The organism is Nocardia sp. NPDC052316, assembly GCF_044547795.1.
In the GTDB taxonomy this organism is placed as follows: domain Bacteria; phylum Actinomycetota; class Actinomycetes; order Mycobacteriales; family Mycobacteriaceae; genus Nocardia.
On sequence record NZ_JBIUBB010000006.1, the window covers coordinates 683379 to 738654 of the forward strand.

The following is a 55276-nucleotide window of genomic DNA, read 5'->3' on the forward strand; positions in this document are numbered from 1 at the left end:
CGCACCCGGCGAGGCCGTCCATTCGCCCTGTCAGGCCCTCGACTTGTTCTGTGAGGCCGTCCATCCGCCCCGTCAGGCCGTCGGCTCGTACGGTGAGGCCGTCCATCTGTTCCGTGAGGCCGCTGACTCCTACGGTGAGGCCGTCCATCCGGTCTGCCAGGCCGTCGACGCGCCCCGCGAGGCCGTTCATTTGTCCTGCCAGGCCGTCGACTCGCCCTCCGAGTCCGTTCAAATGTCCGGTCAGGCCGTCGATCCGACCGGACAGGCCGTCTACCTGGTCGGTCAAGGCCGTTGTCCGCCCTGCCACGCCGCCCACCACGATCTCGAGCGTTGCCAGTCGGCTCACCGTCTCGTCGAGGACCTCGGAGTGCCGGTCCATTGCTGTGCCGACCTGGTTCAGTTGTGCCGCAACGTCTCCGAAGCGGGACTCCACGCCTTCCAGACGGTGTCCGTGCTGTCGTTGCGTGACCAGTAGTAGGCCGAACTGGCGCCCGCTTGTCTTCTCCAACCGGCGCAGCCGTTGGTCGACGCCGCGGGCTAGGCCGTTTGTACTCTTGACCTCTCGGTTGGTGTTGTTGGTCAGCTCGTACAGCCCGTCGACGTCGCCGCGAAGTTGATGCACCACGCGATCTACTGGTGTGCTCCCCATGCCTCGAACAGTAGGTCGTCGGCAAGATCGGATCGAGGCCTATTCGTCGATCTGGGGATAACTTCCTGACCTGTGGATATCCCGCGCCTCAGACCGCGCGAAGACGGTTGCGACTGGCGTACACGTGCTCGGCGATGAGGGTTGCGATACGGTCTGGCGCCTCGAGCATGGGCACGTGCCCGACGCCGTGCACGACGATGCGGTCGGCGGACTCGGGAAGTTCCTTCAGGTAGCGGCGGGCATAGACGCGGTTGGGGATCACGCGGTCGTACTCGGAAAGCAGTAGCCGGACCGGCGTCTCCAGGGTGGACAGGTCGGCCTGCCCTGGACCGCGCATGCTGCTCACGACAAAAGGGAGCAGAGACGGGCAGTGCAGCGCGGCCATGACGGCGGCCGCGGCGTCGCGGCGGGAGACCGCGGCGGCGTTCTTGCTCAACCACAACAGTGCGAAGCGCTGGGCGATCGGGTTGTTGACCGCGAAACCGCCCAGGCGCTTGCCGATTTCGACGATCGGGACCAGCGACAGGAACTTCAGATTGCTGCGCAGCGAGGTGAGTGACGGCGCGTGCCAGCCACCCGCCGGTGCGACGAGGGTGAGCGTGCGGGCCCGCCCGCGCCTGGCGAGTTCGACACCGACCCAGCCGCCGAGCGAGTTGCCCGCGATGTGGCAGGTGCGCCAGCCGAGGTCATCGAGCTGATCCTCGATACGGTCGGCCAGCAAGTGCACATCGACCGACCAGCCTGCTACCTGCTCGCCGCCCCAGTGCCCCGCGAAGGCGGGCGCGTACACCTCGCACTGGCTCGCCAGCCGCGCCGCGGTCTGCTCCCAGCAGTGCGGCGACATCATGAAGCCGTGCAACAGGAGCAACGGGTCACCGGATCCCAGATGCAGGGCCTTGACGGCCTTGGGCAGCTGCGGTCGGGCCTTGGTGGTGACCGGCCCGCGGGCGGCGCTTGTGGCGCGTTGCGCGGCGGCGGGGGACTTGGGGGTGTCGGACGACATGGCATCACTCTTTCCTGGACGGCGATGTCCGAGGGAGTTCATCTGACCAGCATTGTACGGTCGTCCGGTGGCCTACATCATTTCGACCGTGAACGTAAATGGCGTCCGCGCGGCCGCGGGCAAAGGCATGCTGGCCTGGCTCGCCGCCACGGAGGCCGACATCGTCTGCGTCCAGGAGACGAGGGCCACCGACGAGCAGACCAGCGCGGCGCTGGCGCCCGCGCTGGCCGAGGGCTGGTGTCTGGCGCATGCCGAGCCGGAGTCCAAGGGCCGGGCAGGCGTCGCGATCCTGTCCAGGCGTGCACCGGATGCGGTGCGAATCGGCTTCGGCAGCAGCGAGTTCGGCGCGTCCGGCCGCTATCTCGAGGCCGACTTCGGTGACGTCACCGTCGCGAGCGTCTACGTGCACTCCGGTGACGCGGGTACGCCGCGCCAGGACGAAAAGTACCGCTACATGGCCGAACTCGGCGCCTACCTCACCGCACGCACCGGTGACTTCGTGGTGAGCGGCGACTGGAACATCGCGCACACCGAGCGAGACCTCAAGAATTGGAAAGGCAACCTGAAGTCCGCCGGTTTCCTGCCGGAGGAGCGGGCCTGGATCGATGAGCTGCTCGCCGCAGGCTACGTCGACGTGGTGCGCAAGCTGCATCCGGAGGTCGACGGCCCGTACAGCTGGTGGTCCTATCGTGGCCGCGCCTTCGACAACGACACCGGCTGGCGCATCGACTACCAACTCGCCCGCGGCGACCTCGCGGCGCGCGCCAAACAGGCCGTGGTGGACCGCGCCGCCGCCTACGACCAGCGCTGGTCCGATCATGCGCCGGTCACGGTGCAGTACCGATGAGCTTGTCGCCGAGAGCCATTCGGGCGCTGGCGGGTCTGGGCGCGGTGGCGCTCGCGCTGATCGTCGTCGCGGTGCTCGGCCTGCGCGGTGGTGGCGACGACACCGCCGCCACCTCGACAACGGCCCGTCCCACCAGCAGCGCGCCCGCCGCGGGTACGCCGCGGCCCGCGGAGGCGCCGGCCAGTCGCGCACCGGGCGTACCCGACCGCGCCTACACCACCCTGCGCGAGATCGACGCGGGCCGCTGGCCCGATTCGGCGAACGCGCCGGGCACCAAGGGCGGCGACCGCTGGATGAACCGCGCGGGCACGCTGGCCGCCAAAGACGCTGCGGGCAAACCGATCACCTACCAGGAGTGGGACGTCAATCCCAAGCAGCGCGGCCGATCCAGGGACGCCGAACGCATCGTCACCGGCAGCGACGGAACGGCCTGGTACACCGGAGACCATTACGAGACCTTCACGAGGATGCGCTGATGTCCAAGGTAATGCCGTTGTCGCAGTTCTTATCTCGCCCGATCGAGGTCGCCTCGCGCGCACAGCGGGCGGCCGCGCCCGCCCTCGGCGCGGTCACCGTCGACGCCGCCGAACTGAGCGGCCTGCGCTACCGTGCGCCGTCCGGTTACCTGGTCCGTGAGCTGCGCGGCGCGAAGATGCAGACCGTGGCGCGGGTGTTCGACGAGGTTGCCGCCGCCCTCCAGTTCCCGTACTACTTCGGCGAGAACAAGGACGCCTTCGACGAATGCCTGCGTGACCTGGACGATTTCCTCGGTGAGGGCGCGGGATACGTTGTCGTGCTCCGCGATTCGGCCCTCCTGCTGGCCGAGGAGCCGGCCGAGCGGACCTGGTTCGCCGAGGCGATGCGCGACTGTGCCGATCATTGGGCGCGTAAGGGAATCGCGTTTCGTGTTGTCCTGCAAGGCGAAACGACGGGTTTGCAGGACGTTTCGCTGGAGCTCTGACCCGGGCGCGCCGTCACGCCAAGCGGCGCGCCAAATCCTCACCGAGCAAGACGAACACATCGGTGGTGTGCTCGATCAGCTCGTCGCGACTCAGCGTCAGCTCGCCATGTAGCCAGGCGGTGAGTGTCTGCACCAGGCCGCCGACCAGGTAGTTGGCCCGGAAGTCGATCGCCGGATCCGAGTCGGGGTCGTCGATGCCGTAGAAGTCGATGCCCTCCGCCGCGACCATCCGTGCGAACACCCGGACGGTTTCGGTGGTGCGGGCACGCAACTCCGGCGTCGCCATGCCTGCGACCAAGGCGACCTTGGCCTTGCGCGGGTCGTCGGTGAGCAGGTGGATGCCCGCGGCGATCGCGGCCCGCGCGGTACTCCTGGAGTCCTTCGGCGCGGTGCCGACCGCCGCGACGATCGCGATCGCGAGCTCCTCGGCGATCGTGTCGATGAGCGCGGTCAGCACGGCATCGCGGCTGTCGAAGCTTTCGTAGTAGTACCGCTCGTTGAGCCCGGCCTGGGCGCACAGCCCCGACACCGTCAGTTTGGCGAGCCCCTGGGTGCCGATGATCTCCAGCGCGGCCTCGAGCAGCGCCGCGCGCCGCTGCGCCCGGCGTTCCTCCGCGGACACCCCGCCGTAGGTTCGCTGCGCCGTCCCGGAATCGCTCCGCGATGCAATCACGACTTCGATTCTGGCACGGCACGATTCTGGCAGAGAGTATTGCCAGATTCGCGAATCTGGCGGATGCTGTTGCCAGATGCTCTCGACGAGGAGGCAGTGATGTCCGAGCCCGGCTACTTCAGCGACCACTCGATGGCCCGGCGGGTGATGAGCAAGCGCGCGGTCGGCCTGACCTACGGCCAACGCGCCCTGGTTGTCGGTGCGGTTCATCCACTGCTCTACGTCGGCACCGCGGAGAACACCGAGCATCGGATGACCCCGTACACCCGGCTCTCACTCACCGGCCACCTGTTCGAGGCGGTGTTCCTGGGTAGCAGAGCCGAGGCGGATCGGGCGCTGGCCTTCACCACGAAGAAACACGCCAGGGTGCGCGGCACGCTGCCCGAGGACGCGGGGGCACACCACCCCGCGGGTACCGGCTATTCCGCGCTCGACCCGCACCTGATGTACATGACGATGGCGTTCACCTTCGACTCCGCCGAGGTGATGTACGACCTGCTGGTGCGCCCGATGACCGACGGCGAGCGCGAGGGCCTGTACCAGGACTATGTGCGCTGGGCCGAGCTGTTCGGCATGCCCGCCGACGCGGCGCCGGCCAGTTACCCCGAGTTCCGCGCGTCCTTCGACGCCTATCTCGCCTCCGACGAACTGTTCCTCACCGATGAGGCGCGCTTGGTCGGCTCCTACCTGGCCGGGCAGCGCGTGCCGTACCCGCAGCGCATGCCGATGCACCAGGTCACCTCGGCGTTCTTCCTGCTGGTGCAGGGCAGCCTGCCGCCGCGGATCCGTCAGCTGTACGGGATGCGCTGGGGGCGGACCGACCAGATCGCCTATCGCGCGCTCGCGCAGGCCGTCCGCACCGCCCATCTGGCGCCGCCGCTGGTGCCGCCCCTGCTGCGCGGCACCCTGGCCGGGCCGAGTGCCCCGGTCTACAAGCTCGTCTCGCGGCGCGAACACCAGCTCGTCGATGCCGGACGGCCGAGCATGCCGGGTGTGGACCCGCGTAACTGGGTGGAGCGAAATTCCGCTTGAAGGCCATGGAAAGATCGGGGTATGTCCGTTCCTGCAGAAACCCCGGCCGCTGAACGCAAGCAGCGGGTCCTTTCCGGGATCCAGCCCACCGGTACCTCGTTCCACCTCGGCAACTACCTTGGGGCGCTGCAGTACTGGGTGACCATGCAGGACGACTACGACGCGCTGTACTTCATCCCGAACCTGCACGCGATCACCGTGCCGCAGGACCCGAAGGGGCTGCGGGCCCAGACCAGGGCCGCCGTCGCGCAGCTGCTCGCCATCGGTATCGACCCGAAGAAGTCGACGCTGTTCGTGCAGAGCCAGGTGCCCGAGCACGCCGAGCTGGCCTGGGTGCTCAGCTGCATCACCGGATTCGGCGAGGCCAGCCGGATGACTCAGTTCAAGGACAAGTCGGTCAAGCAGGGTGCGGAGAACGCGTCGGTCGGGTTGTTCACCTATCCGGTGCTGATGGCGTCGGACATTCTGCTCTATCGCCCACACCAGGTGCCGGTCGGTGAGGATCAGCGCCAGCATCTGGAGCTGACCCGAAACCTGGCACAACGCTTCAACACCCGGTTCAAGAAGACGTTCGTGGTGCCGGAGGCGCACATCGTCAAGGGCACCGCCAAGATCTACGACCTGCAGGATCCGACCTCGAAGATGAGCAAGTCCGCCGCCTCCGACGCGGGCCTGATCAACCTGCTCGACGATCCGAAGATCAGCGCCAAGCGAATTCGCTCGGCCGTCACCGACACCGAGCGCGAGATCCGCTACGACCCGGAGCAGAAGCCGGGCGTGAGCAACCTGCTGGTGATCCTGAGTTCGCTGACCGGCAACCCGATCGTGACGCTCGAACAGGATTACGCGGGCAAGGGTTACGGTGATCTGAAAGCCGACGTCGCCGACGCGCTGGTCGAATTTGTCACGCCATTGCAGGCGAAGGTGCAAGAGTATTTGTCGGATCAGGGCGAACTCGACCGTATCCTCGCCGCCGGTGCCGAGCGCGCGCGAGAGATCGCCGGCAACACCCTCGCACAGGTATACGACCGCATGGGCCTGCTGGCCAGGTAGCGGCCGGGCGCCTGCGAGATCTCTCCTGAAGGGGCGAACAGGTGCAGGTGATCGACAACATCAAGGCGTGGATCGAGCGACGAATCCAGGCACGGCCATGGCTGGACCATCTGGTGCGCGCGGGCGGGCGGTATCAGCGCCAGCGCGGCGACTACTACGCGGCGGGCATCACGTATTTCACGGTGCTGTCGCTGTTTCCGCTGCTGATGGTCGCCTTCGCGGTCGCGGGTTTCGTGCTGTCGAGCCACCCGGAGTTGCTCGGTGAGCTACAGACCAAGATCGTCGACAACATTCCGGGTTCGCTCGGCACCCAACTGAACGACCTCGTCGACCAGGCCGTCGACTCGCGCGGCACCGTCGGCATCCTCGGCCTGCTCGCGGGGTTCTATACCGGTCTCGGCTGGATGGCGAACCTGCGCGCGGCGCTGACCGAGCAGTGGGAGCAGAAGAGCGAGGAGCAGAACTGGTTCCTGGCCAAGCTGTCCGACCTCGGTGCGCTGCTCGGCCTCGGCCTGGCCTTCGTTGTCTCCCTAGGCCTTTCCGCGCTCGGCTCCAGCACGCTCGGAGCCAGGTTGCTGGTCAGCCTCGGCCTCTCGCACCTGCCCGGCGCGCGCTTCCTGCTGGCCATCGTGTCGATCTTTCTCGGCTTCCTCGCCTCCTGGGCGGTGTTCGCCTGGATCATCGCCCGCTTGCCGCGCGAACCGGTCACCCTGGCCAGCGCCGCCAAGGCCGCCGCACTCGCCGCCGTCGTCTTCGAGATATTCAAGTTCGTCGCGTCGATCTATCTGCAGACGGTGCTGAGCAGCCCGGCGGGGGCCGCCTTCGGCTCGATCATCGGCCTGATGGTCTTCAGCTACGTCACCTACCGCATCATCCTGTTCGCGACGGCCTGGGCCGCCACCGCCTCCGACAACGAACCCGAAGCGGATATCCCCGCCCCGCCCGCCGCCGTCATCAGCCCGCGCACGTCGGTCCGTGAACTCTCCGTCGGTGCGGGCGCGACCTTCTTCGGCGCGGGAGCCCTTGCCGCCCTTGCCCTGTCGCTGCTGCGCCGACCGCGCGGTCGCTGAACCCCAGGGTCAGCCGCGCCGATTCATCCGGCGCGCACCGAGCAGCAGTGCGAGCACCAGGATGACGCCGCCGACGACCCACACGGTGCGGTTGTCGCCGTGGTCGTCGTCGGCCAGCGGCTGCGACTCCTGCTCCTTGGGCGGTGGGGAGGCAAGGGTCGCACCGACTTTCGGTTGCTTGCGGTTCGGATCGGGGAGTTTGCCGACCGACGTGCCGCGGGGCAGCGCGAAACCGTAGTCGAGCAACCGGGCCGCCTGGTCCGAGGGGCGCAGCGGCCGGACGTCGGCTTTGAGAAGGGTGACGACGAGTCGGCGGCCGTCGCGTTCGGCGGCGGCGACGAAGGTCTGCCTGGCGTCGTCGGTGAACCCGGTCTTGCCGCCGATGGCGCCGTCGTAGTCGTAGAGCAGGTGGTTGTCGTTGCCGATGGGGAAGCCGGGGTGGTCCTTGTCGCCCTCGATCTTCGGGTTGGCGGGGTAGCCGGGGAAGTCCACCTGTTCGGTGTGGATGAGTTCGGCGAACAGCGGGATGGTCATGGCCTCGCGGAACAGCACCGACAGGTCGTAGGCCGAGGTGCTCATGCCTGGTCCGTCGAGGCCGGACGGAGTGGCCGCGCGAGTATCCAAGGCGCCCAACGCCTTTGCGAGCTCGTTCATCTTCGCCACGGTGGCCGCCTCGCCGCCGAGCTGAGTGGCGATGGCATGCGCCGCGTCGTTGCCGGAGGCCATGATCAGGCCCTGCATGAGCTGGCGGTTGGTGTAGCGGCCGCCGGGTCCGATGCCGACCCGGGTGCCGTCCGCGTTCGCATCGTCCTGGGTGCCGATGACCACCTTGTTCAAATCCAGTGTGCGCAAGGCGATCGTGGCGAGCAGCACCTTGATGGTGCTGGCGGGCCGATAGCGGCCGTGCGGGTCCTTGGCCGCGAGCACCTCACCGGAGTCCAGGTCCGCCAATTGCCAGGCGGTCGCCGAAATGTCCTGCGGCACAGCGGGTGCGCCCTTGGGTAGCACCAGGCCGCATTCGCCGAGTCGGCCACCGCCGACCGGTGGCGTCGGGATGGGCAGCGCGGTGGGCGTCGGCTCACCGGGCGCCGGGACCTCGGACTCGTCGACCGGGGCGGGCGGGCGCGTTTTCTGCGGGCAGCCGTCGGTGTTCGGGGTGCTGAACGGCGTCGTCGTCGGGCTCGACGACGGCACGGCGAACGACGGTGTGGTGGCCGAGCCCGCGATCACGGCCACGGCGGCCAGCGCGGAACCGAGGCGGAGTGTGGCGCGGCGGCGCGAGTCCCGGATCTTCATCGTTCGCGAGCCTAGCGATTTCGCGGCGAGTCGGCCGTGCACGCGCCGGAGCAGGGTATTGACAGGGTCTCCTAAATGAGAGTTACTATTAAAAAATAGCTACTGTCATTTTATGGAGGGGTCATGAAGACCGACTCGACTCGCCGCTGGCTCGCGCTCGGCGCGCTGTCGGTGGCGATGCTGACCATCGGGCTCGACGTCACGGTGCTCACCGTGGCGCTGCCGACACTCGCCGTCGACCTGAATGCGAATACCGCCGCGCTGCAATGGTTCAGCAGCGCGTACACGTTGGCGCTGGCCGGAGTGATGCTGCCCGCCGGCGCGCTCGGCGATCGGTACGGGCGCAGGAGATTCCTGCTCGTCGCGCTGCTCGTCTTCGGCGCCGCGTCGCTGGCCTGCGCTTTCGCCACCTCGGCCGGCCAGCTGATCGCCGCACGGGTGGTGCTCGGCGTCGCGGCCGCGGCGATGCTTCCGCTGTCCATGTCGGTGCTGCCGTCGCTGTTTCCGGAGCGGGCGGCCCGGCAGCGCGCGCTCACCATCTGGATCACCTCGACCGCGATCGGTCTGCCGCTCGGTCCGATCGTCGGCGGCTGGCTGCTGCGCGACTTCTGGTGGGGTTCGGTGTTCCTGATCAATGTGCCGATGGTGATCGTCGGTGCGTTGGCCGTTCTCGCGTTGGTCCCGGAGTCGCGCAGCGAGAACCGATTCCGCGTCGACGTGCCCGGCGTACTGCTGTCGGCGGCAGGCATGCTCGGGCTCACCTACGGATTCATCCGGATCGGTGAGTACGGCTGGGGCAACGGGCTCGGCTGGGCCATTGTCGCGGCCGGCCTGCTGCTGCTCGGCGCCTTCGTGGGCCTGCAGCGCAGGACGGCGCATCCGCTGGTCGATCTCGGCCTGTTCGAGTCCGCCGGATTCCGCTGGGGCACCGCGCTTTCCATCATCGTCAGCTTCGCGATGTTCGGCATGTTCTTCACCGCGCCGCAGTATTTCCAAGCGGTACTCGGCACCGACGCGCTCGGCAGCGGCCTGCGTCTGCTTCCGCTGATCGGCGGGTTGATCGTCGGCAGCAGGGTGGTCGACCTGGCGCTGCCGAAGCTGGGGACCAGGGTGCTGCTCGGGCTCGGCTTCGCCCTGCTGGCGGGCGCACTCGCATTGGGCGCGCTCACCTCGGTGGACAGCGGCTACGGCTTCACCGCGCTGTGGACCGCGCTGCTCGGCGTGGGCATGGGCTTGGCGATGCCCACGGCCATGGGGCTGGCGATGGGTGAGCTCACCGAGGAACGTTCCGGCTCCGGTTCCGCGTTGATCCAAGCGCTGCGCCAGGCCGGCGGCACCATCGGCGTCGCGATCCTCGGCACGGTGCTGGCCACGCGGTACCGCTCCGAACTCGGCGCGCTGAACCGCGAGCCGATCTCCGACGGGGTGAACGCCGGTGTCGCGGTGGCGCACCAGCTCGGTGACTCGGCGGTCCTGCATCAGGTGCAGAGCGCGTTCGTCGGTGGCATGGCCGCGATGCTCTGGGTCTGCGCCGCGCTGTGCGCGATATCGGCCGCGGTCGCCGTCGTTTTCCTGCGAGCGAAGCAACCCGTCGAGGTCGTCGCGGCCGGGCCGGTGCCGGTCGCTGAGCGGCTCGGGAGCGGACGTGGCGGCGTCGCGGACACCGATACGTCAGAATCGACGCATGTCGGTTGAACTGTCCGGAGAAGAGCCAGCCGTACGCGGCCTGCGCGAGCGGAAGAAGGAGCGGACCCGCCGGACGATTCGACTGGAAGCATTCCGGCTGTTCCGCGAGCAGGGATACGGCGAGACCACCGTCGAGCAGATCGCGGCGGCGGCGGAGGTCTCGCCGAGCACGTTCTTTCGCTACTTCCCGACCAAAGAACAGCTGGTGCTCGCCGACGACCTCGACCCGGTCCTGATCGAGGCCGTCCGGGCGCAGCCGCCCGAACTCGCGCCGTTGACTGCCTTCCGTCGTGCCATGGCGGCGGTTTTCGCGGAGCTACCGGCAGAGCAGCAGGCTTTCGAGCAGGAACGTCAGGCGCTGATCTACCACGTACCCGAGTTGCGGTCGGCCCTCGGACTGGAGATGGAACGCAACATCGACATGGTGTCCGCCGTGATGGCCGAACGGGTCGGCGGCACACCTGACGACTTCGATATCCGGGTCCTGGCAGGCGCGCTGGCCGGGGCGGGCCTGGCCATCGCGCGCATCACGCCGTTGAATCTCGACAACGTCGGCCGGCTGCTGGATCTGCTGGAAGCCGGGTTGCCGCTCGGCCAGGACAGAGCGGCCACCTAACACCTACTGCGCGCCTGCCGCACTCGAATGCCGCAGCCGGGCCGGCGTCTCGTCGTCCATCGACGCGAAGAAGCCACCGATCACGTCCTCGATCTCGGCGATCGACTCGGCGCAGTACAGAATCGGCTGGTAGTGGGTGATGTCGTAGACCGCGGTGCCCATCGCGGCGACGTCGAGCGGGCGCAGGTCGGCCTGGCGGAACTCCTCGATCTCCCCGTAGGACGACAGCAAGCCCGCCCCGTAGCAACGGACCTCGCCTTCTTCCCTGACCACGCCGAACTCCATGGAGAACCAGAAGACGTTTGCGAGGAACTTCAGTGCGGGCTCGGTCTCCAGGCGCCCGACCGCCGCGCCGACCGCCTCGTAGATGGCGGCGAAGCGCGGACTGGCGATCTGATTGGCGTGTCCGATGATCTCGTGGATGGCATCGGGCTCCGGGGTGTACAGCGGCGCCGAATGATGCCGGATGTACTGGGTGGAGTGGAAGGTCCGATCCGCGAACGAGCCGAAGAACTGGCGCAGCGGCACCAATCCGGCCGCCGGTGCGTAGCGGAATCCGCTCAGCGGCACCAGCGCCGCCGAGACCTCGTCCAACTGCGGGATGTGGTCCGTGGGCAGCGCGAGCCGCGCCGAGGCCGCCAGCACCTCGGTGCAGGCGTAGGTCTGATGCTTGCGGGCCAGTTCGGCCGAGGCGATCCGCCAGACCTGCTGTTCCTCGTCGGTATAGGCGATCTGCGGAACAGGTTTACCCGGTGCGTAATCGAGCGCAAGCGCGGCGATGGCGTTGCGACGGGCCCGGTAGTCCGAGTCGTGCACGCCGGGGTGCTCGTCGCTCAGGTGGACGGTCACATCGCCGTCGCCGGACCGGGTCACCGGTGAGTACAGCTGAGCTTCGGTGAACATACCTCGATGCAAGCACCGCTCGGGCCCGGCGACAACAAAAGCCCGCGCAGCTTGGCAAAGTGTCTAGCTGGCCTCGCTGTGACGCGCGCTTACCGGCATCGGGTGGCGGATTCGGGCGACGAGCTGACCAGTGCCCGTCGGCGGCCGTGCACGCCGCGTTCTGCCCGCACCGCCGACGATGCCAAGTGTGTGCGGAGCGTGGTGCGACGTCCCGGTAATAGCCGCCGAACATGCTGTGGCGCCGAAATTCTCGTGGTCGGGACCGTCGATCCGGCGAACTCTGCACGATTTGCCAGACATGAGCGAGCGGAATAGCGCAAAATGGCGAATGTACGAAGGAGGACGCATGAAATCCGTGCGGATCGATCTCGACCAGAAGTTGCTCGCCGCCGCGGCCGCCGTGATGGGCACCTCGACGAGCAACGCCACGATCAACGAGGCACTGCGCCGGATCGTCGTGCACGAGCGTCAGCTGCGCCATCTCGAAAAGCTGGCCGCCACCGCATTGTTCACCCTGCCGCGCCCCGAAGTCGTGGTCGTGGACGGGTAGTCAGCCGCTCACGAGGCCGAGCAGCGCAGACCGTCGGCCGGCGGTGTCAGGTCGATCAGATACTTCAGTACCGGCTCGTCGACGCAGGCGATGCCCTCGAACGCGGCGCCGTGCTGGGTGCCCTCGTAGGTGATCAGCGCCGCGCCAAGGGTTTTGGCGAGCGTGACACCACCGGCGTACGGGGTCGCCGGATCGCCCGTCGCGGCGACCACCACGAGCTTCGGCAGGCCGGGCGCGTTGGGCACGTGCGGTTGGGTGGTCGGCGGGACCGGCCAGAACGCGCAGGCGTCCAGGGGAGCCGTGTCGGTGGGCAGACCATCGTCGAACGCCGGAGCGGCGGCCCGCGAGCGGCGATCGATATCGGCCGCGACGGCCCGGTCGGTCACCCGGACCTCCTCCAGGCAGAGCACCGCCCGGTGCACGTCGTCGGAGGAGGCTTGTTCGTAGGCGCCCGCGTCGCCGAGCAGCGCGTCGCCGCGACCCTTGGCGAGCTCGGCCAATCCCTGCGTGAGGCTCGGCCAGGACGTGGGGTGATACAGCGAGGCGATGGTCGCGGTGACGACGGCGCCGTAGTCGAGCCCACGGCGATCGGCGGTGACGATCGGGCGCTGGATCAGCGGGTTGACCAGGCTGCGATAGACCTCGTTCGCCTTCTTCGGGTCGGTGCCGAGCGGGCAGTCCGGCGCCTTGGCGCAGTCGGCGGCGTAGGCGTCGAACGCCTGCTGGAACCCGGCGGCGGTGATCACCGGGTCGCCGATGTTCGTGGTGGGATCGACCGGCGCGTCGAGCACCATCGCGCGCACCCGATCCGGAAACAGCTCGGCGTAGGTCGAACCGAGGCGAGTGCCGTAGGACCCGCCGAAGTAGGTCAGCTTCTGCTCGCCGAGCGCGGCCCGTACGACGTCCAGATCGCGGGCGACGTCACCGGTGCCGACGTGCCCGAGCAGCGTCAGCCCGGTCCGCCGCGCGCACGAGTTGGCGTACTCCTCGTTCTCCTCTTCGATCTGGTCGATCTCCGCGAGTGGGTCGGTCCGGCCGAGAACCCGCTGCGCCGTCCGGAATTCGGCGTCCGAACGGCAGGTGACGTGCGGTGTGGAGGCGCCGAGCCCGCGCACATCCATCCCGATCACGTCGAAACGTTCGGCCACCGGCGACTTCGACAGTGCCAGTGGCAGACCCAACCCAGGCGCGCCGGGCCCGCCCGGGTTGGTCACCAGCGACGCGACCTTGGTGCCGGTGGCGCGTAGCCGGGAGATCGCGATCCGCGCGGTCTCGCCGTCCGGTCTGCCGTAGTCGATCGGCACCGTAACCCGCGCGCACTCGATGCCTGCCGCGCCGAGCTCGGCGCCGCCCTGATACCCCTCGCACGAACCCCACGCCAGGGTTTGCTGGTAGTACCGATCGAGAGTGGGGGCGGGCGGTGCGACGGGGTCCTGGTCGGCGGTGCAGGCCGTCGCCAGCAGTGCGAGCGCGGCGATCACCACGGGCAGTGGCGTGACGCGCGTCGATGCCGCGGTTCCTTTGCGCGGTTTGAACATTCATTGCCCCTGTACTCGGTCGACGCACTCAGTCTGCCCGACGGACGCCGATGCGCAATCGGCAGGATCGGACAACTCGGGCGACCCCGCGTCCGTGGCCGACATGTCGGTAGGGCCTGGCACACTCCGTGACACTGTCGCCGTGACCAAGGGGTGGAACGATGCCGGTCTCTCTCCTCGATGTACCCGTCGAGCAACGGCCACGCGAGCGCCTGCTCGCCCTCGGCCCGCACTCGCTCAGCGATGTCGAGTTGCTGGCCTTGCTGTTACGGCACGGCAGGCGCGGCGCCAGCGCGCTCGACCTCGCGGTGGAGCTACTCGTCGAACACGGCGGGCTGGCCGGGTTGGCGGCGGCCCGGCCCGAAGAGTTGTCCCGCCGGGCCGGCGTCGGGGTGGCGAAGGCCGCGGCCGTCATCGCCGCGTTCCACCTCGGCTCCCGCGCCCGCAGCGGCACCGACACCGTGCCTCGGCTCGGCGACACGGCGGATGTCGCCGCGGCGGCTCGCCCCCTGTTCACCGGTGCCCGCGTCGAGCGACTCCTCGTTCTGGTGTGTGACGCCCAGAATCAGTTGCGGCAGAAGGTATTCGTCGCCGAGGGCGCCGTCGACCAGGTGGCGGTCCCGGTCCGCGAAATCCTGAACACCGTGCTGCGCAACGACGGCCGCGCCTTCGCCGTCGTGCACAACCACCCCTCCGGTGACCCGACCCCCAGCCTCGACGACCGCCGCGCCACCACGTTGCTCACCGAAGCGGCCCGTACCGTCGGACTCCGCTTCCTCGATCACGTGGTGATCGCGGGCGAAGCGTGGGCCAGCGCGCCGACCCTCGCCCTCGGGCACCGTCCAGGAAATACGGGCTGATCGCCGCAGCGCGGCGGCATCACCCGGTAGAACTCCAGCCCTGCCGCCACAGCCGCTCGAAACCATCCAGTAGCAGGTCGAGGGCGAATTCGAACTCGAACTGATCGTCACATCCCTGGCCGACCACCGACTGGTCGTCGTGGGCGGCCCGCGCCGCGATCTCGGCGATGTGCGGGTATCTGGACGACATGTCGGGCGGGGCGGCGGCTTGCGTCTGTGGGCTCGGGCCGGGTGCGGTGTCGAACAGCTCTCGGGTGAAGCCGAACGCTCGGCTGCCGAGCGCGTGCATCACGTGATGGGTCAGGTCGACGGACAAGCCGCCCGCTCGGAACATCCCGATCATCGAATCCAGATACGCCAATACGGCGGGGGTCGGTGCAGGGCGGGATTCGATCACCCGGGACGCCCACGCGTGCCGCCGAAGAGTGCGCCGCGCCACCAGGATTCGCTGCCGTACCGCAGGCTTCCAGTCGAGCCCTGCCTCGGGCGGGCCGATCTCCGCGACGAGCAGGTCGACCATGCCGTCGAGCAACTCGTCCTTGTTCGCGACGTGCTTGTACAGCGCCATCGGTACGACGCCGAGTTCCTGGGCGAGGTTGCGCATGCTCAGGGTGTCGATGCCCGCCGCGTCGGCGAGTGCGACGGCGGCGCGCAGCACGCGCTCTCTGTTCAGCGGGGTGCGGGGTACGGCGGTGTCCCGGTTGGCCATTCAGCGCTCTCCTCTTGACGGGTGTACAGCGTACACCCTAGTGTTCTCGGCAGATGAGGTGTACGTCGTACACTTCAAGGTGAAGTAGAGGAGTCCCGATGAACTCGACGAGGACGACGGCGGTGGTGGCGGGTGTGCTCTTCCTGATCACCGAGGTCGCCGCAGTGGCGGGCCTGCTGCTGTATCAGCCGGTGCTGACCGAGATGAAATATATTGTCGGCGCGGGCTCCGACGGTCGGGTACTGCTGGGTGGACTGCTCGAGCTCGTGCTCGTCGCGGCCGTCATCGGCACCGCGACCACGCTGTATCCGGTGCTGGAGCGGCACGGCAAGAGCCTGGCGCTCGGCTATCTCTGCGCTCGGCTGCTCGAGGGCGCCGTCATCGCGGTGGGCATCGTGAGTGTGCTGTCGGTCGTGACATTGCGCAGGGGTAGGACGGGAATCGACGATCCGTCGCTGATCGCCGTGAGCAAAGCCCTTGTCGCCATCCATGATTGGACCTTCTTGCTCGGCCCGAACTTCATCCTCGGCGTGAACAGTCTGCTGCTGGCCGCCCTGATGTACCGCTCCCGGCTGGTGCCACGGCGTATCGCCGTCCTCGGCCTGATCGGCGGCCCACTCATCTGTGCCTCGGCGACCGCCGTGCTGTTCGGACGCTACGATCAGCTCTCCACCTGGGGGACCATCGCCGCGCTGCCGGTCTTCGCGTGGGAGGTCAGCCTGGCGGTGTACCTGATCGGCAAGGGGTTCGGGCGGTCTGTGGACGACGCCCCGCCAGTGGTATGCGAGCAGCTGAATGCCGCGGTTATCGCGGGGCGTGGTCCGGCGGGCTCGCTGTGACACCTGGGTCGGGTTGCTGAGACGAGCTGTTCGATTCCGAGGCCTGTGTGACGCCCGGAACTCCGTCTTGCACCACAAAACTGGCGCGGGTGTGGATCGGGGCACCGGGGCGGCGAATGTAGGGGACCACTCGGAAGTCGTTGCGCCACAGACTGTGGTCCAATTCGACGCGGACGTAGCCGCGTTGGGAATTGAAGAATTTGAGGTCCGGGTTGGCGGCGAGGAGGTTGCGGCCCGATTCGGTCATGTCGGCGCCGTCGCCGCCGCTGGAGATCGACGTTCCGATGAATTCCGATGCCACGACGGGAGATTCGGGGTCGGCGAAGTCGCGGCGTAGATCGGCCGCGTGGTTCTGGTGGCGGTCGCCGGTGATCACGACGAGGTTGGCCACGTTGCGCTCGGCGGCGGCCCCGAGTACGGCGTTGCGGTCGGCGACGTATCCGTCCCAGGAGTCGGTGCCGACGGCGGTGACCGGGCCGGCATCCTGGTCGGACTGGCCCATCGATACCTGGTTTCCGATGATCTGCCAGCGGGCCGGCGAGTCGGTGAAGCCGTTGATCAGCCAATCGCGTTGCCGTGCACCCAATATGGTGCGGTCGGCGGCGAACCGGTCGGCGCAGTCGATGACCGTGTTGCCGTCGCCGCAGGCCTGCTTGTCGCGGTATTGGCGGGTGTCGAGCATGGTGATCTGGGCCAGATCACCGAAGCCGTAGCGGCGGTGCAGATGCATGCTCGGCCCGGCGGGCAGCTGGGCGATGCGCAGCGGTTGGTGTTCGTACATGGCTTGGAAGGCAGCGGCTTTGCGCCGGCGGAACACCGCGGGGATCCGCGAGATGTCGAAGCCGAGCCCCGGTGCCGCACCCGCCCAGTTGTTGTCCACCTCGTGATCGTCCATGGTGACCAGCCAGGGAAAGGCGGCGTGCGCGGCTCGCAGCGGCTCGTCGGCTTTGGCCTGGGCGTACCGCAGGCGATAGCCGGCCAGGTCGACGGCTTCGGCCTGCAGATGTGGTTCCGCTGACATCCCCACCCGGCCGCGATTCCAGCCACGCTCGTAGATGTAATCACCGAGGTGCACAACCAGATCCAGGTCTTCGGCGCTCATGTGCTGGTAGGCGGTGTAGTAGCCGGAACTCCAGGATTGGCACGAGGCGAACGCGAACCGCATCCGTGCGGTGGGCCGCCCCGGCGGCGGCGCGGTGCGGGTTCGCCCGACCGGCGAGAGCACCGACCCGGCCCGAAACCGATAGAAATACCAGCGATCCGGCGCCAGCCCGCCGACCTCCGGATGCACGCTGTGCGCCAATTCGCGCGTCGCGACCGCGGTCCCGCGCGTCACCACCTGCCGGAAGTTCTCGTCGTGCGCGACTTCGTACTCCACGGTCACCGGCCGTAACGGCATGCCGCCCAGTCCATCCGGCGCGAACGGATCCGGTGCGAGCCGCGTCCACAACACCACCCCGTCGGACGTCGGTTCCCCCGACGCGACACCGAGACCGAACGGATCGTCGGACCAGCGCGGCGCCCGGAACTGCCCGCTACTGGCCGCCGCGGCGCCCACCAGCACCGCAGCCGACCCGGCACCCCCGAATCTCAACAGTTGCCGTCGCGACAGACCCATACGTCAGGGTATATCGGCGGGCGGGGTCGCCGATCGACACCGGCGGATTCGATGAGCGTTTGCGACATGACCGTGAGCCGACAGGCCATTGGGACGCTCACTGTCGGTCCGTAGCGTTGCAGACATCAGCCGATAGCGAGTGATTGGACGAAAGATGACCATCGAAATCGGGGTAATCCTGCCCACCTCCACCCCCGATCCCGCGCAACCGATCCTGGGTGATGTGCGGGCGAGTGCCCGTCTCGCCGAAGAGCTCGGCCTCGATTCGATCTGGTCCACCGATCATCTGGTGGCGAGCGCGCCGATGCTGGACAGCACCGTCACGCTGGCCACCGCCGCGGCGGTCACCGAGCGCATCGGTATCGGCTTCAACGTCATGCTGCTTGCGCTGCGTCCGGTCGCCTGGGCCGCCAAGCAGATCAGCACCCTGCAACAGCTGTCCGGCAACCGGCTCGTGGTCGGTGTCGGCACCGGGAACCCGGCGCACGGCGACATCGGGTGGCGCGCGGCGGGCGTCTCCTACGCCGACCGCGGCCCGCGCACCGACGAGGCGTTGCGGGTGCTGCCCGGGCTCGTGACCGGACAGCCGACCGTGTTGGCCGATGGGCTGGAAGTGACCCTCGCGCCAGGTTCGGCGCTGCCGCCGGTTCTGGTGGCGGGCAACAGCGTTCGTGCGCGGCGCAGGGCAGCCGCTTACGCCGACGGATGGATCACCATCCAATCGGATCTGGCGCAATTGACCAACGACATTGCCGAACTGCAGGAGCTCGCCGCACAGCGCGATCGAGCGCCGCTCTCGGTTGCTGCCGTGGTTCCAGGGTTGCCCTCCGATGTCGACGCGGCGGCCGCCCAGCTGTCCGCCTTCGCGGCGCGGGGCGTAGGGCGAGCGATTCTTGTGCCGACCGGACCCGAATGGCAACGGGATTATGAGTTCGCCGCGAAGGTTCGCGCGGCGCTGTGAGTTCGTGCGGCGCTGGAGGTTCGCGCGGCGCTGGAGGTTCTTGCGGCGCTGGAAGTTTGTGCGCCGCTGTAGGTTCGCGCGGTGCTGTAGGTTCGCGGCTACTTCGGGGTCGATGGCCCCAGCTTCAGCGGGCGATATCCGGACTCCGTTGATTCGCCCCCCGCGGAGATACCGTCCTTGCCGGCCGGGCGGGAAGTGCTCGACTTATCGGCGGGAATCGGAATGCTTGCCTGCTCACCAGAGTTCGAGGTGCCTGACTTGTCGCCGGGGCGGGAGGTACTCGTCTTCTCGGCGGGACTCGAGACACCCGCCTTATCGGCCGGACTTGCGGCGCTCGCATTACCAGCGCTTGCCGCGTTCTGGTTGCTGTCTTCGCCCGCGACCGGAGACGCTGCACTGAGCGATGCCATTGCGGCACTGCCGGTGGCGATTCCGGCGGCGACACCCGCACCCAGTGCGACGCCGAACGGGACGGCCGCGACGCTACCGGTGCCGAGCATGGCACTGCCGGTGCCCGCCATCGCGGCGAACGGTGCGGCGGCCGCACCCGCGCCCGCCAGGCTCGCGCTGCCGGTGCCCGCGGCCGCGCTGCCCGCGCCGAGCACGGCCAGCGGGGTGCCGAGCCCGCCGCTGGCGACGCTGCCGGAGGCGCCTGCCGCGGCGCTGCCGGTGCCGAGCAGTGCCGCGCCCGTGCCGAGGACCACCCCGAGGGGAGCGAGTGCCGCGCTGCCGGTGCCGGCGGCCGCGCTGCCGGTTCCCAGGAAGGAGGCCCATGGTGCGGCGGCGACACTGCCGGTCCCCAGGGCCGCACTGCCGGTGCCGATCATCGCGGCAAGTCCGAGGCCGAAGGCCGCGCCTGCGGTACCGAGCGGGCCTGCGGTGTCGACGAGTCCCGGGAACAGCACGGAGTTGAGCACCGTGCGGCGGGTGCCTGCGGTGTCGCCGAGCCCCGGAAATCGCACGGAGTTGAGCACCATGCGGCGGGTGCCCGCGGTGTCGCCGAGCCCCGGGAACAGCACGGAGTTGAGAACTGTGCGACAGGGGCCCAGGGCGTGTGTCGTGACAACCGCCGAGCTTGCGTATACCGCGACCGAATACTGGTGCGGCTCGGCACTGGTCGGGGCCGACGCCGTTGCCGCCGCCGCGACGAGCGCGGGGCAGGTCAGCATGGTGGTGGCGATGGCCGTTCGGAGCACGTACATGGGTTGAGCGCCTTCCTCCCGGGCCTGCGCACGACGCGTCGTGGCGTGGCCGACGATGTGTCCGGCGAGCACGTTCAAGATCAACCTACCGGCAACCTTCCGTGATTGATGGCAGATTGCTATCACAAGAAAACGCCGGGCCGGTTGTTCGGCGCGCCGTTACTGTCCACCGCATGGGAATCACGCTCAGCGAAGCCACCATCGCCCTGCTCGACGGCAAGAACTACGCGGTACTGGCCACGCTCAACGCCGACGGCAGCCCGCAGACCTCCGCGATGTGGGTGCTGCGCGACGGTGACGACCTGCTGTTCTCCACCCTGGAGGGCAGGCTCAAGCACCGGAACATGCTGCGCGACCCGCGCGTCAGCGTCACCGTGCTCGACTTCGCCGACGGCGAGAACTACGTCGAGCTGCGCGGCCGGGCCACCATCACCCATGACGACGATCTCAGGGTCGGCCACCGGCTGTCGTGGAAGTACGACGGCAAAGACCACGACGAGCCCGCGCCGGGGCAGGTCAGGGTCGCGGTTCGCGTCGAGGTCGAGAAGGCGACCGGATACGCGGCCTGACATCGGCGCAGCCGTAGCCGGGTGACGTCGGGGCGAACAGATCCATCAATGCCTTGAGTCACCGCCGGAACAGGCCGCCATGAACCGAGCGGTGATGTGATCGCGCTGGATGGTCGACACGCCATTGCCCTGTGCCGAAGTCGCGTCCTGCGCCTGCAGGTGCTTGATCGCCGCGGGGCCTAGGGTGAGTCGGCATGGACACCGCCGTGATCGCGCCGCCGAAGGTTGTGTCCATCGAGCGTTCGGCGGTGCCACCGGTTCGGCGCCGGTTCGGACGCGTGCCACCCGTTCTGGTCGCGGCGGGATGTTTGATCCTGCTGCAACTCGCGCTGCGCGGTTGGGTGGCGGGCAGCGGCTACTTCTACTGGGACGATCTGATCCTGGTCGGCCGGGCGGGCCGATACCCGCTGCTCTCCGCGGACCTGCTGCTACACGACCACGACGGGCATTTCATGCCGCTCGCCTTCGTCACCGCGTGGGTGGTGACCAAGGCGGCACCCTTCGTCTGGGCCGGGCCGGTGATTTCACTGCTGGTGTGGCAACTCGCGGTGTCGTTGGCGGTGCTCCGCGCGTTGTGGGTGCTGCTCGGCGCCCGGTGGGTGCTGCTCGCCCCGCTCACGTTCTCGCTGTTCGCACCGGTGACATTGCCGGCGTTCGCCTGGTGGGCGGCGGCGTTGAACGCGCTGCCACTGCAATTCGCGCTCGCCTGGGTCATCGGGGACGCGCTGCTCCTGGTGCGCAGCGGGCGGCGCCGATACGCCTGGTCCGGGATCGCCGTGCTCGCGGTGGCGTTGTTGTTCTTCGAGAAGTCGGTGATCGTGCCTTTCGTCGCGTTCGCGGTCGCGGTGCTTGCCCACTATGTGGAGGGGCGAGAGTCCGCCGTTCGCGTCGTGCTTCGGCGCGGTCTGCGGTTGTGGGTGGGATCGGGCGTGGTGTTGCTCTGCTGGCTGGCGGGGTATCTGGCGGTGGTCGGTGTCTCCGGGGTGCACAGCAACCCGCAGGGCATGCGCGACTGGCTGCCCAGCACGACCTCGCTCGGCGTGGTGCCCGCATTGGTCGGCGGACCGTGGCGCTGGGAGCGTTGGTTGCCTGCCGCGCCGTGGGCCGATCCGCCGAGTGGGGCGGTGACGGTGGCGTGGGTGGTGCTGATTTCGCTGGTGGCACTGTCGATTCGGGCGCGCCGCCGGGTATGGCCGATCTGGTTGCTCGCCGCAGCCTATGTGCTGCTGATGCAACTGCCTGTCGCGCTGGTTCGCGGCGGTCCGAACACCGCGGCCGAGCTCATGCAGTCGCTGCGCTACTTCGCCGACCTCGGCGTGACATTGGCAGTCCTGGGTGCCTTGATACTGCGGGCAAGTCCGCGTGGTGGCCCGCGTTTCGGGTCGCGCCTCGCGCTACCGCTGGTGGTGCTGTTCGTCGTGAGCAGCCTGTGCTCCACCTACACCTTCGTCCGATCCTGGCGCCCCAGCCCGGCCAAAACCTATGTCACGAACGTGCGGTCGGCCCTCGAGCACTGGGATGGAGTGCCACTGCTGGAGCAGGAAGTCCCATGGGACGTCCTCAATCCGCTGGCCTACCCGCAAAACCTGACCAGTCAGGTCCTCGCACCGTTGACCGCACCGGGCACCTTCGCCGACTCGACCCCGCACCTGCGCATGATCACCGACAGCGGCGCCCTCGTAGAGGCACAGGTCTGGTGGAACCGCCACATCATCCCCGGCCCGGACCCGCACTGCGGCTACCGCATCGAGGGTGGTGCGAAAGTCCCCGTCCCACTCAACGGCCCCATGCTCGAGCACGAATGGACCGCCCAACTCAACTACCTCGCCGACCGAGACGGGCAGCTGGCCGTAGCTTTCGAACACGGCAGAACCGTCGTGGTCCCGGTCCGCCGAGGACTCAACACCGTCTTCGTCCGACTGGTAGGCAGCGGCTCGTCCCTCCAAATCTCCTCCCGCACCGAGCACCTCGTCGTCTGCCTGGGTTCCGGCCCCGTAGGCGTCGCCTCCTACGACAACTAGGCGCGGCGAATGTCGCTGTCGTGGCAACCGGTGACGACGGGTCTGCTTCAGCTACCTCCACAGGTGATGGCCGCGGGCGGGACCAGATCGATCAGATACGCCAATACCGGTTCATCGATGCACGAGTTGCCTTGCAACGCGGCGCCGTGCACGAAACCGGTGTTGGTGATCAACGTGGCGCCGAGGTATTCGGCCAGGTTGCGCCCGCCTGCGTAGGGAGTGGCCGGATCGCCGGTCGTCGCAACGACCACGGTCTTCGGCAAGCCGGGTACCACCGGCACATGGGGTTGTGAGGAAGGCGGTACCGGCCAGAAAGCGCAAAGGTCCAACGGTGCCTGACCGGTGCCGGGTCCGTCGAAGAAGGCCGGCGCGGCTTCGCGGGCTCGGCGGTCGGCGGCAGCGGTGGCGGCGCGATCGGTATGCCGAATGCCATCGAGGCACTTCACCGCGTTGTGCAGATCGGTGTCGACACCGCCGGCCAGCTTGTCCGCAACGGTCAGCAAGGTGTCACCGCGTCCCTGCGCCAACTCGGCCAGGCCCTTGGTGAGCACCGGCCATGTCTGTTCGCTGTACAACAGCGTGGTCACCGCGTCGAGCGCGTCAGGGTAGGCGAGCCCCCGTGGATCCGCCGTTGCGGCAGGGCGTTCGATCAGGGGATCGAGCAGGTTGCGGAGTCCGGCAGTCGCGGCCTCGCCGAGCGGGCAGTTCGGGTGTTCGGTGCAGTCGGCGGCGTAGGCCTCGAATGCTCGCTGGAAGCCCCGCACGCTGTATTCCGGATCGAGAAAGTCCGCAGCAGGATCCATGGCCGCATCCAGGACCATTGCGCGCACCCGGTTCGGAAACATCTCTGCGATGGCTGTGCCGAGCTTGCTGCCGTAGGAGCCACCGAAGTAGGTCAGCTTCTCGTCACCGAGCACGGCGCGGATGACATCGAAATCGCGGGCAACCTCGCTGGTTCCGACGTGGCCGAGCAATTCGAGGCCGGTGCGTTGCACACACTTCGCGACATAATCGGCGTTCTCCCCCTCGGTCTGTGCGATACCCATGGGCGAGTTGTCGACATCGAGATCTTGTCGTTGTGCCTGAAATTCGTTGGGAGTCAGGCACTCGACCTTCGGGGTCGATGCGCCGAGTCCGCGCACGTCGACACCGATGACATCGAACCGTTGTGCCAACGCGGACTTTTCGGCCAGCCGGCGCGGAAAAGCCAGTCCTGGAATGCCCGGTCCGCCCGGATTGGTCAGCACCGAGGCGACACGTGCGCCGCTGGCCCGCAGTCGCGAGATCGCTATCCGAGCGGTAGGTCCGTCGGGCCTGTCGTAATCGATGGGCACGATGACGCGCGCACACTCGATCCCCGCGGCACTCAACCCCGCACCGCCCGCATACTCGTCGCACGAACCCCACGCCGGCGACTGCTGGTAGAACCGGTCCAACTCCGGATGCGAGGCGGCGTGGACCGCACCGCCACCGGCGGCGAAGAGCAGCGCGGTGACGACACCAACCCGAATCGAAGCCCGTGCCGCTCGGCTACTCCCGCTGGGCCAGTTGAACATCCATACCCCTGTCGACTCGACCGCTCCGCAATTCCGCAGGCACGACACCGAAACCAGTCACGCCAGAAACATATTCGTCGCGCGGCGACCGCTGGATGAGTGCGGACTCACGATCGATGAAGGCCGGTGCCAGGTGTTGGCAGGCGCCAGTCAGAGTGCGTGCGAACGGCAAAGGCCGTCCGCATCTTTCGATGCGGACGGCCTTCGAGTGCCAGGGAAGGTCAGCGGGCGAACAGGAGTGCGCGCTTGACTTCTTGGATGGCCTTGGTGACCTCGATGCCGCGCGGGCAGGCGTCGGTGCAGTTGAAGGTGGTGCGGCAGCGCCAGACACCTTCGACGTCGTTGAGGATGTCGAGGCGTTCGCGGGCGCCTTCGTCGCGGCTGTCGAAGATGAAGCGGTGTGCGTTCACGATCGCGGCAGGGCCGAAGTAGCTGCCGTCGCTCCAGTACACGGGGCAGGAGGTGGTGCAGCAGGCGCACAGGATGCACTTGGTGGTGTCGTCGAAGCGGGCGCGGTCGGCCTGGCTCTGGATGCGCTCGCGGGTCGGCTCGTTACCCGAGGTCATCAGGTACGGCTTCACGGCACGGAACGCGTCGAAGAACGGCTCCATGTTCACCACGAGGTCCTTCTCCACGGGCAGTCCGCGGATCGGCTCGACGGAGATGGTGATGGACTTGCCGCCCTTGGGCAGCATGTCCTTCATCAGCACCTTGCAGGCCAGCCGGTTGACGCCGTTGATCCGCATCGCGTCGGAGCCACACACACCGTGCGCGCAGGAGCGCCGGAAGGTGAGCGTGCCGTCCAGGTAGGACTTGATGTAGATGAGCACGTTGAGGAAACGGTCGGTCGGCAGGACCGGCACCTGGAACGACTCCCAGTGCGCGCCCTTGTCGTCCTCCGGATTGAATCGGGCGACCTTGACGGTGATCATCACCGAGCCCTCGGGGACCGGCGCGGGCTTGGCCGGGGGTGTCTTCTCGAGTGCGGCAGTCATCAGTACTTACGCTCCATCGGCTCGTAACGGGTCTGCACCACCGGCTTGAAGTCGAGGCGGATATCCGAGATGAGATCCGGGCTCTCCTTGTAGGCCATCGTGTGCCGCATGAAGTTCACGTCGTCGCGGTCCGGGTAGTCCTCGCGGGCGTGGCCGCCTCGCGATTCCTTACGGTTGAGCGCACCGACGACGGTGACCTCGGCCAGCTCGAGCAGGAAGCCGAGCTCGACGGCCTCGAGCAGGTCGCTGTTGTAGCGCTTGCCCTTGTCCTGCACCGTGATCCGGCTGTAGCGCTCCTTGAGCACGTGGATATCGGTGAGGGCTTGCTTCAGGGTGTCCTCGGTGCGGAACACGGCGGCGTTCATGTCCATCGTGTACTGCAGCTCGGTGCGGATGTCGGCGACCCGCTCGTTGCCGTGGTCGGACAGGATCAGCGCGAGCCAGTCCTGCACCATCCGCGCCGGATTCTCCGGCATCTCCACGAACTCGGTGCGGTGCGCGTACTCGGCGGCGGCGATACCCGCGCGGCGGCCGAACACGTTGATGTCGAGCAGCGAGTTGGTGCCGAGGCGGTTGGAGCCGTGCACCGAGACGCACGCGCACTCGCCGGCCGCGTAGAGGCCGGGCACCACGTCGGTGTTGTTGCGCAGCACCTCACCGCGGATCTTGGTGGGGATGCCGCCCATCACGTAGTGGCAGGTCGGCATGACCGGGACCAGCTCGGTCACCGGGTCGACACCGAGGTATGTGCGGGCGAACTCGGTGATGTCGGGCAGTTTCTCCTCGAGCACGTCCGCGCCGAGGTGGGTCACGTCGATGTAGACGTAGTCCTTGTTCGGTCCGGCGCCGCGGCCCTCGAGCACCTCGAGCACCATCGAGCGGGCGACGATGTCACGCGGCGCGAGGTCCTTGATGGTCGGGGCGTAGCGCTCCATGAACCGCTCGCCGCTGGCGTTGCGCAGGATGCCGCCCTCGCCGCGGACGGCCTCGGAGATGAGGATGCCGAGTCCGGCCAGGCCGGTCGGGTGGAACTGGTGGAACTCCATGTCCTCCAGCGGCAGACCCTTGCGGAACACGATCGCCATGCCGTCACCGGTCAGCGTGTGCGCGTTCGAGGTGGTCTTGTACATCCGGCCCGAGCCGCCGGTGGCGAACACGATCGACTTCGCGTGGAAGACGTGGATGTCGCCGGTGGCCAGCTCGTAGGCGACGATGCCGGTCGCGACCTGGCCGCGGTCGGTCTCGCTCATCACCAGGTCGAGCACGTAGAACTCGTTGAAGAACTCCACGTCGTGCTTGACGCAGTTCTGGTAGAGCGTCTGCAGGATCATGTGGCCGGTGCGGTCGGCGGCGTAACACGCGCGGCGCACCGGCGCCTTGCCGTGGTCGCGGGTGTGTCCACCGAAGCGGCGCTGGTCGATCTTGCCCTCGGGCGTCCGGTTGAACGGCAGACCCATCTTCTCCAGGTCCATCACCGCGTCGATGGCCTCCTTGGCCATGATCTCCGCGGCATCCTGGTCGACCAGGTAGTCGCCACCCTTGACGGTGTCGAAGGTGTGCCATTCCCAGTTGTCTTCTTCGACATTCGCCAGTGCGGCGCACATGCCACCCTGCGCCGCGCCGGTGTGGCTGCGGGTCGGGTAGAGCTTGGTCAGGACGGCGGTGCGCGCCCGGGGCCCTGCCTCGATCGCCGCGCGCATGCCGGCGCCACCGGCACCGACGATCACGACGTCGTAGCGATGCTCCTGAATCCGCGATTCACTCATGCCTGCACCTCGCTCCGCTCAGTTCCGGCATGTGTGAAACACGCTGTGTCGATGATTCGTTCGCTGCGCTCACTCATGGGAAGTGGCCTGTTCCTAACTGATGTTGGGGTCGAAGGTGAAGATGACGTAGGTGCCGACGGCCAGGATCAGGATCATCGAGATGGCCAGCAGCGTGTTCAGCCAGAAACGTGTCGAGTCCTTGCGGGAGTAGTCCGCGATCACCGTGCGCAGGCCGTTGCCGCCGTGCAGCTGGGCCAGCCAGAGCATCGACAGGTCCCACAGTTGCCAGAACGGGCTGGCCCAGCGGCCCGCGACGAAGCCGAAGTTGAGCCGCTTCACGCCGCCGTCGAGCAGCAGCATGATCGACATATGGCCGAGCACCAGAATGATCAGCAGCAGGCCGGAGAAGCGCATGAACAGCCACGCGTACTTCTCGAAGTTGTTGTTCGCGCGGGCACGAGGCGAGCGCGGCGAGTCGAGACTGGCCGGCCTGTCGTAGGACTTACCGAGAACAGGTGCGCTCATGTCAGTGCTCCGTGAACAAGTAGAAGAACATGCGCCCGATCGCGGGCGCGGCCACCACGAACACCACCGCGAGAACGACCCAGAGCATCACGCGCTGGTACTTCGGGCCCTTGGCCCAGAAGTCGATCAGGATCACGCGGACGCCGTTGAAACCGTGGAACAGGACGCAGACGACCAGTCCCATTTCCATCAGCGCGACGATGGGGCTCTTGTAGGTCTCGATGGCCCGGTTGTAGGTGTCCGGGCTGACCCGGACCAGCGCGGTATCCAAAACGTGCACGAAGAGGAAGAAGAAGATGGTGACACCGGTGATCCGGTGCAGCGCCCAGGACCACATGCCAGGGTCGCCTCGGTACAGCGTCTTCCGCTTCGGCTGTGCCGGAGCTTCTATCGTGGTCATAGAGTGCGGTGCCTCCAACGTCGTTGATGGACCCGGTTCATTGATCCGAGGCCGGCTGCGTTGGGCGCAAATGCCCAGGTGGCTGCGCTGCGGCCCGCTGCCGGGAACCTGAACCGATCTGTTCTGGACTCTAATCCTCTAGGTTTGCCGGAACTAATTCGGCGTGCCGTGCGTTGCGCTACAGTCTGGCGGGTTAGGTTTACCTTTCTTGATGCGTGAAGGGTTCCGGCGAGGGCCTTACACGGCCTGGTTCGGCTTGCTCCAGAAGAGGTTCCCGATGTCGCAAATCGACTGGAAATCCCTGCACGACAACGCGATTCAAGTTATGCGCAACGCCTATGCGCCGTACTCGCGGTTTCCGGTCGGTGCGGCGGCTCTCAGCACCGACGGCCGAATTGTGAGCGGTTGCAATGTGGAAAATGTCTCATATGGATTGGGCCTGTGTGCCGAATGTGTACTCGTGGGTAACTTGCATTCGGGCGGAGGTGGCCGCTTGCTCGCCATCTCGGTCACCGATTCCCGCGGCGAAATTCTGATGCCCTGCGGACGCTGCCGCCAGCTCCTCTACGAACACGGCGGGCCCGACCTCCTGGTCGACCACAAGGACGGACCCGTTCCGCTCAGCGCCTTACTGCCCCATGCCTTCGGCCCCGACGACCTGGACGCCGGTCAGCTGTGACCGGGGTCGACTTCAGCAGTCCGCGTCGAGTGCCGCGTCGATCTCGGCCTCGGTAGCGTCGGCCAGCGGCGGGAACTGGATCGGGGGAATCCCCAACCGCTCCATGATCAGGGTGAAAGCTCGACCAACGCTGTTGGCGTGGTCGATCAGCCTGCCGGTCTCGATCCGACAGCCCGCCGCACTTCTGGTGAGCTTGTAGAGCGACTCGCCGTGGGTGTCCTCGATGTCGGTAACCCGTGTCTCCAGCATCGCCACGCGGCGTTCGATGTGTACGGATGTCATCGTCGGCTCAGCAGTCCGCGTCGATCTCGGCTGCAGTGGCGGTGGTGAGCTCCGCTACGCGGTTCGACGGGATGCCGATGTGCTCCAAGAGAAGCGCGAAGCTGCGTTTTTGGACGATCTTGACTTCGGAGACCTCCCGCTTCAGCTCGTAGAGTGCGTCGCCGTGCGTTTCCTCGATGTCGGCCACCCGCGCTTCGAGCTTCCCCACACGCCGGTCGATGTGTACGGATGTCATTGATGCCCCCTAGCCCCTCGAAAGATTGATGCGGTGAGGCTATCGAACCGCACCGACAAGAACCAGACTTGGTTGCGTTCTCATGCCAGACTGGCGAATGTGACGGCTCTGGACGCGGTTTCGATTATCACGACCAAGCGGGACGGCGGTGAGCTGTCGGACGCGCAGATCGACTGGGTGGTCGATGGATTCACTCGGGGGGCGGTGGCCGACGAGCAGATGTCGGCGCTGGCGATGGCGATCGTGTGGCGCGGGATGACGCGGCGGGAGACGGCGCGCTGGACCAGCGCGATGATCGCGTCGGGCAGTCGGCTGGACTTCACCGATCTGCCGCGCCCGACCGTCGACAAGCACTCGACCGGCGGGGTGGGGGACAAGATCACGCTGCCGCTGGCGCCGCTGGTCGCGGCCTGCGGCGCCGCGGTTCCGCAGCTGTCCGGGCGCGGGCTCGGGCACACCGGCGGCACGCTGGACAAGCTGGAGGCCATCCAGGGTTGGCAGGCCGACGTCTCGGTGCCGCGCATGCGCGAGATCCTCGCCGACCCCGCGGTGGGTGCGGTGGTGTGCGCGGCGGGTGCCGATCTCGCCCCGGCCGACAAGCGGCTCTACGCCCTGCGCGACGTCACCGGCACGGTCGAATCCATCCCGCTGATCGCCAGCTCCATCATGAGCAAGAAGATCGCCGAGGGCACTGCGGCACTGGTGCTGGATGTGAAGGTCGGCGCGGGCGCCTTCCTGAAAACGCTCGGCGGCGCCCGCGAATTGGCCACGGCCATGGTCGAATTGGGTACCGACGCGGGGGTGCGGACGGTGGCGCTGCTGACCGCGATGGACACCCCGCTCGGCCGCACCGCGGGCAACGCCCTCGAGGTCGCCGAGTCGGTCGAGGTGCTGGCCGGCGGCGGACCCGCCGACATCGTCGAGCTCACCATCACGCTGGCCCGCGAGATGGTCGCCCTCGCAGGCCTGGACACCGACCCCGCCGACGTGCTCGCCGACGGCCGGGCGATGGACCAGTGGCGCGCGATGGTCCGCGCCCAGGGCGGTGACCCGGACGCACCGCTGCCGACGGCGCGGCACACCGAGGTCGTGCGTGCCGAGCGCGATGGCGTACTGACCCGCCTCGATGCCATGGGTGTCGGCGTCGCCGCGTGGCGTCTCGGTGCGGGCCGGGCCCGCCAGGGCGATCCGGTTCAGGCCGGCGCCGGTATCGAAATGCACGTCAAGCCAGGCGATTCGGTGACTGCGGGCCAGCCCTTGCTGACGTTGCACACCGATACCCCGGAGGCTTTCCCCGGTGCTCTGGCCGCGTTGCAGGATGCTTTCGACGTTGGCGAGTCCGCCGAAAAGCCTTCCACCCCATTGATACTCGGCCGCATCGACGCCTGATCTTTCCGCGGTATGCGAAGTAGCTTGCTGTGCGGTGCTTCTCGTAGCCGCTGATCACGGATCGCTCCCGGAGCGTGGGCCGTACCCGTGGAGCGCGAGCCAGTGCGACTGATTTCACCCGGGTAGCGGCGCGTGTGCTGTGCCGCACACCAGGGCATAGCGCGGTCGACGGGGCGAAACGGGTGTCCGGTACGGGGTGGCTGGGCAACGAGATGGTTGCCACTTCGGCAGTCTGGTGCCGTTCCGGCGCGGTGCGGCTACCGTCGTTACATGACTGGACCGACCGCATTGACCCTTGCCTCGATCCGCCAGGCGCCAAAAGCGCTGCTGCACGACCACCTCGACGGTGGTCTACGGCCTGCCACGGTGCTGGAGCTGGCCGCCGAGTGCGGTTATGAGGACCTACCCGCCAACGATGAGGTAGCACTTGCCAACTGGTTCCGGGACGCGGCCGACAGCGGTTCGCTGGAGCTGTACCTGGAGACCTTCGCGCACACCGTCGCCGTCATGCAGACGCCGGAGGGCCTACGCCGTGTTGCCCGGGAATGCGCGGAGGACCTGTCCGCCGACGGTGTGGTGTACGCCGAGGTGCGATTCGCCCCCGAACAGCACTTGGAACGGGGACTGACGCTGGACGAGGTGGTCGAACACACCCTGGCCGGTTTCCGCGAGGGAGAGGCGGCGGCCGCGGCGGCGGGACGGCCGATCGTGGTCACCTGCCTGCTCACCGCCATGCGGCACGCGGCGCGCTCGCGGGAGATCGCCGAGCTCACCGTGCGCTTCCGCGACCAGGGTGTCGGCGGCTTCGACATCGCGGGCGCGGAGGCGGGGTACCCGCCGAGCAGGCACCTGGATGCCTTCGAATACATGCGAGCCAACAGTGCGCACTTCACGATTCACGCGGGCGAGGCGTTCGGTTTGCCGTCGATCCACGAGGCGCTGGCGTTCTGCGGTTGCGACCGGCTCGGCCACGGCGTGCGGATCACAGACGACATCAGCGTGCCGGGTGCGATCGAGGACGCGCGCCTGGGCCTCGTCGCGAATTACGTGCGCGACATGCGTATTCCGCTCGAGTTGTGTCCGTCGTCGAACGTGCAGACCGGCGCGGTGCCCTCACTGGACAAGCACCCGTTCGACCTGCTGGCCCGGTTGCGCTTCCGCGTCACGGTGAACACCGACAACCGTTTGATGAGCGACACCACCATGAGCCAGGAAATGCTCAAGCTCGCCGATACCTTCGGCTACGGCTGGACGGATCTGGAGCGCTTCACCATCAATGCGATGAAGTCGGCGTTCATCCCGTTCCCGGAGCGGCTGCGGATCATCGACGACATCATCAAGCCCGGTTACGCGGTGCTGCTCGGATAGCCGAGGGGCGCAACGAATCCCGTCCCCGTACGCGGGGAACTGATGGCGTATTCGCTCGGGTGCTGCCGCCATCGGTTTCCCGCAGGCCGGCCAGTGCGACCGTTTCCGGTTCTGGTCGCGATGGGGGCGAGTGGGTGCCGGTTCGCTGGTTCGCTAGCGTGGCTGACCATGGCGACATTGCGGATCCCCAGTCGGTTCAACGGCCCGCCCGGCTCCGGAAACGGCGGCTACGTGGGCGGGCTGCTGGCCGAGCGGCACGAGGGTGCCGCGGTCACGGTGATCCTGCGCAGCCCGCCGCCGCTGGACACCCCGCTCGAAGTGCGGGCGGGGGAGTTGTACGACGGCGACACCTTGCTCGCGGAGTCCCGGGTTGGCGAATTCGACCGGGACACACCGCAATCCGTGCCGTTCGCGATCGCAGCCGAGGCGGCGAGCTCGTACCAGAGCAACGAGATGTTCGCGTCCTGCTTCGTCTGCGGCAGCGGCCGCACGGACGGGCTGCGCATCGAGGCGGGCGCGGTCGGTGACGGCCGGGTGGCCGCACCGTGGATCCCCGACGACTCGCTCCCGCTGGGCCATGCCGTCCTGTGGGCGGCGATGGACTGCCCCGGCGGCTGGTCACTGCCCGACATGTTCGACCGCCCCGCCCTGCTCGGCTCCATGACCGCCGCTGTGCACGATCTCCCCGAGGTCGGCGAGAAGTGCGTCGTCGTCGGCGAGAGCCACGGCGAACAGGGCCGCAAAGCCTTCTCCTCCACGGCCGTCTACGGCTCCGACAACCGGCTACTCGGCCGCGCCGAACAGATCTGGATCCGCCTGAAGTGAGACCCAGCGCAACTGTGGTAGCCAGCGCAACTGCGGTAGTTCGACGCGCCTGACCCGGCGCGCGCCTACTACTGCGGGTTCAGCCGGGACTCGAAGTTGCGCTCCAGTTCCCGCCAGGACTGCGCCTCCGCGGCGAACGGCGGGTTGGGCGCCATCCGGTTGGGGTCCGGGTTGAGCAGGTACGAGACGTACCAGCCGAGCGGATTGGACTGGGCCAGTGCCTGCTCCACGACATCGTCGCCCGCGTAGTCGGAGGCGTCGGTGAACAGTTCGACCGCGAGGTCGAGCTGTTCGATGTCGACGGCCTCCGGTCCTTCGGCGAGGTCGTCGGCGAGGCCGGGCAGCACGTAGACATTTTCGTCGCTGACCTCGACCTCGAGCGAACCGTCCACCGCGGCCGTCTGCACGTCGGCGAAGGTGCTGACCCTGGCGAGGTCGTGTTCGTGGTCGTCGGCCAGGTACCTGGCCAGCGCGCGCTCGGAGTTGAACACCGTGATGGCGTTGTCGGAGCCGAGGAAGATCGGCTCGTCGTCGAGGTAACAGCGCAGCGTGAAGTAGGTGGCGTCGGAGGTGATGATCTTGACCGGGTCGATGCCGACCTCGTGCCAGAACGTCTCGTCCTCGTCGTCTTCGTCCTCGTCCGCGTCGAGGTCGACGGGTTCGAACTCGTCTTCCTCGTTGTCCGCGGCGTCGTCGGCGTCGACCACGTTCTCCTCGGCGGCCAGCAGTTCGGCCTCGGCGACGGCGACGGCTTCCGCGTCGACCTCGGGGGTGTGCACGACGGAGTCGATGGCGTCGAGGACGCTGTCCCAGCCCTTGGCGATGGCGGTGCCGATCTGGTCCCACAGTTCTTCGCCGTCGCGGCCGACGAAGGCGTTCACGCCGCCCGGCAGCGCGCCGAGTACCGGGTGCGACCCGAAGAACTTGGTCACCGTCTCCAGCTCGCACACCTCGCCGATGTTGCGGACCATGCTGAGGGTGTCTTCGAGCTCGGCGATGGTGTCCACGTCGGGCTCGCCCGCGGCCAGTTCGGGCACCGCGACCAGATCGAAGGAGAAATTCTCCTCCGGCTCCAGCTCGACCGCCGACAGCGCGACGACGACCTTCCACGCCGGATGCTCGACGAGGTCGTTGTCGGAGTTGGTCCGGATGAACGCGGCCAGCTCCGCAACGGTCTCGAAACCGTAGAGGGCGTCCTCGTGTCCGAGGAACGCCTCCCACTCGTCGTCACCGTCTCGCCAGCGCGGTGCCCACAGGGTGACGAGATCGCCGTCGGTCAGGCCGAGCTCGATCGGGACGATGTCTCCAGAAGCCATGAGCGGAAGCCTATCGACCTTCCGCGTCAGGCACTATCCGGCCCGCCCCCAACGGTTCCTTGGGCGTCGTTCGCCGCGGGAACGAATGACTCGTTCAGTGTCGCAACGACCTTCGAGCGCTGGTTGCCCGCGTCCTCCGCGGCCTGCCTGCAAGCCCAGACGATCAGCTGTCCGACCTCGGCGGGCGGCAGCGAGGTGACCGTCTCGGCGAGGCTCAACGCGACGAGCGCGCCGTCGCTGTCGACCTCGACGGTGACCGTGCCGTCCTCGGTGGTGTGGCGCCCGCGCACCTGCTTGAGGCCGTACAGCGCGGCCTCGAGTGCTTCCAGCTTCTGCGTCGCATTGGCGACCAGCGCGTCCATCTCCGCGCTCATCGCTGCGCCTCGCCGGTGCTCGGCTCCGCCACGCGCATGCTCATTGTTCGCTGGCTCCGCTCACTCATACCGGCCTCATCCACGTGGTTGGTCCGGTGTCCGCGTCGTCGATCCGGTCCAGCTCGTCCACCGCCGCCTGGCGGGTGGGCAGGCCGAGCCGGTCCAGGATGTCGGCGGGCATGCCCGCCTCGGCGAGCAGCTCGCGCCTGCGCGCCTTCGCGGCGACCGTGGAGCGCTTGTTGAGCCGCAGGATCTCGTTCGCGAGAGATTGTGCGCCGTAACGGTATTCGCTGCGCTCGAACTTGATCTCCACCGGCATGCCCTGATCGGTGGCCCGCACCGAGATGGTGCCCGACCGATTCGTGCTGCTCGCGACGGTGACGTTGGGAACCTGCGGTTGAGTCATGATGTCGGCCTGTAGAAGCCGTAGAAGCCCATCCCTGAGTTCTCCGTTCGAATCGAGCTGATCTGGACCGGGTCGCCTGCCTCGACGAATTGTCCGTTGCCGATCACCATCGCGACGTGGCCATCCCAGATGGCCAGATCGCCGGGCATCAGGTCGCCGGGGGAGACCGAGGTGCCGGTGGCCTGCTCGGCGGCCAGGCGCGGCAGTTCCACGCCCGCCTCGCCGTAGGCGAATTTGGTGAGCCCGCTGCAATCCAGGCCTGCGCCGGGGGTGTTGCCGCCCCACACGTACGGCGTGCCGACCGCGCTGATCGCCGAGCGCACCGCGGTCGCGGCCTTCTCGTTCGGCGCCTCCACGGTGCTGCCGTCGGGCAGCGTGATCTTCACGCCGGTGCCGTCGGGCATGCCCGAGGAGCCGGTGTCGGGTTTGGGTGTGCCCGAGGGGCTCGGGGTGGTGGACTTGGTGCCGACCGTCGTCGAGTTGGTGGTCGAGGGCATCGCGGTGCTCATCAGGCTGCTCGCCATCGAACCGACACCGCTCAGCGCGCTGGTGGCGGTCGAAGCCAGCTGCTGCGCGCTCGCGGCGGAGGTGGCCGTGCCCGCGAGCGACGGGGTGGGCGGCGGCGGGGTGAGTTCGGACATCGACGCGGTGTGCGTGCCGAGCTCGTTCTGCACCCGCCCGACCACATTGAGTGCCTGGCCGAGATGGTCGATCGCGGAGCCGACGATCATCGTCAGCCCCGCGGGGGTGGCCAGGGCCGGGCCCGCGCTGGCCGCGGTGTTCACGAACGACTGGGCAATGCCTGCGAGGTCCTTCTGGCCCGTCTCGACCTCGGCCGCGGCCTGATTCACCACGGTTGCCATCTCGTTGCCACGGTCGGAGATGGTGGCGGCGGAGGTCTGCACCCGCAGCGCCTTCGAGGTGGCGGCGTCGGCGGCCTGGCCGTCCCACGCGCTGTTCATGCCGTTGATGCTGTCGCGGCCCATCTGATGGATCTGGTCCACCACGCTCGACGTGCTGCGCAGCGCGTCGGAGGGGCCGCCGGTGGGCAATACGCCGGAGCCGAAGCTGGAGAGCAGGTCGAATATCGGCTTGGCCAGTGCGTTGATATCGATCACAGGCTCAGCCGTCCAATTCGGTGGCCACGGTCCGCAGCGCTCCCGCGTTGTTCAGGTCGGTCTCGGTGAGCACCGTCGCCGCGCCGGTGGCCGCGCCACCCATGCTGGCGAGTACCGCCGACAGCTGGCCGATCGAGGCGACATGTCCGGCGTGCGCGGCGGCATAGGCGGCCATGAAATCACCACCGATCAACCCCATGATCGGGCCGAGCAGCGCGGGCTCGGCCGCCGCGGCACTGGCACCGGCCGTGGCCATCTCCCCGGCCATCACATGGGCGGTCGCGCCGTAGGCTGCGATGCCCTCGGTGTCCGCCGACATCTTCCGCATCAGAGCTTCCCCCATCTGTTGTTCCCAGGCAGAGTACGTCATTCACTTGGTTCGACGCGCCCTCTTCCCGTTCGGTTCCCACCGATCCGAAAAAACTTTCGGGTAGAGCGTCGGCGGCGGACCCACCGGTCACTTTATCGTTCCCTCATGCGCACTCACACCGTGGACCATCCGCTCGCCGCCGCTCTGTTGACCACGATGCGAGACGAGCGCACCGACAACTCCGCCTTCCGCGCCGCGCTGCGCGATCTCACCAGGATCCTCATCTACGAGGCGCTGCGGGACGCGCCGGTGCGGCGGTTCGAGATCAGCACGCCGGTGGCGGCGACCGAGGGCGCGCGACTGGCGCAACCGCCGCTGCTGGTGCCGGTGCTGCGGGCGGGCCTCGGCATGGTCGACGTGGCGGCCGAGCTGATCCCGGACGCCAGAATCGGATTCGTCGGCATCGCCCGCGACGAGCAGACCCATCAGCCCGTCCCGTATATGGAATCGCTGCCCGCCGACCTGGCCGGACTCCCGGTCTACGTGCTCGATCCGATGCTGGCCACCGGCGGCTCGATGCGGCACACCCTCGAACTCCTGGTCGCCCGCGGCGCCACCGACATCACCGCGGTCTGCGTCGTCGCGGCACCGGAAGGGGTTGCGGCACTGACCGATTCGGGCCATCCGGTGCGCCTGGTCACGGCCGCCGTCGACGCGGGCCTGAACGAGCATGCCTACATCGTCCCCGGCCTCGGCGACGCGGGCGATCGCCAGTTCGGCCCGCGCTAGGCCGCCGGTAGTACCCGCGCGCGACGGCGCCGGGCGGCGGCCCGGCCCCGCGCCCGGAGCTCACCCGTCTTGGGCTCGGGTGAACAGCTCGAGGTGGAAGCAGTCCTTGCATCGAAAGGCATCGACCAGCCAGTGCGCGCGGCCGGTCCGCTTCGCGCCCCAGAAGCCGATCTCCAACGGCCCTTCGACCCAGCGGGCATGGCCGCGTGAACTGTCGCCGGAGTCCTCGATGAAGCCGGGCATCATGGCCTCGCTGCCGCAGTGGGTACAGTGCATCGCCGTCATCATCTGATGATGACGGCTGGGTCACAGCCCCCGGCAGTAATCGCGTAATGCGGAAAGGTGTTGTCCCGCAGTTGTCCTGGCAGCGGGCAGTTCGGCAGGCGCGGAGACCGGGGTGACCACCTCGAGATAGCACTTGAGTTTCGGCTCGGTGCCCGACGGCCGGATCACGATGCGTGCGCCGCCGCCCTCGAAAACGAGGGCGTCCGTGCGCATGCGGCCGCGCACCTGGAGCTGGTCGGTGTATTTGACCGGCTCGCCTGCGATCTGGTCCGGCGGGTTCGCGCGCAGCCGGGCGACCACGTCCGCCGCGGCCGCCGCCGAATCCAGCCGCAGCGACACCTGATCGGTGCTGTGCAGGCCGAATTCCAGGGCGTAGTCGTCGAGTTGATCGGTCAGGGTGCGGCCCGCCGACTTCAGCCGGGCGACCAGATCCGCGGTCAGCACGGCGGCGGAGATGCCGTCCTTGTCGCGCACCGTCGCCGGGTCGACGCAGTGGCCGATCGCCTCCTCGTAGGCGTAGACCAGGCCGTCGCCCGCGCGGGCCAGCCACTTGAAGCCGGTGAGGGTCTCGGCGTAGCGGGCGCCGCGGGCCGTGGCGAGTCTGGACAGCAGCCGCGACGACACGATCGTGGTGGCCACCAGCGCCTCCGGCGGTGCGGTGCGCAGCACGCAGTCGCCGAGCAGCACGCCGGTCTCGTCACCGCGCAACATTCGCCAGGTGTTGTCCGGCAGCGGAACTCCGACGGCACAGCGGTCCGCGTCGGGGTCGACCGCGATCGCGATGTCCGCGCCGACCCTGGCGGCGAGGGCGAGCAGCAAGTCGGTGGCGCCGGGCTCCTCCGGGTTCGGGAAGGCGACCGTCGGGAAGTCCGGGTCGGGCTCGAACTGCTCCTCGACCACGTGCACGTCGGTGAATCCCGCTGCGGCGAGCGCCTGCACCACCAGGTGGCCACCGACCCCGTGCAGCGGCGTGAGCGCGATCCGGATCGCCGACCGCGCACCCGCGCCGCCGAGCACCGAGGGCAGCGACGACACCCGGTTCAGGTAGCGCTGCACGATGTCGTCGTCGGCCGGGGTGACCGGGGTGCGGGCCACGGGTTCGGTGACCGCGTCGATGCACTTCTCGATCTCGGTGTCCGCGGGGGCCAGCAGCTGCGAGCCGCCGTCGAGGTAGACCTTGTAGCCGTTGTCGGTGGCCGGATTGTGCGACGCGGTGATCTGCACGCCCGCGACCGCACCGAGCTCGCGCACCGCGTACGCGACCACCGGCGTCGGCAGCGGACCGGGCAGCAAGGTCACCGGAAAGCCCGCAGCGGCAAAGATTTCCGCCGTCGCGGTGGCGAATTCGGCGGAGCCGTGCCGCGCGTCGCGCCCGACGACCACCGCGCCGCCGCCGAGACACCGCCCGCGCAGCCACTCGACGAGTCCGGCGGTGGCCCTGGTCACCGTCGTCACGTTCATGCCGTCCGGGCCGTCCTGCAGCGGGCCGCGCAGGCCCGCGGTGCCGAAGCGCAGCATCTACACCCGTTCCAGCACGCCGCGCAGCAGCTTGCCCAATCGCGGTGCGGCCGCGTGACCTTCGGCCAGCACCTCGGCGTGCGACAGATGCCCGCCGGTGACGCCGGCCGCCAGGTTGGTGACCAGCGAGATGCCGAGCACCCGGGCGCCGAGCGCGCGACACGCGATCGCCTCCAGCACCGTCGACATACCGACCAGGTCTGCGCCCATGGTGCGCAGCATCCGGATCTCGGCCGGGGTCTCGTACTGCGGCCCGGTCAGGCCCGCGTACACCCCCTCGGTCAGCGTGGGGTCGACTTCTTTGGCCAGGGCGCGCAATTCGGGATCCCACGCGTCGACGAGATCGACGAAGGTGGCACCGGTCAGCGGGGTGCGGGCGGTGAGGTTCAGGTGATCGTTGATCAGCACCGGCTCGCCGACCCGCAGACCATCGCGGATACCGCCCGCGGCGTTGGTGAGCAGCACGATCTCGGCGCCCGCCGCGACGGCCGCGGCGACCGGGTGCACCACGTCGGCGGGCTGGTAGCCCTCGTACAGGTGCTGGCGGCCCATCAGCAGCAGCGTGGGTGTGGCACCGACGGCGACGGAATGGACCATGCCCACGTGCCCCTGCGCGCTCGGCGTCCCGAAGCCGGGCAGCTCCGGCATCGGCACGGACGCGACGGGGGTGCCGATCTCCGCGGCCGCCTCCTGCCAACCCGAGCCGAGCACCACCGCAACCCGGTGACGCGGCACTCCAGTACGTTCGGCGATCGCCTCGGCGGCCTGTTCGGCAAGCATGATCGTCACGATAGTCGGCTCGACACGCCCTCGCGGGTGCGCTCGGACAACCCGCAGGTCGAGCGCGACGGCGGCTCGGCGCCCGGCGGCGGTGGGTCCACGCGAGGCGATCTACCACGGGCCGGACGCACGCGATTGTCGAACCGCCGCCGTGCCACCGCGTCGCGCCGGTTGCTCGGGAGGTGCGAAGCCGTGCGGGCCGGGGTCGGCCGCACACCGCGGCTAGGCCGAATTCCGGTCGCGCTCCGCGATAGCTACCCGCGAGTAGGAGTGGTGCCGGGTGCCGGATATTCTGCACCCATGCCGTATCTGGAACGTGAAGGGGAAGTGTTCGTCCTGTACCTCGGAAACGAGGGACAGACCGACAGCGAGAACCGCTTTCACCCGGACTGGATCGACGAGTTCCACGCCGTGCTGGACAAGGTCGAGAGCTCCGAGGGCCCCGCCGCGCTGGTCACCGTGGCGACCGGCAAGTTCTACACCAACGGCCTCGACACCGACTGGCTGTTCGCCAACCTGCAGAAGTCGCACGGCTACCTGGATCGTGTGCACTCGCTCTACACCCGTTTGCTGACGTTCCCGATGCCGACGGTCGCCGCGATCAACGGCCACGCCTTCGGTGCGGGCGCCATGCTCGCCACCTCGCACGACTTCCGGGTGATGCGCGCCGATCGCGGTTTCTACTGCCTGCCCGAGGTGCACCTCGGCATGCCGTTCACCGTGGGCATGAACGCCCTGCTCACCCAGCGGTTGTCCAATCAGGTCTGCGTGCAGGCGATGACCACCGGCTACCGCTACCCGGCCGACGAGGCGATCGCCGCGGGCATCGTGGACGGCAAGGCCGACGCGGAGTCGTTGCTGGCGACCGCGGTGGCCAAGGCCGCGGCACTGGCGAGCAATCGCAAGCCGAACCTGCCGGTGATCAAGCGCGCGCTGCACGCCGAGGCGCTGGCGGGTCTTGCCGTGCCGACCACGCCGGAGAACTTGGCGTTCGCCACCGGATAGCCGAGCGGCCGGCGGACACGGCTGTGTCCGCTCGGCGGAACGCGCGGTACTGAACTGCGGGAACGCCACGGCGACCCGCTGCGTCGGGCTCGACCGAACCGGCACGACTTCGCTCGGTTTGCGGCGCAGTGCAACACTGTGTTCCATGCCACCACCGCGCAGCGGGCACCAGGAATCGCGCAGCGACTACGACGTCGCGCGCGCCGATGCCATGCAGCTGTCGGACGCGGCGATCAAGGCCGCGGTCGACCAGCTGATCGATCTTTCGCACTCGATCCACGCCGAGCCGGAGCTCGCGTTCGAGGAGACGCGCAGCGTCGCCAAGACCATCGCGCCGCTCGTCGAGCGCGGCTTCGAGGTGGAAACCGGCGTTGCCGAGTTACCGACCGCGTTTCGCGCGAGCTTCGGCAGCGGAGCGCTGACCGTCGGCATCTGCGCGGAGTACGACGCCCTGCCGGGGATGGGGCATGCCTGCGGGCACAACATCATCGCGGCCTCGTCGGTCGGTGCCGCGCTCGGCCTCGCCGAGGTGGCCGATGAGCTGGGACTGACCGTGCTTGTGCTCGGCACGCCCGCCGAGGAGAGCGGCGGCGGCAAGGTGCTGATGCTGGAGCGCGGCGTCTTCGACGACGTGGCGATGGCGATGATGGTGCATCCCGGCCCGCTCGACATCGTCGGCGCGCGCTCGCTGGCGATGGCCGATCTGGCCATCACCTTCCACGGCCGCGAGGCGCACGCCAGCGCCGCGCCGGAACTCGGCCGCAACGCGGGCGACGCGGTCACCGTCACGCAGGTAGCTCTTGGATTGCTGAGGCAGCATCTCCAGCCTGGCCAGCAACTCCACGGTATAGTCGGCGATGGTGGCGTAGCCCCGAACATCGTGCCCGGACGTGCGGAACTGCTGTATTACCTACGCGCAGTCGACTCCGTATCTCTCGACAATCTGATGCAACGAGCGTCAGCGTGTTTCGAAGCCGGAGCCCTTGCGACCGGCTGCACCCAGGAAATCCGGACTGTCGCGCCGACATATACCGAGCTGACGCCCGATCCGGCGTTACTGTTTGCCTACCGCGAGCAGATAACCCGATTGGGGCGAGTGCCGATCGCACCCGAGCTCGAGGCACAGCGGCCGCTCGGAAGCACGGACATGGGCAACGTCACCAATGTCATTCCTGGCATCCATCCGGTTATCGGAATTGATGCCGGTGGTGCGGTGACGCACCAGCCGGATTTCGCCGCGGCGAGCGTCAACGCCTCGGCGGATCGTGCGGTGGTCGATGGTGCGCTTGCTCTCGCGCGTACCGCGATCACCGCTGCCGGCGATGAAGAACACAGGGACAGGTTGTTGCAACGGCTCGTTCAACGACAGGAGGAATTTCAGGTGAGGGAGCGTAGCGAGCGAACCGGGGACACAGGGTGCCCAGGGCGCACGGTGGAGCCGAGCGATAGCGAGGCGCAGCCGTGAGCACTACCGGCCGTTCGGCGGAGCGGGCGACGGGCACGGACACGGGTGCGTGCGCACTCGTGGAGGGCCCGGACCTCGTCGCATTGTCGAACACCGTGGGGACGGGGTTGGGATCGGTCGAGGGCTGGCTGGCCGAGCACGCGGTCGACCTCGTCCAGTGGCGGCGGCACATCCACGCCAACCCGGAACTTTCCCGCACCGAGTTCGCTACCACCGAGTTCATCTCCTCCTGGCTGATCAAGGCGGGCCTCACCCCGCAGCCGCTGCCCGGCGGCACCGGCCTCATCTGTGACATCGGGCCGGAGGGCCCGCGCATCGGCCTGCGCGCCGACATGGACGCGCTGCCGCTGCAGGAGTTCACCGGCCTGAGCTTCGCCTCCACCGTGCCCGGCGTCTCGCACGCCTGCGGGCACGACGCGCACACCACGATCCTGCTCGGCACGGCGCTCGCGCTGGCCGAGGTGCCCCAGCTGCCGGTCGGCGTGCGCCTGGTCTTCCAGCCCGCCGAGGAGGTCATGCCCGGCGGCGCGATCGACGTGGTCGCCACCGGCGCGATGGAGGGTGTGGAGCGGATCTTCGCGCTGCACTGCGATCCGCGCCTGGAGGTGGGCCGGGTCGGCATCCGGGTCGGCGCGATCACCTCGGCCGCCGACACCGTCGAACTGGTGCTGGACTCACCGGGCGGGCACACGTCGCGCCCGCATCTGACCAGCGATCTGGTCTACGCCATCGGCACCGTGATCACCGGCCTGCCCGGCCTGCTCAGCCGCCGCATCGACCCGCGCACCAGCACCGTGATGGTGTGGGGTGCGGTCAGTGCGGGCAAGGCGCCCAACGCGATTCCGCAGACCGGCATGCTCACCGGCACCGTGCGCACCGGCGACCACGCGACCTGGTCGCTGCTCGAGCCGATGGTGCGCGAGATCGTCGACGGTCTGCTCGCCCCCACGGGGGTGCGGTACCAGCTGAACTACCGTCGCGGCGTGCCGCCGGTGGTCAACGACGAACAGTCCACCCGGATGTTCGAGGACGCGATCCGCAAGCTCGGTCCGGACGCGCTGGCCGACACCATGCAATCCGGTGGCGGCGAAGACTTCTCGTGGTACCTGGAAGAGGTGCCCGGCGCGATGGCGCGCCTCGGCGTCTGGTCCGGGCACGGCGAGCAACTGGATCTGCACCAGCCGACGTTCGATCTCGACGAGCGGGCGCTCGCGGTCGGCGTGCGGGTGCTGACCAATATCGTGCTCAACGCACGCTGAGCTGAGCGATACCGCGACGTGGTCGGCCACCGGGCCGGCCACGTCGTCTCGTTGTGTCAGCCGAAATTGCCTGGGCCGACGTTGCGGCTGTTGCGGGTGCGCAGGGAATGCACGTAATCCTCGGGCGCACCGGCCTTTTCGGCCGCGTCGGCGATCACGCCGATATAGCGCGCCGAGGGCAGACCGCCCTCGTAGGCGTCGAGCACGTACAACCAGGCCAGCGTCGGATCGGCGCCGCTCTCGCTGCGGGTGACGCGCAGCCGGATCTTCTTGTGGATGCCGAAGTCCGAGCCCTCCCACCGGTCGAGTCGCTGCTCGTCTTCGGGCGACACGTCGTAGAGCACGACGAAAACGCGGGAGCCCGGCTCCTCGACGACCGTCGCCAGTGGTCCCTCCCAGCCGATGTCGTCACCAGCGAAGGTGAGCCGCCAGCCCTCCAACCAGCCCGTTCCGGACATGGGCGAGTGCGGACAGCGCTCGAGCATCTGGGTTGAGTCCATGTTGGACCCATAGGCGGCGTAGATCGGCACCAGAGAAGGGTAGCCAATAACATCCGAGGATCGTCTCTATCCCGGCCAGATGCGGTGTTCCGGTCGCGCGTTCCGGGCGCGGCGACCGTCTGGTCCCGCGTCGTGTAGCGATTCTGTGGGGTGGCTAAGCGGCAGGTGGGTCAGCCTCGCGTAGCGATTCCGTGGGGGGTGGTGGCCGGGCGACGGGTGGGCCTGCCTCGCCCGATAACGTTGACAGGTACCGGAGATCCCGGTGCGCAACCAAGAGCGGAGGTATCCATGACCCGCATAGCGATCATCGGTGGCGGACCGGCCGGCTACGAGGCGGCGCTGGTGGCGGCCCAGCACGGTGCGTCGGTGACGCTGATCGATAGCGACGGCATCGGCGGGGCATGCGTGCTCTGGGACTGTGTCCCTTCGAAAACCTTCATCGCCTCCACCGGCGTGCGCACCGACCTGCGCCGCGCCCGCGATCTCGGGATCACCCTCGATCCGAACCAGGCCAAGGTGCAACTGGCCGAGGTGAACGGCCGTGTCAAGGCGCTGGCGTTGGCCCAGTCCTCCGACATCAGGTCCAAGCTGCAGACCGTCGGCGTCACCGTGCTGGCCGGTCGCGCGGAGCTGACCGATACGTCTACCGGCCTTGCCGCCCATCACGTCCGCGCCATGTTGGCCGACGGCACCGAGACGACCATCGAGGCCGAAGTTGTGTTGATCGCCACTGGCGCGAGCCCGCGCGTGTTGCCGGGTGCCGAGCCGGACGGTGAGCGGATCCTCAACTGGCGTCAGCTCTACGACTTGGAAGAGCTGCCGGAGACCCTCGTGGTGGTCGGCTCCGGTGTCACCGGTGCTGAATTCGTCTCGGCCTACACCGAAATGGGCGTGCGGGTGCGGCTGGTCTCCAGTCGCGACCGGGTGCTGCCCGGCGAGGACGCCGACGCCGCCCTCGTGCTGGAGGACGCGCTCGCCGAACGCGGTGTCGAGCTGGTGAAGCACGCGCGCGCGGACGCGGTGGAGCGCACCGCCGAGGGCGTGGTGGTCAAGCTGTCCGACGGCCGGACCGTCGCAGGGACGCACGCGCTGATGACCGTCGGCTCCACGCCCAACACCGACGGCCTCGGCCTGGAACGGGTCGGCATCGAACTCGACCGCGGCGGCTACCTGCGGGTCGACCGGGTTTCGCGCACCTCCGTGCCCGGCATCTACGCCGCGGGTGACTGCACCGGCCTGCTGCCGCTGGCCTCGGTGGCCGCGATGCAGGGCCGCATCGCGATGTACCACGCGCTCGGCGAGGGCGTCAGCCCGATCCGGTTGAAGACCGTGGCGTCCGCGGTGTTCACCCGCCCGGAGATCGCCACCGTCGGCGTCAGCCAGACCGCGATCGACAACGGTGAGACCCCGGCCCGCACGGTGATGCTGCCGCTGAACACCAACCCGAGGGCCAAGATGTCGGGCCTGCGCCGGGGTTTCGTGAAGATCTTCTGCCGCCCCGCCACCGGTGTGGTCATCGGCGGTGTGGTGGTGGCGCCGATCGCGTCGGAGCTCATCCTGCCGATCGCGCTCGCGGTGCAGAACAACCTGACCGTCAACGACCTGGCCCAGACCTTCTCGGTGTACCCGTCGCTGACCGGCTCGGTGACCGAGGCGGCCCGCCAGCTGATGCGGCACGACGACCTGGATTGAATGGTCTTGCGGTCCAGCAGCGTTCGTGCCGTGTGAAGTTTTCATTCACATTGCCCATCAGGCCTACATATGGTTCACTTCCCGCAGAGATGCGATCGGCGGGCGGTCGCGTGGTTCGGTGTTCGGGGGGATGGATCGTTCCCAGTCGAAACGTCGAATGACCTTCGCGTCGTTCGACGACCGGGCGTCTCGTCAGAGGCAACTGAGTGTGACCGAACCCAGGTCACACCCGGGAAAGGGAATGCGAAAAGTGAAACATCGTAAGCCGAGTCGGGCGCAGCGAGCGATGGCGAGCACCTCGTTGCCACTGGCCGCCGCGGCCGCTGTGGCCTCTCTCTTGGCGGCGCCTGCGGGGGCGGCTCCCAATGATCCGACCATTCCACCCACCACCGCGCCGCCGAGCCCCGCTCCGGCGCAGCCAGGGGTGAACGAGGCACCGCCGAGCCCCGATACCACCAAGCCGGATCCGAACAAGCCGGATCCCAACAAGCCGCAGGGACCGACCCAGCCGGGCGTCACCACGCCGGGCCAGCCGGGGGTCAACACCCCGGATCCGGTCATGCCGAACCCGAACAAGGATCCGCGGCTGGCGCAGCCGACCCAGCCTGGCGTCACCACCCCGCGCATCGCGCCGCTGCCGGTGCCGGGTCAGTCCGGCCAGCAGGGGCAGGCCCAGCCCGCGGTGACGCCGGATACGCCGGACGGCGAGCAGACGCCGGCCGAGCCGGGCACCACGCCGCAGCAGCCGAACACGCCGAACACGCCGCCGCGCACCCAGAACACCCCGGGCAGCGACGAGAACACCCAGGCGCAGCAGCCGCAGACCCTGGTTCAGCCGCAGCAGCCCCGCTGGCAGGCCCCTCGGTTGGAGGAGGCCCCGCCCGCGCCGGTCGTCGAGATGACCGGTCCGCACCAGGAGCTCGGCGCGAACATCGACGGCGGCACGGTGCTGCCTGGCCACGTGGCCAACACCCATCACTTCAACAACGAGTCGGGTTACGTCGGCACCATCGGGTACCGCACCCCGGCCGGTGCCGGTGAGGCCGGTGTGTCGGTCGAATACGTCGACACCAACACCGTCAAGGTGACCACCTACACCGGTGGCGTCGGCCTGACCGACAACAAGACGGTCTCCGTCTTCGACACCACCCAGGCCAACCTGGCGAAGGCGGCCGTCGAGAACTGGATCAAGGAACAGCCGGGCGGCGCAGCGGCACTCGAAGCGGCCGCGCAAGTTAAGCTTCCGCTGCAGCCGGGCGATCTGGCTCCGCAAACGGTAGAAGTGGGTGGCGTGACCACCCAGTGGGGTGGTTCACTCCAGTACTGAGACGACTGGGGTTGATTCGACGGGTGGGGCGGTCGTTCGCGACCGCCCCACACGTGTGTCTTGGGGAAAGGATTGGGTGTGACCTCCGACGGTGACCCGAGGGAGAACGAATCCGACGACCAGTCCGCGTCGGATTTCGGACCTCCGGTGGGCGAATTCGGCCCGCCTGTCTCAGAATTCGGTCCGCCCGTTTCGGAGTTCGGCCCGCCGATGGGCGATACCGGTCCGCGCTGGCAGGTGCCGGAGCAGACCGCCGACCACCCCGAGCTGGTGTGGCGACCCGCCGACACGGGTCCGCCACCGCCGCCGCAGTACCGCGCACCCGACTCGTCGGCGGTCGCCGAGCCGCCGCCGAGCCCGCCGCCCGTGCCGCCTCGGGTCCCGCCCGCCGATCGCGAGAATGCCGCGCGGTCTGCCGGGGACCCGGACAAGGACTCGTGGTGGAACCGCCCGACCGACACGGGCAGCGTGCCGAAACCGCCGCCGCTGAGCGCGCCGGGACTGTCCTGGGCGGATGACCCGATCGCGAAGCGGTTGGCGCCGACCACGCCGGTCGTGCCGCCGCCGACGCCGCGGGGTTCCGGTTCGCACACCGGTCGCAATGTGCTGGCGGGCATCCTCGCCCTCGTCATCCTGGTCGGATTGACGGTGACGGTGATCATGGTGTCCAGGAACAGCGGTGACAGCCCGGCACCGCCGGTCGCGAGCACCACCCCGGTGCTGAGCTGTCCGACCACCAAGGACGGCAAGGTAACCCTCGGCAACGGTAGCGGCGACACCGCTAGCGGGGCAGGCGCGATCCTCGGCTTCCAATACGCCTTCTATGTCGAGCGCAGCGGTGAGCGCGCCCGCAAGTTCGTCGCCGACGACGCACTGAACGTGTCACCGGCGGCGTCTATCCAGAAGGGCATCGACGACGAAGTGCCCATCGGTACCCGGCACTGCATGCGCATCCTCGAGCTGACGCCGGGAACCTACGAGGTCGATCTGCAGGAGTTCCGGCCCGACGAGACCAAGCGGCTCTACAAGCAGACAATCACCACCGTGGAGCGCGACGGCAGGCACCTGCTGTATACGATCGACGAGCGCCAGTAGTTCTCAAATATTGGGATATCGGTTTCATATCCTGGTCGCACGTATGCGACAGTGGGTGCTCGCGTAACTCGGCGTTTCGTTCGGAGGTTCCCATGTCGCCGACCACTCCACCGCTCGCGGCCAAGCTCGGCGGACTGCAGAGCTCGGCGATTCGTGACCTGCTGAAGCTCACCGCGCGCGCCGAGATCATCGGCTTGGCCGGCGGGCTGCCGGATGCGGAACTGATGCCCCGCGAGCGGATCGCCGCGGCCGCCGACGCGGCGCTGAGCAGTGCGGGCTGTCTGCAGTACACCGAGTCGCCCGGTTGGCGGCCGCTGCGCGCGGTGCTCACCGAGCGGGAATCGACGCGGCTCGGCCGGTCGGTGACCATCGATGAGGTGTTCGTGACCCACGGCTCGCAGCAGGCGCTTTCGCTGCTCGCCGAGGTGCTGCTCGATCCCGGTGCGTTGGTCGTCGTCGAGGATCCGGCGTATGTCGGTGCGCTGCAAGTGTTTCGGGCCGCCGGCGCGCGAATCGTCGCGGTGCCGCTGGATGCCGAGGGCATGCGTACCGACGCGCTGGCGGACCTGCTCGCCCGCGGTGAACGCCCGACCCTGGTGCACACGGTGAGCAACTTCCACAATCCCGGCGGGGTGACGATGAGCCCGCGGCGTCGCGCCGAGCTCGCCGAACTTGCTGACGCGCACGGATTCTGGGTGATCGAGGACGACCCGTACGGCGAGCTGTGGTTCGACAACCCGCCGCCCGCGCCCGTGGCAACCCACTCCCGCAACGTGATTCGACTGTCGAGCGCCTCCAAGATCCTGGCGCCGTCTTTGCGGGTCGGCTGGATGGTCGCGCCGGACCCGGTGTGCCGTGCCGTGGAACTGCTGAAACAAGGTGCGGACCTGTGTGGTTCGGCGCTGACCCAGCAGATCGCCGCCGACCTGCTCACGGACGAGACCTGGCTGTCCGCGCACGTCGACCGCGTGCGCACGGTTTACGGTGAGCGCGCCAAGTCACTGGTGCACGCCGTGCGCGCCCGCTTCGGCGACCGGGTGCGCTGCACCGACGCCGCCGGTGGGATGTTCGTCTGGGCCGACTTCACCGACGACACCGACACCCAGGCGCTGCTACCGCGTGCCCTGGAGGCGGGCGTCGCCTACGTCCCCGGTTCCGCCTTCGCCGTCGACGGCGGCTACCGCAACTCGATGCGCATGTGCTTCACCACCTCCGACAGCCCCACGCTGACCGAGGCAGTCAACCGACTGGCCCGCGCCGCGCAGTAGCGCGGTGAAACGGCCTGGGCGGGAACGCCACCGGGGTGTGGCGGACCGCGCACCCCCCGGCGGCCGCGAACGACGGATCAGCCGTCGTTGACGCCCGGCTGCAGGTAGTTGGTGACCTGCCACACGTACCCACCGCCGGAGCGGACGCAACCGAGCACCGCTTTGCGCTGGACGCCGCCGCCCACGTCCACGTAGACCTCTTCCCGCGCCCCGGGAATCGAGCACGACTCACCGGGCTGGCCCGCGTGCGCCGCCGGGGCGACCATGGCCAGGATGCCGGTGGCCAATGCCCCGGCGGCAAGTGCGGATACAGTGCGTCGCATAACTTTTCGTGCCTTTCGAACGGGTGATCCTTACCTCGACATAGACGGCCACAGTACGAAGCCCGTTCCGTCGAGTGAGGTAGATCACTCCGCGCGAGGTGGTGTGGGGTGGTCAGTCCGCCCAGTTGTAGGTGCGTTCGACGGCCTTGTTCCAGGACTTCCAGTGTTCGTCCCGGTCTTCGGCGGACATGGTCGGCTCCCATGTCTTGTCGGCCGCCCAGTTCTCCCGGATGTCGTCGGTGCCGGACCAGTAGTCGACCGCCAGTCCGGCCGCGTAGGCGGCGCCGAGGGCGGTGGTCTCGTTGACGACCGGACGCACCACCGGCACGTCGAGGATGTCGGACTGGAACTGCATGAGCAGGTCGTTGCTGACCATGCCGCCGTCCACCTTCAGCGTGGTCAGTTCGAGGTCGAGCTGCTCGGATTCGGCGTCGGCGCGCATGGCGTCGACCACCTCGCCGGTCTGAAAAGCGGTGGACTCCAGCACGGCTCGGGCCAAATGGGCCTTGTTCACGTAGCGGGTGAGCCCGGCGATCACGCCGCGGGCGTCCGGTCGCCAGCGTGGCGCGAACAGCCCGGAGAACGCCGGCACGATGTAGGCGCCGCCGTTGTCCTCGACACTGCGGGCCAGCGGCTCGATCTCATCCGCCGAGGAGATGATGCCCAGGTTGTCCCGGAACCATTGCACCAGTGAGCCGGTGACCGCGATCGAGCCCTCCAGCGCGTACACGGCGGGCTCGTCCCCGAGCTGGTAGCAGACGGTGGTGAGCAGACCGTGCTTGCTGACCACGGGCGTGGTGCCGGTGTTGAGCAGCATGAAATTGCCGGTGCCGTAGGTGTTCTTGGCTTCACCGGGGGACAGGCAGGCCTGGCCGAAGGTGGCGGCCTGCTGGTCGCCGAGGATGCCGGCGACCGGAATCCCTTGCAGCGGACCGGAGGTGATCTCCGCGTAGACCTCCGAGGAGCTGCGGATCCGCGGCAGCATCGACTCGGGCACGCCGAACTCCGCGCAGATCTCCGAGTCCCATTGCCGGGTATTCAGATCCATCAGCATGGTGCGCGAGGCGTTGGTCACGTCGGTGATGTGCTCGCCGGTCAGGTTCCACAGCACCCAGCTGTCCATGGTGCCGAAGCACAGCTCGCCCGCCTCGGCCCGCTCGCGCGCACCGTCGACATTGTCCAGAATCCAGCGCAGCTTCGGCCCGGCGAAGTAGGTGGACAGCGGCAGGCCGGTGCGCTCCTGGTAACGGGTCGGCCCGATATCGCCGCCCAGCTCGGTGGTCAGCCGATCGGTCCGGGTGTCCTGCCAGACGATGGCATGATGAATCGGCTTGCCACTGTCCCGATCCCACACCACGGTGGTCTCGCGCTGGTTGGTGACGCCGACCGCCGCGATGTCGTCTTTGCTGAGCTTTTGCTGCTTCAGCACCTCGCCCAGCACGAATTCGGTGTTTTCCCAGATGGTTTCGGCGTCGTGCTCGACCCATCCCCGTCGGGGAAAGATCTGTTCGTGTTCCCGCTGGGCCACGCCGACGACGCGCCCCTGCCGATCGAAAACGATGCACCGACTCGAAGTCGTGCCCTGGTCGATGGCGGCCACATAGCGACGCATTCGTGCAGGTTACTAAACACCGAGCGCGCTGTGTCCGATTGCGGCCACGCGGGTCCTCGGTGGCCGGGCTGCGGATCACCTGGCCGCCCGCGCCCCGCTCGATTAGGGTCGAGAGCAGTTACCGACGAGTAGCGCTCAACGACACGAGCGACGCCGCGGTCGAAGAGATCCGTGGCACCTGGCATAGCCTGTAGCAAGAGCAGCTCGATCGAATGCGCGAACAAGACCACTACGTCGTCGTCAACGCGGCTGGAGGAGTCGAGCATGACCAAGAAACCGGAGTCCCAGTTCCTCGGTCCGGAGCAGCGCGGGACGGCCTGGGAACGGTTCGGCAAGGACCATTTCGACGTGGTCGTCATCGGCGGCGGCGTGGTCGGCGCGGGCATCGCGCTCGACGCGGCCACCCGCGGGCTGAAGGTCGCGCTGGTCGAGGCGCGTGACCTCGCCTCCGGCACGTCGAGCCGGTCGTCGAAGATGTTCCACGGTGGCCTGCGCTATCTGGAGCAATTGGAGTTCGGCCTGGTCCGCGAGGCGCTGAAGGAGCGCGAGCTGGCACTGTCCGCGCTCGCCCCGCACCTGGTGAAACCGCTGCGCTTCCTCTATCCGCTGACCCATCGCGCGTGGGAGCGGCCGTACGTCGCGGCGGGGCTGCTGCTCTACGACACCATGGGCGGCGCCAAATCGGTTCCGGGCCAGCGCCATCTCACCCGGATGGGCGCCTTGCGCCTGGCCCCCGGCCTCAAGCGCAGCGCGCTGATCGGCGGTGTCAGCTACTACGACACCGTCGTCGACGACGCCAGGCACACCATGACCGTGGCCCGCACCGCCGCGCACTACGGGGCGGTGATCCGCACCTCCACCCAGGTTGTCGGCTTCCTCCGGGAGGCCGACCGGGTGGTCGGCGTGCAGGTGCGCGACAGCGAGGACGGACGCACCGCCGACATCCGCGCGCACGTGGTGATCAACTCGACCGGGGTGTGGACCGACGAGGTGCAGGCGCTGGCCCATCAGCGCGGCCGCTTCCACGTCCGGGCCTCCAAGGGGGTGCACATCGTGGTCCCGCGCGATCGGATCGTCAGCGACGCCGCGATCATCCTGCGCACCCCGACCTCGGTACTGTTCGTCATCCCGTGGGGCACCCACTGGATCATCGGCACCACCGATACCGACTGGAACCTCGACCTCGCCCATCCCGCGGCCACCAAGGCCGACATCGATTATCTGCTGGACCGGGTCAACGATGTGCTGGTCACTCCGCTCACCCACGACGACATCGACGGCGTCTACGCGGGCCTGCGCCCGCTGCTGGCGGGGGAGAGCGACGAGACCTCCAAGCTGTCCCGCGAACACGCCGTCGCCAGGGTCGCGCCCGGCCTGGTCAGCATCGCGGGCGGCAAGTACACCACCTATCGCGTGATGGCCTACGACGCCGTCGACGAAGCGGCACAGGACATTCCGGCCCGTGTGTCGCCGTCGATCACCGAGAAGGTGCCGTTGCTCGGCGCCGACGGCTACTTCGCGCTGGTCAATCAGACGGTGCAGCTGGCCGAGGCGTACGGCGTGCACCCGTACCGAATCAAGCACCTGCTCGATCGGTACGGCTCGCTCATCGATGAGGTGCTGGCGCTGGCGGACGGCAAACCCGAACTGCTGCAGCCCATTACCGAGGCGCCGTCGTACCTGCAGGTGGAGGCCGTCTACGCGGCCGCCGCCGAGGGCGCGCTGCACCTGGACGACATCCTGGCCCGGCGCACCCGCATCTCCATCGAGTACCCGGACCGCGGCGCCGACTGCGCCGAGCAGGTGGCCCGCCTCGTCGCGCCGGTTCTCGGCTGGGACGACGCCGAAATCGAGCGGGAGATAACGACTTACCGGGCGCGCGTCGAGGCGGAGATCCGCTCGCAGACCCAGCCGGACGACGACTCCGCCGATGCGCTGCGCATCGCCGCCCCCGAACCGCGCCCCGAGATTCTGGAGCCGGTGCCGGTGGACGGTGTGAACAAGGCTGTGCGACAGCCGAATCGGTAGCCCGCGTCAGGAAGGACCGAGTGCGGGCGGCGGCAGCGCGATGGTCGCGATGGTGCCGCCGCCCGGCGCGGGCTCCATCGTCGCGGTGCCGCCGTGCAGTTCGGCAATCCACGCGACCAGCGCCAGCCCGATACCGCTACCCCGCCCCGCGCTGACGCCGCGAGCGAACGGATTGCTCGACAGCTGGGGATGCAACCCCGCGCCGTGGTCGCGCACGCTGACCCGCCCGTGCGCGACGTGCACTTCCACCGGCGCATCGGGGTTGATCGCGCCGTGGGTGATCGCGTTCTCGATCAGGTTACGCACCGCGAGGCTCAACAAACTCGGGTCGCCGACGACGACCGAAGGTTCGCTGTGCACGACAACACTCGCCGGGAACTCCTCGACCACCGACTCGGCGAGCTGATCGAGCAACAACTGCACCCGCTCCATCGTCGTCACCCCCGACTGCATCCGTGCCCGTGCGAGCAGGCCGGCCACGATCCGCTCCATCCGAGTCCCCAGTGCGCCCGCGTCGGCCAGTGCCCGCTCCACCTCGTGCGGATTGCGCCGCCGCGGCGCGGTGACCAGTCCCAAAGTGGTGAGTGGCGTGCGCAATTCGTGGGCGGCGTCGCCGAGAAAGCGCTCCTGCTCCTCGACGAGCAGCAGCGCCTGGCGCATGCTGCGGCCCGAAAGCGCGTGTGCGGCAAGGGCGGACAGTGCGACGAGAGTCAGTCCGCCGACGACGAGCGCCCAGAGCAGCAGCGCCCGGTCCCGATCCACCAGTCCCGGATTCGTGCCCGCGACGACGACCGCCTCCGTCTTCGTGTCCTCCCAGAAGACCGGTGTTGCCGCGAGCCGCACCGGCCGGCCCGCGCTGTCGTATCCGTCCTGGAATACGGTCTCGCCCGCGCGCACGGCATCGTCGGCCAGCGCCGCCGTACCTGCGTTCGGCGGCAGCCAGGACCGCAGGTGACCGTAGATCTCACGCCAGTGCCCGGTCTCGTCGTTCGTGACGATCAGGACCGCGGTCTCGCCGTTGGCCAGATCGTCCTTCTCCACCAACTCGAGGTCGATGACCTGGTCGTCTGGGTTGAACTCGACGCTGCGCCACAGGCCGGTGACCACCCGGTCCAGGCTGTCGTCGATGGCGTTGTGCCGCGAGCGCGCGTCGATGGTCGCCGCGAGCACGCCGAGAATGGTCAGGCAGGTCGCGGTGATCACGGTGATGAGGGCGGTCAGCTGCCAGCGGGTGCGGCGCAGCCTGGCCACGGCGGGTAGCACGGTCGCGACACTCGCGGAGCGACCGGACAACGCCGTTGCCGTGGGAATCAACGTGCGAATGAGTCACTTCCGATCATGAATCCGGCGCCGCGCACGGTCTCGATCACCGCCGGCGGTCCGAGCTTGCGGCGTAACTGCGCCATCACGGCGTCCACCACATTCGATGCGGGCTCGGCCATCTCATCCCAGCAGCACTCGATGAGCTCGCTGCGCGAGACCACGGTGCCCGCGCGAGTGGCGAGCAGTTCGAGCACCGCGAACTCCTTCGGGGTCAGCGATCGCAGGATGCCCGCGCGCTGCACCCGGCGGCGCGGCAGGTCGATGTCGATATCGCCGAGCACGATGCGCGCTGGTGCCGGATGTTCGCGGCGGCGGCTCAGGGCGCGCACCCGCGCCGCCAGTTCGGGCATCGCGAACGGTTTGACCAGGTAGTCGTCGGCGCCGTGCTCGAAACCGGCGACGCGATCGGCGAGGCCGTCGCGCGCGGTGAGCATCAGCACCGGCACCCGCTGGCCCGCGGCGCGCTGGACGGCGACCAGGTGCAGTCCGTCGCCGTCGGGCAGGCCGCGATCGACGATGAGGACGTCGTAGGTGTTGACGGCGATCTTCAAATCGGCGTCGGCGAGGTGGTGGGCCAGGTCGACGGCGAAGCCCGCCGAGCGCAGCCCGGCGGCGACTTCGTTGCCGAGACCTTCGTCGTCCTCCACCACCAGCACACGCACGAGATCAGAGAGTATGCCATTTCAGATCGGGCCGATCCGGCACACCGGACCGGCCCGGTCCAGATCAGTTGGTGGAGTAGTACAGATCCCACTCACCGGTGGGGGTCTGCCGGCACTCCCACCACGTCCAGTCCGGATGCGCGGG

Annotated in this window: 56 protein-coding genes and 1 pseudogene (1 of these 57 running past the window's edge); 27 read left to right on the forward strand and 30 right to left on the reverse strand. The window is 68.4% G+C overall.

Annotated features, from left to right (window positions below; genetic code table 11):
• Both ACIHA7_RS30715 and ACIHA7_RS30720 read right to left on the reverse strand, forming a co-directional pair.
• Nucleotides 1–649, reverse strand: a pseudogene (locus tag ACIHA7_RS30715) (hypothetical protein); the annotation flags it as partial.
• 88 nt (nt 650–737) lie between these two features.
• Nucleotides 738–1652, reverse strand: coding sequence for an alpha/beta fold hydrolase (locus ACIHA7_RS30720; protein WP_397294382.1), 915 nt, complete (start codon nt 1650–1652; stop codon nt 738–740).
• A 127-nt stretch (nt 1653–1779) separates the two neighbouring features.
• Between ACIHA7_RS30720 and ACIHA7_RS30725 the strand changes: the two genes are divergently transcribed.
• Genes ACIHA7_RS30725 through ACIHA7_RS30735 form a run of 3 tightly spaced genes read left to right on the forward strand, consistent with a single transcriptional unit; the run spans nt 1780 to nt 3460 of the window.
• A complete protein-coding gene (locus tag ACIHA7_RS30725) occupies nt 1780–2499 on the forward strand; it encodes an exodeoxyribonuclease III (protein ID WP_397294575.1) in 720 nt (239 codons plus the stop codon).
• Nucleotides 2496–2975 carry a ribonuclease domain-containing protein gene (locus ACIHA7_RS30730; protein ID WP_397294383.1) on the forward strand — a complete coding sequence of 160 codons (480 nt, stop codon included), beginning with the start codon at nt 2496–2498 and terminating at the stop codon, nt 2973–2975. The genes ACIHA7_RS30725 and ACIHA7_RS30730 overlap by 4 nt, the downstream gene beginning before the upstream one ends.
• The gene (locus tag ACIHA7_RS30735; RefSeq protein WP_397294384.1) at nt 2975–3460 is read left to right on the forward strand and encodes a barstar family protein; all 486 of its coding nucleotides are present in this window, start codon (nt 2975–2977) and stop codon (nt 3458–3460) included. Before ACIHA7_RS30730 ends, ACIHA7_RS30735 begins: the two co-directional genes overlap by 1 nt.
• Before the next feature lie 13 nt (nt 3461–3473).
• Here ACIHA7_RS30735 and ACIHA7_RS30740 read toward each other — a convergent pair whose 3' ends face one another.
• Nucleotides 3474–4133 carry a TetR/AcrR family transcriptional regulator gene (locus tag ACIHA7_RS30740; RefSeq protein ID WP_397294385.1) on the reverse strand — a complete coding sequence of 220 codons (660 nt, stop codon included), beginning with the start codon at nt 4131–4133 and terminating at the stop codon, nt 3474–3476.
• 99 nt (nt 4134–4232) lie between these two features.
• On the opposite strand from ACIHA7_RS30740, the gene ACIHA7_RS30745 reads away from it, so the two are divergent.
• The 3 genes from ACIHA7_RS30745 to yhjD are packed head-to-tail and all read left to right on the forward strand — an operon-like array spanning nt 4233 to nt 7288.
• A complete protein-coding gene (locus tag ACIHA7_RS30745; protein ID WP_397294386.1) occupies nt 4233–5165 on the forward strand; it encodes an oxygenase MpaB family protein in 933 nt (310 codons plus the stop codon).
• 21 nt (nt 5166–5186) lie between these two features.
• On the forward strand, nt 5187–6218 hold the full coding sequence (trpS, locus tag ACIHA7_RS30750; protein ID WP_397294387.1) for a tryptophan--tRNA ligase: 1032 nt from the start codon (nt 5187–5189) through the stop codon (nt 6216–6218).
• A gap of 41 nt (nt 6219–6259) precedes the next feature.
• Nucleotides 6260–7288 (forward strand): inner membrane protein YhjD, encoded by a 1029-nt coding sequence (gene yhjD / locus ACIHA7_RS30755; protein ID WP_397294388.1) that lies wholly within the window; start codon nt 6260–6262, stop codon nt 7286–7288.
• A gap of 9 nt (nt 7289–7297) precedes the next feature.
• On the opposite strand, the gene ACIHA7_RS30760 is transcribed toward yhjD, so the two are convergent.
• Nucleotides 7298–8584 carry a serine hydrolase gene (locus ACIHA7_RS30760; RefSeq protein ID WP_397294389.1) on the reverse strand — a complete coding sequence of 429 codons (1287 nt, stop codon included), beginning with the start codon at nt 8582–8584 and terminating at the stop codon, nt 7298–7300.
• Nucleotides 8585–8707: 123 nt separating this feature from the next.
• Here ACIHA7_RS30760 and ACIHA7_RS30765 point away from each other — a divergent pair, with 123 nt between their 5' ends.
• Both ACIHA7_RS30765 and ACIHA7_RS30770 read left to right on the forward strand, forming a co-directional pair.
• Nucleotides 8708–10279, forward strand: a complete 1572-nt coding sequence (locus ACIHA7_RS30765) for an MFS transporter (RefSeq protein WP_397294390.1) — start codon at nt 8708–8710, stop codon at nt 10277–10279.
• Nucleotides 10269–10886 (forward strand): TetR family transcriptional regulator, encoded by a 618-nt coding sequence (locus ACIHA7_RS30770; RefSeq protein WP_397294391.1) that lies wholly within the window; start codon nt 10269–10271, stop codon nt 10884–10886. Before ACIHA7_RS30765 ends, ACIHA7_RS30770 begins: the two co-directional genes overlap by 11 nt.
• 3 nt (nt 10887–10889) lie before the next feature.
• On the opposite strand, the gene ACIHA7_RS30775 is transcribed toward ACIHA7_RS30770, so the two are convergent.
• Nucleotides 10890–11789, reverse strand: a complete 900-nt coding sequence (locus ACIHA7_RS30775; protein ID WP_397294392.1) for a phenylalanine 4-monooxygenase — start codon at nt 11787–11789, stop codon at nt 10890–10892.
• A gap of 346 nt (nt 11790–12135) precedes the next feature.
• Between ACIHA7_RS30775 and ACIHA7_RS30780 the strand changes: the two genes are divergently transcribed.
• On the forward strand, nt 12136–12339 hold the full coding sequence (locus ACIHA7_RS30780) for a type II toxin-antitoxin system VapB family antitoxin (protein ID WP_397294393.1): 204 nt from the start codon (nt 12136–12138) through the stop codon (nt 12337–12339).
• 8 nt (nt 12340–12347) lie between these two features.
• Here ACIHA7_RS30780 and ACIHA7_RS30785 read toward each other — a convergent pair whose 3' ends face one another.
• Nucleotides 12348–13877: an alpha/beta hydrolase gene (locus tag ACIHA7_RS30785; protein ID WP_397294394.1), complete on the reverse strand. Its 1530-nt coding sequence runs from the start codon at nt 13875–13877 to the stop codon at nt 12348–12350.
• 161 nt (nt 13878–14038) lie between these two features.
• Between ACIHA7_RS30785 and ACIHA7_RS30790 the strand changes: the two genes are divergently transcribed.
• Nucleotides 14039–14737, forward strand: coding sequence for a RadC family protein (locus ACIHA7_RS30790; RefSeq protein WP_397294395.1), 699 nt, complete (start codon nt 14039–14041; stop codon nt 14735–14737).
• Between the two features lie 19 nt (nt 14738–14756).
• Here ACIHA7_RS30790 and ACIHA7_RS30795 read toward each other — a convergent pair whose 3' ends face one another.
• Nucleotides 14757–15446: a TetR/AcrR family transcriptional regulator gene (locus ACIHA7_RS30795; protein WP_397294396.1), complete on the reverse strand. Its 690-nt coding sequence runs from the start codon at nt 15444–15446 to the stop codon at nt 14757–14759.
• 98 nt (nt 15447–15544) lie between these two features.
• On the opposite strand from ACIHA7_RS30795, the gene ACIHA7_RS30800 reads away from it, so the two are divergent.
• Complete coding sequence (locus ACIHA7_RS30800; RefSeq protein ID WP_397294397.1) at nt 15545–16285, forward strand: DUF4386 domain-containing protein; 741 nt, start codon at nt 15545–15547, stop codon at nt 16283–16285.
• On the opposite strand, the gene ACIHA7_RS30805 is transcribed toward ACIHA7_RS30800, so the two are convergent.
• Entirely contained in the window at nt 16251–17903 is a 1653-nt protein-coding gene (locus ACIHA7_RS30805) for an alkaline phosphatase D family protein (protein WP_397294398.1), read from the reverse strand. The genes ACIHA7_RS30800 and ACIHA7_RS30805 overlap by 35 nt on opposite strands.
• A gap of 154 nt (nt 17904–18057) precedes the next feature.
• Here ACIHA7_RS30805 and ACIHA7_RS30810 point away from each other — a divergent pair, with 154 nt between their 5' ends.
• A complete protein-coding gene (locus ACIHA7_RS30810; protein WP_397294399.1) occupies nt 18058–18864 on the forward strand; it encodes an LLM class flavin-dependent oxidoreductase in 807 nt (268 codons plus the stop codon).
• Between the two features lie 98 nt (nt 18865–18962).
• On the opposite strand, the gene ACIHA7_RS30815 is transcribed toward ACIHA7_RS30810, so the two are convergent.
• On the reverse strand, nt 18963–20150 hold the full coding sequence (locus ACIHA7_RS30815) for a hypothetical protein (protein ID WP_397294400.1): 1188 nt from the start codon (nt 20148–20150) through the stop codon (nt 18963–18965).
• Between the two features lie 89 nt (nt 20151–20239).
• Between ACIHA7_RS30815 and ACIHA7_RS30820 the strand changes: the two genes are divergently transcribed.
• A complete protein-coding gene (locus ACIHA7_RS30820; protein ID WP_397294401.1) occupies nt 20240–20635 on the forward strand; it encodes a PPOX class F420-dependent oxidoreductase in 396 nt (131 codons plus the stop codon).
• Between the two features lie 194 nt (nt 20636–20829).
• On the forward strand, nt 20830–22656 hold the full coding sequence (locus ACIHA7_RS30825) for a hypothetical protein (RefSeq protein ID WP_397294402.1): 1827 nt from the start codon (nt 20830–20832) through the stop codon (nt 22654–22656).
• 47 nt (nt 22657–22703) lie between these two features.
• On the opposite strand, the gene ACIHA7_RS30830 is transcribed toward ACIHA7_RS30825, so the two are convergent.
• The 5 genes from ACIHA7_RS30830 to sdhC form a co-directional block, all read right to left on the reverse strand.
• A complete protein-coding gene (locus tag ACIHA7_RS30830) occupies nt 22704–24212 on the reverse strand; it encodes an alpha/beta hydrolase (protein ID WP_397294403.1) in 1509 nt (502 codons plus the stop codon).
• Nucleotides 24213–24433: 221 nt separating this feature from the next.
• Nucleotides 24434–25207, reverse strand: coding sequence for a succinate dehydrogenase iron-sulfur subunit (locus tag ACIHA7_RS30835; RefSeq protein WP_397294404.1), 774 nt, complete (start codon nt 25205–25207; stop codon nt 24434–24436).
• Nucleotides 25207–26958 carry a succinate dehydrogenase flavoprotein subunit gene (sdhA, locus tag ACIHA7_RS30840; protein WP_397294576.1) on the reverse strand — a complete coding sequence of 584 codons (1752 nt, stop codon included), beginning with the start codon at nt 26956–26958 and terminating at the stop codon, nt 25207–25209. Before sdhA ends, ACIHA7_RS30835 begins: the two co-directional genes overlap by 1 nt.
• A 108-nt stretch (nt 26959–27066) precedes the next feature.
• Nucleotides 27067–27498, reverse strand: coding sequence for a succinate dehydrogenase hydrophobic membrane anchor subunit (locus ACIHA7_RS30845; protein WP_107654318.1), 432 nt, complete (start codon nt 27496–27498; stop codon nt 27067–27069).
• A 1-nt stretch (nt 27499) separates the two neighbouring features.
• Nucleotides 27500–27898, reverse strand: coding sequence for a succinate dehydrogenase, cytochrome b556 subunit (sdhC, locus tag ACIHA7_RS30850; protein ID WP_107654319.1), 399 nt, complete (start codon nt 27896–27898; stop codon nt 27500–27502).
• Nucleotides 27899–28175: 277 nt separating this feature from the next.
• Here sdhC and ACIHA7_RS30855 point away from each other — a divergent pair, with 277 nt between their 5' ends.
• Nucleotides 28176–28577, forward strand: a complete 402-nt coding sequence (locus ACIHA7_RS30855) for a cytidine deaminase (protein ID WP_397294405.1) — start codon at nt 28176–28178, stop codon at nt 28575–28577.
• A 12-nt stretch (nt 28578–28589) separates the two neighbouring features.
• Here ACIHA7_RS30855 and ACIHA7_RS30860 read toward each other — a convergent pair whose 3' ends face one another.
• Both ACIHA7_RS30860 and ACIHA7_RS30865 read right to left on the reverse strand, forming a co-directional pair.
• Complete coding sequence (locus ACIHA7_RS30860; protein ID WP_397294406.1) at nt 28590–28859, reverse strand: hypothetical protein; 270 nt, start codon at nt 28857–28859, stop codon at nt 28590–28592.
• A 7-nt stretch (nt 28860–28866) separates the two neighbouring features.
• On the reverse strand, nt 28867–29094 hold the full coding sequence (locus ACIHA7_RS30865) for a hypothetical protein (RefSeq protein ID WP_397294407.1): 228 nt from the start codon (nt 29092–29094) through the stop codon (nt 28867–28869).
• Between the two features lie 99 nt (nt 29095–29193).
• On the opposite strand from ACIHA7_RS30865, the gene ACIHA7_RS30870 reads away from it, so the two are divergent.
• The 3 genes from ACIHA7_RS30870 to ACIHA7_RS30880 all read left to right on the forward strand — a co-directional run bounded on the left by ACIHA7_RS30870 (nt 29194) and on the right by ACIHA7_RS30880 (nt 32676).
• On the forward strand, nt 29194–30483 hold the full coding sequence (locus ACIHA7_RS30870; protein ID WP_397294408.1) for a thymidine phosphorylase: 1290 nt from the start codon (nt 29194–29196) through the stop codon (nt 30481–30483).
• A 270-nt stretch (nt 30484–30753) separates the two neighbouring features.
• Entirely contained in the window at nt 30754–31851 is a 1098-nt protein-coding gene (locus ACIHA7_RS30875) for an adenosine deaminase (protein WP_397294410.1), read from the forward strand.
• 168 nt (nt 31852–32019) lie between these two features.
• Complete coding sequence (locus tag ACIHA7_RS30880; RefSeq protein WP_397294411.1) at nt 32020–32676, forward strand: hypothetical protein; 657 nt, start codon at nt 32020–32022, stop codon at nt 32674–32676.
• Between the two features lie 68 nt (nt 32677–32744).
• Here the strand turns inward: ACIHA7_RS30880 and ACIHA7_RS30885 are convergent, their stop codons facing one another.
• The 5 genes from ACIHA7_RS30885 to ACIHA7_RS30905 all read right to left on the reverse strand — a co-directional run bounded on the left by ACIHA7_RS30885 (nt 32745) and on the right by ACIHA7_RS30905 (nt 36218).
• Entirely contained in the window at nt 32745–33992 is a 1248-nt protein-coding gene (locus ACIHA7_RS30885) for a primosomal protein (RefSeq protein ID WP_397294412.1), read from the reverse strand.
• Nucleotides 33993–34018: 26 nt separating this feature from the next.
• A complete protein-coding gene (locus ACIHA7_RS30890) occupies nt 34019–34366 on the reverse strand; it encodes a YbaB/EbfC family nucleoid-associated protein (protein WP_107654326.1) in 348 nt (115 codons plus the stop codon).
• Between the two features lie 64 nt (nt 34367–34430).
• Entirely contained in the window at nt 34431–34772 is a 342-nt protein-coding gene (locus tag ACIHA7_RS30895; RefSeq protein WP_397294413.1) for a hypothetical protein, read from the reverse strand.
• On the reverse strand, nt 34769–35890 hold the full coding sequence (locus tag ACIHA7_RS30900; protein WP_397294414.1) for an NlpC/P60 family protein: 1122 nt from the start codon (nt 35888–35890) through the stop codon (nt 34769–34771). The genes ACIHA7_RS30895 and ACIHA7_RS30900 overlap by 4 nt, the downstream gene beginning before the upstream one ends.
• A 4-nt stretch (nt 35891–35894) precedes the next feature.
• The gene (locus tag ACIHA7_RS30905) at nt 35895–36218 is read right to left on the reverse strand and encodes a DUF2563 family protein (RefSeq protein ID WP_135234957.1); all 324 of its coding nucleotides are present in this window, start codon (nt 36216–36218) and stop codon (nt 35895–35897) included.
• Between the two features lie 147 nt (nt 36219–36365).
• Here ACIHA7_RS30905 and upp point away from each other — a divergent pair, with 147 nt between their 5' ends.
• On the forward strand, nt 36366–36989 hold the full coding sequence (gene upp, locus ACIHA7_RS30910; RefSeq protein ID WP_397294415.1) for a uracil phosphoribosyltransferase: 624 nt from the start codon (nt 36366–36368) through the stop codon (nt 36987–36989).
• A gap of 60 nt (nt 36990–37049) precedes the next feature.
• Here the strand turns inward: upp and ACIHA7_RS30915 are convergent, their stop codons facing one another.
• Genes ACIHA7_RS30915 through ACIHA7_RS30925 form a run of 3 tightly spaced genes read right to left on the reverse strand, consistent with a single transcriptional unit; the run spans nt 37050 to nt 39572 of the window.
• On the reverse strand, nt 37050–37274 hold the full coding sequence (locus ACIHA7_RS30915; protein ID WP_194834199.1) for a hypothetical protein: 225 nt from the start codon (nt 37272–37274) through the stop codon (nt 37050–37052).
• 21 nt (nt 37275–37295) lie between these two features.
• Nucleotides 37296–38792, reverse strand: a complete 1497-nt coding sequence (locus tag ACIHA7_RS30920) for a phospho-sugar mutase (RefSeq protein WP_397294416.1) — start codon at nt 38790–38792, stop codon at nt 37296–37298.
• Nucleotides 38793–39572: a purine-nucleoside phosphorylase gene (locus tag ACIHA7_RS30925; protein WP_397294417.1), complete on the reverse strand. Its 780-nt coding sequence runs from the start codon at nt 39570–39572 to the stop codon at nt 38793–38795.
• 300 nt (nt 39573–39872) lie between these two features.
• Between ACIHA7_RS30925 and ACIHA7_RS30930 the strand changes: the two genes are divergently transcribed.
• From ACIHA7_RS30930 to ACIHA7_RS30940, 3 genes are all read left to right on the forward strand, one after another.
• Nucleotides 39873–40577, forward strand: coding sequence for an enoyl-CoA hydratase-related protein (locus ACIHA7_RS30930; RefSeq protein ID WP_397294418.1), 705 nt, complete (start codon nt 39873–39875; stop codon nt 40575–40577).
• Nucleotides 40578–40788: 211 nt separating this feature from the next.
• Nucleotides 40789–42042 (forward strand): M20 family metallopeptidase, encoded by a 1254-nt coding sequence (locus ACIHA7_RS30935; RefSeq protein WP_397294577.1) that lies wholly within the window; start codon nt 40789–40791, stop codon nt 42040–42042.
• 107 nt (nt 42043–42149) lie between these two features.
• Nucleotides 42150–43301, forward strand: coding sequence for a M20 family metallopeptidase (locus ACIHA7_RS30940; protein WP_397294578.1), 1152 nt, complete (start codon nt 42150–42152; stop codon nt 43299–43301).
• A 56-nt stretch (nt 43302–43357) separates the two neighbouring features.
• Here ACIHA7_RS30940 and ACIHA7_RS30945 read toward each other — a convergent pair whose 3' ends face one another.
• Nucleotides 43358–43831, reverse strand: a complete 474-nt coding sequence (locus ACIHA7_RS30945; RefSeq protein WP_014981915.1) for a gamma-glutamylcyclotransferase — start codon at nt 43829–43831, stop codon at nt 43358–43360.
• A gap of 258 nt (nt 43832–44089) precedes the next feature.
• Between ACIHA7_RS30945 and ACIHA7_RS30950 the strand changes: the two genes are divergently transcribed.
• From ACIHA7_RS30950 to ACIHA7_RS30965, 4 genes are all read left to right on the forward strand, one after another.
• Entirely contained in the window at nt 44090–45493 is a 1404-nt protein-coding gene (locus tag ACIHA7_RS30950) for an NAD(P)H-quinone dehydrogenase (RefSeq protein ID WP_397294419.1), read from the forward strand.
• Nucleotides 45494–45743: 250 nt separating this feature from the next.
• Nucleotides 45744–46820: a hypothetical protein gene (locus ACIHA7_RS30955; RefSeq protein WP_397294420.1), complete on the forward strand. Its 1077-nt coding sequence runs from the start codon at nt 45744–45746 to the stop codon at nt 46818–46820.
• Nucleotides 46821–46898: 78 nt separating this feature from the next.
• Entirely contained in the window at nt 46899–47915 is a 1017-nt protein-coding gene (locus ACIHA7_RS30960; protein ID WP_397294421.1) for a hypothetical protein, read from the forward strand.
• Between the two features lie 92 nt (nt 47916–48007).
• The gene (locus tag ACIHA7_RS30965; RefSeq protein ID WP_397294422.1) at nt 48008–49183 is read left to right on the forward strand and encodes a PLP-dependent aminotransferase family protein; all 1176 of its coding nucleotides are present in this window, start codon (nt 48008–48010) and stop codon (nt 49181–49183) included.
• 77 nt (nt 49184–49260) lie between these two features.
• Here ACIHA7_RS30965 and ACIHA7_RS30970 read toward each other — a convergent pair whose 3' ends face one another.
• Nucleotides 49261–49506 (reverse strand): hypothetical protein, encoded by a 246-nt coding sequence (locus ACIHA7_RS30970; protein ID WP_397294423.1) that lies wholly within the window; start codon nt 49504–49506, stop codon nt 49261–49263.
• Nucleotides 49507–49618: 112 nt separating this feature from the next.
• Complete coding sequence (glpK, locus tag ACIHA7_RS30975) at nt 49619–51118, reverse strand: glycerol kinase GlpK (RefSeq protein WP_397294424.1); 1500 nt, start codon at nt 51116–51118, stop codon at nt 49619–49621.
• A 264-nt stretch (nt 51119–51382) separates the two neighbouring features.
• Here glpK and glpD point away from each other — a divergent pair, with 264 nt between their 5' ends.
• Nucleotides 51383–53146 (forward strand): glycerol-3-phosphate dehydrogenase, encoded by a 1764-nt coding sequence (gene glpD / locus ACIHA7_RS30980; RefSeq protein WP_397294425.1) that lies wholly within the window; start codon nt 51383–51385, stop codon nt 53144–53146.
• Nucleotides 53147–53152: 6 nt separating this feature from the next.
• Here the strand turns inward: glpD and ACIHA7_RS30985 are convergent, their stop codons facing one another.
• The 3 genes from ACIHA7_RS30985 to ACIHA7_RS30995 form a co-directional block, all read right to left on the reverse strand.
• On the reverse strand, nt 53153–54460 hold the full coding sequence (locus ACIHA7_RS30985; RefSeq protein WP_397294426.1) for a sensor histidine kinase: 1308 nt from the start codon (nt 54458–54460) through the stop codon (nt 53153–53155).
• Nucleotides 54457–55131, reverse strand: a complete 675-nt coding sequence (locus ACIHA7_RS30990) for a response regulator transcription factor (protein WP_397294427.1) — start codon at nt 55129–55131, stop codon at nt 54457–54459. Before ACIHA7_RS30990 ends, ACIHA7_RS30985 begins: the two co-directional genes overlap by 4 nt.
• 64 nt (nt 55132–55195) lie before the next feature.
• Nucleotides 55196–55276: the final stretch of a hypothetical protein gene (locus tag ACIHA7_RS30995; protein WP_135234971.1), read on the reverse strand. 141 nt of this gene lie beyond the right edge of the window; 81 of the gene's 222 nt are visible here — the last part of the coding sequence; its start codon lies off the right edge, out of view; the stop codon is at nt 55196–55198.

Bases quoted from the DNA above. Each gene is read 5' to 3' on its own strand.
- ACIHA7_RS30720 (WP_397294382.1), bottom strand. From the start codon at position 1,652: ATGTCGTCCGACACCCCCAAGTCCCCCGCCGCCGCGCAACGCGCCACA.
- ACIHA7_RS30725 (WP_397294575.1), top strand. From the start codon at position 1,780: ATGCTGGCCTGGCTCGCCGCCACGGAGGCCGACATCGTCTGCGTCCAG.
- ACIHA7_RS30730 (WP_397294383.1), top strand. From the start codon at position 2,496: ATGAGCTTGTCGCCGAGAGCCATTCGGGCGCTGGCGGGTCTGGGCGCG.
- ACIHA7_RS30735 (WP_397294384.1), top strand. From the start codon at position 2,975: ATGTCCAAGGTAATGCCGTTGTCGCAGTTCTTATCTCGCCCGATCGAG.
- ACIHA7_RS30745 (WP_397294386.1), top strand. From the start codon at position 4,233: ATGTCCGAGCCCGGCTACTTCAGCGACCACTCGATGGCCCGGCGGGTG.
- trpS (WP_397294387.1), top strand. From the start codon at position 5,187: ATGTCCGTTCCTGCAGAAACCCCGGCCGCTGAACGCAAGCAGCGGGTC.
- ACIHA7_RS30760 (WP_397294389.1), bottom strand. From the start codon at position 8,584: ATGAAGATCCGGGACTCGCGCCGCCGCGCCACACTCCGCCTCGGTTCC.
- ACIHA7_RS30765 (WP_397294390.1), top strand. From the start codon at position 8,708: ATGAAGACCGACTCGACTCGCCGCTGGCTCGCGCTCGGCGCGCTGTCG.
- ACIHA7_RS30770 (WP_397294391.1), top strand. From the start codon at position 10,269: ATGTCGGTTGAACTGTCCGGAGAAGAGCCAGCCGTACGCGGCCTGCGC.
- ACIHA7_RS30775 (WP_397294392.1), bottom strand. From the start codon at position 11,789: ATGTTCACCGAAGCTCAGCTGTACTCACCGGTGACCCGGTCCGGCGAC.
- ACIHA7_RS30780 (WP_397294393.1), top strand. From the start codon at position 12,136: ATGAAATCCGTGCGGATCGATCTCGACCAGAAGTTGCTCGCCGCCGCG.
- ACIHA7_RS30785 (WP_397294394.1), bottom strand. From the start codon at position 13,877: ATGTTCAAACCGCGCAAAGGAACCGCGGCATCGACGCGCGTCACGCCA.
- ACIHA7_RS30790 (WP_397294395.1), top strand. From the start codon at position 14,039: ATGCCGGTCTCTCTCCTCGATGTACCCGTCGAGCAACGGCCACGCGAG.
- ACIHA7_RS30795 (WP_397294396.1), bottom strand. From the start codon at position 15,446: ATGGCCAACCGGGACACCGCCGTACCCCGCACCCCGCTGAACAGAGAG.
- ACIHA7_RS30800 (WP_397294397.1), top strand. From the start codon at position 15,545: ATGAACTCGACGAGGACGACGGCGGTGGTGGCGGGTGTGCTCTTCCTG.
- ACIHA7_RS30805 (WP_397294398.1), bottom strand. From the start codon at position 17,903: ATGGGTCTGTCGCGACGGCAACTGTTGAGATTCGGGGGTGCCGGGTCG.
- ACIHA7_RS30810 (WP_397294399.1), top strand. From the start codon at position 18,058: ATGACCATCGAAATCGGGGTAATCCTGCCCACCTCCACCCCCGATCCC.
- ACIHA7_RS30820 (WP_397294401.1), top strand. From the start codon at position 20,240: ATGGGAATCACGCTCAGCGAAGCCACCATCGCCCTGCTCGACGGCAAG.
- ACIHA7_RS30825 (WP_397294402.1), top strand. From the start codon at position 20,830: ATGGACACCGCCGTGATCGCGCCGCCGAAGGTTGTGTCCATCGAGCGT.
- ACIHA7_RS30830 (WP_397294403.1), bottom strand. From the start codon at position 24,212: ATGTTCAACTGGCCCAGCGGGAGTAGCCGAGCGGCACGGGCTTCGATT.
- ACIHA7_RS30835 (WP_397294404.1), bottom strand. From the start codon at position 25,207: ATGACTGCCGCACTCGAGAAGACACCCCCGGCCAAGCCCGCGCCGGTC.
- ACIHA7_RS30845 (WP_107654318.1), bottom strand. From the start codon at position 27,498: ATGAGCGCACCTGTTCTCGGTAAGTCCTACGACAGGCCGGCCAGTCTC.
- sdhC (WP_107654319.1), bottom strand. From the start codon at position 27,898: ATGACCACGATAGAAGCTCCGGCACAGCCGAAGCGGAAGACGCTGTAC.
- ACIHA7_RS30855 (WP_397294405.1), top strand. From the start codon at position 28,176: ATGTCGCAAATCGACTGGAAATCCCTGCACGACAACGCGATTCAAGTT.
- ACIHA7_RS30860 (WP_397294406.1), bottom strand. From the start codon at position 28,859: ATGACATCCGTACACATCGAACGCCGCGTGGCGATGCTGGAGACACGG.
- ACIHA7_RS30865 (WP_397294407.1), bottom strand. From the start codon at position 29,094: ATGACATCCGTACACATCGACCGGCGTGTGGGGAAGCTCGAAGCGCGG.
- ACIHA7_RS30875 (WP_397294410.1), top strand. From the start codon at position 30,754: ATGACTGGACCGACCGCATTGACCCTTGCCTCGATCCGCCAGGCGCCA.
- ACIHA7_RS30880 (WP_397294411.1), top strand. From the start codon at position 32,020: ATGGCGACATTGCGGATCCCCAGTCGGTTCAACGGCCCGCCCGGCTCC.
- ACIHA7_RS30885 (WP_397294412.1), bottom strand. From the start codon at position 33,992: ATGGCTTCTGGAGACATCGTCCCGATCGAGCTCGGCCTGACCGACGGC.
- ACIHA7_RS30890 (WP_107654326.1), bottom strand. From the start codon at position 34,366: ATGAGCGCGGAGATGGACGCGCTGGTCGCCAATGCGACGCAGAAGCTG.
- ACIHA7_RS30895 (WP_397294413.1), bottom strand. From the start codon at position 34,772: ATGACTCAACCGCAGGTTCCCAACGTCACCGTCGCGAGCAGCACGAAT.
- ACIHA7_RS30905 (WP_135234957.1), bottom strand. From the start codon at position 36,218: ATGCGGAAGATGTCGGCGGACACCGAGGGCATCGCAGCCTACGGCGCG.
- upp (WP_397294415.1), top strand. From the start codon at position 36,366: ATGCGCACTCACACCGTGGACCATCCGCTCGCCGCCGCTCTGTTGACC.
- ACIHA7_RS30915 (WP_194834199.1), bottom strand. From the start codon at position 37,274: ATGACGGCGATGCACTGTACCCACTGCGGCAGCGAGGCCATGATGCCC.
- ACIHA7_RS30920 (WP_397294416.1), bottom strand. From the start codon at position 38,792: ATGCTGCGCTTCGGCACCGCGGGCCTGCGCGGCCCGCTGCAGGACGGC.
- ACIHA7_RS30925 (WP_397294417.1), bottom strand. From the start codon at position 39,572: ATGCTTGCCGAACAGGCCGCCGAGGCGATCGCCGAACGTACTGGAGTG.
- ACIHA7_RS30930 (WP_397294418.1), top strand. From the start codon at position 39,873: ATGCCGTATCTGGAACGTGAAGGGGAAGTGTTCGTCCTGTACCTCGGA.
- ACIHA7_RS30935 (WP_397294577.1), top strand. From the start codon at position 40,789: ATGCAGCTGTCGGACGCGGCGATCAAGGCCGCGGTCGACCAGCTGATC.
- ACIHA7_RS30950 (WP_397294419.1), top strand. From the start codon at position 44,090: ATGACCCGCATAGCGATCATCGGTGGCGGACCGGCCGGCTACGAGGCG.
- ACIHA7_RS30965 (WP_397294422.1), top strand. From the start codon at position 48,008: ATGTCGCCGACCACTCCACCGCTCGCGGCCAAGCTCGGCGGACTGCAG.
- ACIHA7_RS30970 (WP_397294423.1), bottom strand. From the start codon at position 49,506: ATGCGACGCACTGTATCCGCACTTGCCGCCGGGGCATTGGCCACCGGC.
- glpK (WP_397294424.1), bottom strand. From the start codon at position 51,118: ATGCGTCGCTATGTGGCCGCCATCGACCAGGGCACGACTTCGAGTCGG.
- glpD (WP_397294425.1), top strand. From the start codon at position 51,383: ATGACCAAGAAACCGGAGTCCCAGTTCCTCGGTCCGGAGCAGCGCGGG.